The following is a 56,422-nucleotide window of genomic DNA, read 5'->3' as shown; positions in this document are numbered from 1 at the left end:
CAAGCAGAGTCATCGCGCCGAAGGAGGGGGCATTGATGCCTGTCTGCATCTGGCACTCATCGCCCATGGCTGACCCCTCGTCTCCCTGATGGCAGGAGAGGGGCATGACATCGCCCGGGTGATCCATAACGGGCATTGCATGAGAGATATCGCCATCCGCCATCGCCATGGATGAATCGAACATCACCATCGATTGGGCGCTGCTTGGGGTCGGCTCGGAGGAGAGGGGAGAACCATGCCAGCTGATGCAGAGGGTCAGATTGCAGACGAGCAGCAGCGCCAGCAATAGCCGGGCCAGAGCAACGCAGGGCAATCTTGCAGCAAGCTGGGTGAGTGACAATCCGGGCATCCTTTGGGAGCTGATGGCGGGACTGTAAACCTTGCCACGAGGTGAAGGTCAATGGCGCCGGTGATGTAATAGAGGTGCTGTGTTGGGGGGGATATTTAAGCAATGCTTAACCATTGCGTATGCCCAACCCTAATGAAGCATGCCCCTCATCCCGTTAGGATGCCCCCTGTCAGTTACCACGATGGCGTGATGGTTCACTCTTTTGCTCCGGCATAAATGACTGCGGCAGGAGTGCTTGCCGACCTTATCCATCCCGTGACGCCATGAGCGAGCAGTATAAAGCCGCAGGTCTCCCGGATGCTGACAATCAAAGAGTCAAACCGTGTTTTTGAGCAGCACACCTTGCCGGGTGCTCACCATGTTCACTATTCAGGAGTATTGAAATGCAGCCACGACTGCTGTCGCTGATGCTTGCCGCTTTGCTGAGTCCATCAGCCATGGCTGGCGGCCTTGCCCTCTACGAGACCAGCACTGCCAACAGTGCGCTGGCCAACGCAGGGTCTGCCGCCCGTGCCCAAGGGGCAGATACTATCGCAAGCAACCCGGCCGGTATGACCAAACTGGAAGGTACCCAGTTGCAGGTCAATGGCGGTGTGGTATACGGCGATCTTGAGCTGGATCTGGACAACGGCGGTAACAACGGTGGAAATGCCCTGCAGACCGCGCCGCTCGGCAGTCTCTATCTGACTCATGCCATCGACGATCAATGGGTCGCAGGTATCGGCGTCTTTGGCAGTCACGGTCTGGGTATCGATTATGGCGATGGCTGGGATGGTCGTGGTTATACCCAGTCGGCCAAGCTGACCGGCATCGCCTTTGCTCCGAGTCTGGCGTACCGCATTGACTCAAATTGGTCGGTGGGAGCCAGCCTGATCGCCATGAATGGTTCGCTGGAAGCCTCTGTGGATCTGACGTCCGGGATGGGGGAAGGGCGGGAATTCTCCAACAGCGACTGGGCGTATGGCGCCTCCTTCGGGGTACTTTACGAGCTGGATCAGCACTCCCGTATCGGCCTGAGCTACTTCTCCGAACTGAAGTGGGAGCTGGAAGATCAGCTCTTCCCACGTGCTGATGTGGCAGGTCTAGGGGTCGAGATCATGATTCCGCAGACCATTACGCTAAGTGGCTATCACCAGCTCAACGACCAGTTGGCCTTGCTGGCCAGTGCCAACTGGCAGCAGTGGTCCCGTTTTGGCGATATCGGTGTGGCATCTGCCATGGGCAGCCAAACCATTGATATGAATTACAAGGATACATGGCATGCCAGCCTGGGGGCTCAGTTTGATGTCACCCCTGCACTGCGTTTGAGCAGCGGAATTGGCTATGACAGTAGTGCAGTAAGTGATGAGTTCCGTACTGTGATGCTTCCAGTGGGTTCTGGTTGGCGCTGGGGTCTGGGGGCCAGTTATCAGTTGAGCCCAGCCACCAAGGTGGAAGCCAGCTATACCCTGGCCTGGCTGGGTGATATGCCAGTGGATCAGGACGGGATCGGTCGCCCGCACTTGACCGGCAGCTACAACAACAGCTACCTGAACTTCTTCAACATCGGTGTGCAACACCAGTTCTGAGTTGTGAGCCTTGCAAGCCTTCACTGATTGGGGGCTTCTCCATCCTGCCCGTCGCGCCGATCCGGCGCGTTATTAGCTGGGTGGCTCGTGAGGTCCACTTGTTTGCTCATCCGTTACTCAAGGAACAACATCAAATGTCATCACAATCAACCTCTGCGTTAGCGCGGTGGCTTTGGCGCCTGACGTTTATATTGGTCACGGTCGCTCTGGTTGTCTTCTTCTCGAAAGGTGCCCACATCGATCCAATTGAGGCGACCAGGTTCAACCATGCTTTGCCAGCCATCATGGTACTGCTTGATTCCGAGATCTTTATGGGGGTGATTACTGTGATCACTCTCTATGTGGTCCTCTATCTGGTCTATCTGCTGTGGCAACTGCATGAGATCGCTGTGCATCGTGCCAAGGTGTCTGAGTCGGTGCATATCACCCTGGTGTTTGCGCTCTCCTTGTGCGGACTGTTTATCGACAAGACCTGGTGGGTGCTTGCCGTCATCATCGCCTTTGCCCGTTGGGATGTGCTGAGCGAGCGGATGAGCCATATTATCGGCCATGGTATTCGACGTGGCCGTCATGAGGGGGAGGCATCATGAAAGAGATCCTGCTGCCCTATATCCTGATCGTGTGGTTGCTGGTCAAGCTGAACATATTGCCTTGGAACCTAAAAACTGGTTTTTGGAGTACCGCAATTGGCGCGTTATTGGCGCTTGGTTTGTTGACTACCTCTCGCCATTTGGCTCCGGTGGATTTTACCGATTCGGCGACGGTCAAGGCACCTCATGCGGTGTTGGGACCCTTACTAGGCATCAACCAGTTTCATCAGATAGATCAGATTTATGTTGCGCATAATCAGCGCGTTGCGCGTGGTCAGCCCATTTATAGTCTTGCGGACTGGGAGAGTAACGGTAAGGCTCAGGCGTTGAGCTATCAGATTGACGCCCAGCATGCCCAGGTGGCGTCAGAGGTAAGCCAGCAGCGAGCGATCCAGTCACGACTGAACCTCAATCACAAGGAATTGGCTCGGCTGACCCAGTTGGGTAACTTTGCCAGTATTCAGAGCCGTGACCAGCTGCAGACCCAAATTGATGGCGATCTGGCGCAACTGAGTGCCAGTGAAGCGAAGGTTCAGGCGATTGAAGCTCAGGCGTTGAATCTAGAGACAGAGCTGGCCTTGCAGGAGCGACGGAATGAAGAGAAGGTGATCAGGGCTCCGTTTGATGGTCAGGTCTCGATAGTCAATATTGCCAGCGGTTCCCGTACCGGCAACATGCACCTATACGACACTTCTCGCAAGTTTCTGGAGTTTCGCATTCCGGATCAGAGTTTTCGCAACATAGCACCAGGCCAGTTTGCCGAGTTTTATGTAGATGCCTATCCCGGGCGCATCTTTCGGGCACGGGTGCACTCAGTACTTACTGGTACGGGGGAGGCCCAGATGAGTGTTGCGCAGGGGGATCAAGATGTACTGCAGCATGTGGGCAACAACATGTCCAGCCATGGCCGGACAGTGGTGCTCGACATGCTGGTGCCGGACGGTGTGGACCTGCCAATTGGGGCAACCGGCTCAGCCTGGATTTCGGCACATAAACCCCATCCGCTGCTTGGCTTTATCGACATCATCGGTGCGGCTACCGTGCGTCTCAAGGCGATGAAGGCCTATCTGTTTGCGATGTAACGGAGTGACATAAAAAAGCCCCTCCGTGAGGGAGGGGCTTGGTGAGCTTTACTGGAATAGTCAGGCCCTTTTTTCCGATCCTCTCATGATGAGGCGGAAGAAGAGCGGGATAAAGAAGATGGCGATAAAGGTGGCCGCCAGCATGCCGCCGATGACCGGCCAGCCGAGGGCGTGACGGCTTGCGGCACCGGCCCCGCTGGAAGTGACCAAAGGCACACAGCCGAGGATGAAGGCGAGCGAGGTCATCACGATGGGGCGGAAACGCAGGCGCGCCGCCTCCAGTGCCGACTCGATGAGGCTCATCCCCTCTTCGTGCTTCATCACCGCGAACTCCACGATCAGGATGGCGTTCTTGGCGGCAAGGCCGACCAGGGTCACCAGCCCGATCTGGAAGTAGACGTTGTTGGTCAGCCCCACCAGCCAGGTGGCGAGCAGGGCACCGAACAGGGCGAACGGTACGGCGGTGATCACCGCAAACGGCAGGCTCCAGCGCTCATACTGGGCGGCCAGAATGAGGAAGATCATCACGATACCGAAACCAAAGGCCATGCCAGCGCTACCTGCGGCCGCTTTCTCCTGATAGGCGGAGCCGGTCCACTCCAGCTTGGCGTCGTTGCCAAGAGCCTCATTGGCGACCTCTTCCAGCGCAGCGATGGCCTGACCCGAGCTGTAGCCTGGGGCGGGCTGGGCCATGATCTTGGCGGCCTGGAAGATGTTGAAGCGTTCGACCAGTTCGGGGCCGGTGGCATCACGCACCGTCACCAGACTGCTGAGCGGGATCATCTCCCCCTTGTCGGAGCGGACATAGACGTTGCGGATGTCGCTCTTCTTGGCGCGGTAGTCGGCCTCGGACTGCAACTGCACCCGGTAGGTACGGCCGAACTGGTTGAAGTCGTTGACATAGACCTGGCCGAAGGTGGCCTGCATGGTGTCAAACACCGCGTTGATGGGCAGCCCAAGCGCCTTGGCCTTTTCGCGATCCAGGTCGAGATAGACCTGCGGCACGTTGGCGCGGTAGGTGCTGGTGACGCTGGCAAACTCCGGGCGCGCCTTGGCCGCTTCGAGGAAGCGCTGCACTTCGCCGGAGAAGGCCTGGGCGTTGCCGGTGCCACGGTTCTGCAGATAGGCCTCAAGGCCACCTGTGGTGGACATCCCCTGAATGGGAGGCGGGTTGAAGGAGGCGACAAAGCCATCCGCCAGCCCCATCAGGCTCAAGCCCTGGAAGGTCTTGGCCAGCGAGAAGGAGTCCTGTCCGGCCCCCTGACGCTCACTCCAGTCCTTCAGGGTAATGAAGGTCATGCCGCTGTTGCTGATGATGGCATTGGAGAGAATGTCAAAGCCCGAGAAGGTGATCACATCCTTCACATGGGGGTTGGCCATGGCGATCTTGTCGAACTGATCCGCCACTGCCTGGGTCCGGCTCATCGCGGCGGCATCCGGCAGCATGACGGCGGAGATGAGGTAGCCCTGATCTTCGTTCGGTACCAGTTCGCCCGGCACTTTCAGGAAGAGGCCGTAGATGGAGAGGATCAGCACGGCGATGATGGCAAAGGCGACCCCCACCCGACGGTTCAGGAAGGCCACACCCCGCACATAGCCGCGGGTCAGCTGGTCAAATTTTTCGTTGAACCAGACGAAGAAGCGGGCCGGTTTGTGGTGTCCCTCTTTCAACAACACGGCACAGAGGGCCGGGGAGAGAGTCAGTGCCACCAGACCGGAGATGGCGACCGAGACCGCGACCGTGATGGCGAACTGTTTGTACATCACCCCCGTCATGCCGCCCATAAAGGCGACCGGCAGGAACACGGCGCAGAGCACCAGCACGATGGCGACCACCGGACCGGAGACCTCCTGCATGGCGAGGATGGCAGCCTCTTTGGCGGAGCACTTCTTCTCGCTCATGATCCGCTCGACGTTTTCGAGCACCACGATGGCGTCATCCACCACGATACCGATGGCGAGCACCATGCCGAACAGGGTCAGCAGGTTGATGGAGAAACCGAGCACCAGCATGCCGGCGAAGGTCCCGATGAGCGACACCGGCACCGCGATACAGGGGATCAGGGTGGCGCGGAAGTTCTGCAGGAACAGATAGACCACCACGAACACCAGTACGATCGCCTCGAACAGGGTGTGTACCACCTCTTCGATGGAGATCTTCACGAACTCGGTGGTGTCATAGGGGATCTGGTACTCGATATCCTGCGGGAAGCGCTCCTTGAGTCGCTCCATGGTGGCGTGTACCGCATCGGCGACCGCGACGGCGTTGGCGCCCGGTTGCAGATAGGTGGCGATACCGATGGCCGGTTTGCCGTTGGCGCGGGCCACCAGATCATAATCCTTGCCCCCCAGCTCGACCCGGGCGACATCGCGGACCCGGATCTTGGAGCCATCGGGCATGGAGCGGACGATGATGTTCTGGAACTCCTTCACATCCTCAAGGCGCCCCTTGGTCTGCACCGTGTAGGTGAAGTCGATGGGGGCCGTGGTGGGCTGGGCACCGATCTTGCCTGCCGCGAACTGGGTGTTCTGCTCGCGAATGGCGCCAATCACGTCGCTCGGGGTGAGCTCGAGCTGGGCCAGTCGATCCGGCCGCAGCCAGATACGCATCGCATAGTCGGTACCGCCAAACAAGGTGGTATCACCGATGCCGGGAATCCGCTTGAGCTCGTCGATGATGTTGAGCAGGGCGTAGTTCGACAGATAGGTGGTATCAAACGAGCCGTTCGGTGACTGGAGGGTGACCACCTGCAGGATGGAGGTCGATTTCTTCTTGACCGTCACCCCCTGCTTTTTCACCTCTTCCGGCAGCTGGGCCATGGCGGCCGAGACCCGGTTGTTGACGTTGATGGTGGCCTGATCAGGATCGGTGCCGATCTCGAAGTAGACGTTGAGGTTCATCTGGCCGTTGGAGGCCGACCCCGACTGCATGTAGATCATCCGCTCGACGCCGTTGATCTGCTGCTCCAGCGGCGCTGCCACGGTCTGGGAGATCACCTCCGGGGTTGCACCCGGATAAAACGCCGTGACCGAGACCACCGGCGGGGTGATCTGGGGATATTGCTCGATGGGGAGCGCTCGCATCGCCGCCAACCCGCCCAGCACGATAATGATCGAAATCACGCTGGCGAAGATGGGGCGTTCTATGAAGAACTTGGAAAACATACGGGCTCCTTACTTGGCCGCAGACTGGCTGACCACCTTGCCGGTGATCGCCTTCATCTCGTCGGCAGAGACAGGTTTTACCACGGCGCCGGGGCGAGCCTTCATCAAGCCTTCGACGATATAGCGCTCACCTGCCTGCAGGCCGCTCGCGATCAGCACGCCGGAGTCGACTGCAGCGCCCAGGGTCACCGGACGGGGCACTACCTTGTTGTCGGCATCGACCACCATCACCATGCGGTCAGCCTGGGACTGGACGATGGCACGGGGCGGCACCACGATGGCATTTTTGCGGGTGCCCAGATCGATGGTCATGCGGACAAACTGGCCGGGCAGCAGTACGCCGTCCTTGTTGTCGAAGATGGCGCGGGCACGGATGGTGCCGGTCTGGGGATCGACCCGGTTGTCGGAGAAGTTGAGCTTGCCCGCCTCCGGATAGAGGGAGCCATCGGCCAGACGGATATGGGTGCGCCAGGTGGTGGCATCCTTCGCCTCAATCACCCCTTTCTTTACCGAGTTTTCGAAGTTGAGGCGATCCTGCTCCGAGTAGGAGAAGTTGACGTAGAGCGGATCAAACTGGGTGATGGTAGTGAGCAGGCCGTTGTCGCCGCTGGTGGAGATAAGGCTCCCCTCGGACTGGGAGCTCTTGCTCGCCATGCCGTTGATGGGGGCGGTCACCTGGGTGTAGCTGAGGTTTAGCTCCGCCTCTTTCACCTTGGCCTGAGCGGCCTGATGGCTGGCGATGGCCGCTTCGTAGTTGGCGATGGTGTCGTCATAGTCCTTGCGACTCACCACCTGACGCTTGAAGAGGGGAATGATGCGATCCCGATCGGCACGGGCCTTGTTGAGACGGGCCTGCTCCTGAGCCAAGGTCCCTTTGGCCTGCTCCAGTGCCACCTTGTAGGGCTCCGGGTCAATCAGAAACAGCTCCTGACCGGCGGTAACCGGCTGGCCTTCCACATAAGTGCGCTTGAGCAGGATGCCACTGACCCGGGAGCGCACATCGATCTCGCGAAAACCGGCGGTCTCTCCCACCATCTCGGTGGTGAGCGGCACATCGGTCAGCTTGACCTCGGCGACCACCACAGGGACGGCGGGCATGGTCTGGGCCGTCTGGGTCGTCTCGCCGCCACAGGCACTCAGACCGCTGATCAGCGCCAGGGTCAGCAAGCTGCGTTTGTAAACCTCTCTTCCGGCATTGGGCACCTTCATCATCACACTCCTGTTGGATCGATTTCGGCTGCTGCGTTCAGCATGTTTCTCCATACACATCATTAACTTCATGATTAAAAAAACAACTTCTTTATGATTGGAATGGGAGATGATAGGGCGGCAACCTTGAACACAACCTTCTCAAAGTGGCAATTAGGGTTGCCGATTGACGAAAAAAGTCTGACTTTTCCGATTTGGGCGGGACTCATCGGGGATGTTCAGCCCGGGCCAGGGCTCTTCGCAACCGTATCACGCTTGCCACTCCTTGCTGCAAAAAAATAAGGTGCCATAAGGCACCTTGTCTGGATGGGTTTTTTACGCCCTTTTATCGCAGGCAACCGCGAGCCGCTTCACAGTTTACGAATTCGTCGCGGCTCATCGGTTAATCTTGTGCCGCATCAGGCAAAGCAGGCCCAGATGGGGGCGTGGTCGGAGGGTTTCTCGATGCCGCGCAGCTCGTAGTCGATACCGGTCTCGGTCACCTTGTCCTTGAGGGCGTCGGAGACCATGATGAGATCGATGCGCAGGCCGCGGTTCTCGTCAAAGCCCTTGGAGCGGTAGTCAAACCAGGAGAAACGCTCGCACTCGGTGGGATTGGCGGCGCGGAAGGTGTCGGTCAGGCCGAACCCTTTCAGTCGCTCCATCCATTCGCGCTCGATGGGCAGGAAGGAGCATTTGCCATCCCGCAGCCAGCGCTTGCGGTTTGCCTCGCCGATGCCGATGTCGAGATCGGTGGGGGAGATATTCATATCCCCGATCAGCACCAGCTGGTCGTCCGGGGTGTGGTTGGTCTCGAGGTAGTGCTGCAGATCCTCGTAAAACTTCTGCTTGGCCGGGAACTTGGTCTCGTGATCCTGGCTTTCACCCTGCGGGAAGTAGCCGTTCATCACCTTGATGAGAGAGCCGTCTTCGCGCTCGAAGGTGGCCATGATCATCCGGCGCTGGGCCTCTTCGTCATCGGTGGGGAAGCCTTTCTCCACCTTGACCGGCTTCTGCTTGCTCATGATGGCGACCCCGTAGTGGGCCTTCTGACCGTGAAACTCCACGTGATAGCCCATGGCCTCCACATCGGCCAGCGGGAATGCTTCATCGTGCACCTTGATCTCCTGCAGGCCGATCACATCGGGCTGGTGCTTGTCGATGATGGCTTGCAGTTGGTGCAAACGGGCGCGCAGGCCGTTGATATTGAAAGAGATGATCTTCATGTCCGGGATGCTCATGTCATTTTTATAAGTGGCTATTGGACTAGGAATCGGCGGTGGATGCAAGTTCGGGGGCTGTGACTGGTGCAGCGGCTTGGTAACCTGTTCACGATCCGTCGCGAGAGGCTGTCAGCAAGGTGAAGCGCAGCGCAGGAACCGGATTGTATATGTATACATGAGGATTCCGAGCAGCACATGAGCCTTGATCACAGCCTCGCAGTAGGATCGTGGACAGGTTTTCAGCGGGTCATCTTCTTGACGAATACCACCACAAACAGCGCCAGCGTGAAGCTGCCGGTAAAGGCTTCAAAGGCGGCGAAGATCCTGGAGAGCCCGACCGGAGTGAAGTCGCCGTACCCCAATGTGGTGAAGGTGACCACGCTGTAGTAGAGGCATTCGAGCAGGAAGATGGCGTTTTGCTCGAGCGGGGCACCGGGCTGGTAGATGAGGTGCTCGCCCTGAAAATGCAGTCCGCAGAAGAAGTAAAAAATGCTGCAGATAAAGATGAGCAGCAACGAGAAGAGCACCACCCGCATCGGGGCCTCGCCATAGCCGCAGAAGAGATCGACCACCCAGGAGGTGAAGCGCTGGGTCGACCAGAACGGCAGTTGCAGGCGGCGCATGGTGAGCTCCTGCTGGATATAGTTGCCGGACATGGTGAAGATCCCCTGTGCCTCGGAGGCTTTGCGCAGATCCCGGTAGGTCTCTTCCGCCTCCTTGAACCAGATGCGCGCCTGTTTGGGATCCCGTTCGCGCCGCCCCTTGCGATCCTGCATCACCCGTTTGCCGGTCTGCATGTTGTCGAGCCGGGTGTTGTGCCAGCGGATGCCGAGCAGGTTGACGTCATCGAGGGTGGCGCACTGGAGGTTGGCATCACTGAGATCGGCCTTCATCAGGCTGCCGCCCTTCATGCGCAGGCCGTAGAGGTGACCACCACGCAGGTTGGCGCGATAGAGGTTGCACTGCTCCAGCAAAAATCCCTGATCGGACTCCTTGTTGACCAGATTGAGACCCGCCAGATTGGCCCGTGACAGCTGCAGGCCGTGGCAGAGTCCGCCAGCGCGAACGTACTGTTCAAGCGCCTCGGCGGTGCGGGCTTCCTGATGGGTATGGTGGGGATCATGCCAGTGGCAGAGATCGTGATCGCCAGCCTCTTCACTGCAGTGGCGGCCATCGGCCACCAGATAACGACACATCGCCATCTTCGTTTCCCTCGCATTGCCGAACTGGTTTCAGCATAGGCGGGGAAAAGGGGGCGCGGCGGGGTCTTAGCTGAACTGGTTGAACTCCTGACGCAGCTTGCGAAAACGCTCCTGCTGGGCCGGGTTGAGGGGGATGCCGTCGAGCACGTCCAGGGTGTCTTTGCACTCGGCACCAAACTCCGGGCTCTTGCGGTTTTTCTGCATCAGTTGCAGCAGCACCTGGATCTTGTTGAGAGCCGCACCGGTATTGGCGGGAGCGCGGCGCAGGGCCTCGCGAAAATGACCGAGGGCCTGCTCCAGCTCGCCGCTCTGATAGGCCTTGATCCCCAGATCGTTGAGCTGCTGGTAGCGCTGACGCCGCTCCAGCACCGTCTTGTCATCGCGGGTTGCCTGAATGCAGGTGGTGAGCAGCCGATCTTCGTCCTCCGCCAGCAGCCCTTGCAGGCTTTCGGCATATTCAAACTCGCCGAGCTGGTAGAGGGCAAGGATGGTTTCGCCAAGCAGGGCGGGGGGCATGGTGGCCGGTTCATCGAGCCAGTTCTGATTGGCGCGATAGAGCATCTTCTTGCCCTTGAGCAGCTCCCCCAGCGCAATCTGCACCCGGGCCTGACAGATCTGCTCGAACACCGGGTAGTTGAACTCCGACATCATCAGCGAATCGCGGATGCGCGACAGGGCAGAATTGACCTGCTTTTGCAGGTTGGCGATGTGGTAGCTGTCGTTGCTATTGAGGGCGTAGAGGGTCAGGGTCTGGATATAGGCCCCCAGATAATGGGGCGTGCGGTGAATGGAGTTGCGCGACAGGTCGATCAGCGACATCAGCACATCCTTGGCCTGGGCGTAGTCGTGACGCTGCAGGCACACCTCCGCCAGCCGACGGGAGAGTTGCACCGACTGGGGGGAGATATCCACCGCCCGTCTGAGCTCCTGCTGCGCCTGCTCGTCATTGCCAAGGGCCAGCAGGGATTCTGCCAGCCAGAGGTGAGCCTCCACCATCAGCGGGGTATTTTTGAGGGTCGCCTGCAGATGGCTAACCGCCTCTTCGTGGAGCCCCAGGGTGTTGCACGCCTTGCCCAGCGTCAGGCGGGCCCAGCTGTTCTCCTGCCCGGCCAGCAGCTGGCGCATCAGGGCGCGTGCCTCCTGCGCCTGACCCAGCTTGAGGTGGGTATCGGCCTGCAGGCAGCGGCAGTAGTTGGCAAAACGGGGCACCGCATCGGCCCGCTCGGCACAGGCGGTAATGAGGGCTGCCAGATTGTCATCGGCCAGCGCGGTAAAGACGCTGGCCAGCGCGTTGCGCCGGGCGAGGGCACGCTTCAAGCGAAACGAGAACTGCTCCTGAGAGAAGGGCTTCATCAGGTATTCGTCGGGCTCGGCTTCCAGCGCGCTCAGTACCATGGCGCGGGAGCTGTCGCCACTCACCATGATCACCACGCTCTGGGGCGGGATCAGGTCTTTGTCGCGCAGGCTTTCGAGCAACTGACGACCATTTTCACCAACCCCCAGATCGTAATCGATGAGATAGATGTCGAAACTGCCCTTCTGGCAGCGGCGCCGCGCATCCTCGGCGGTATTGGAGTAGGTGATGTTGCTTATACCCAGATTGAGCAGCATCGCCTTCATCATCACCTGAAACGAGCGCTGCTCATTGACCATCAGAATGCGTTGTGGCTTGGCTGGGCTCTTTTTTTCTGGCTCTTGTTCAGGTGTCTGCATCTGTCTGGGTCGAGGCGCTGCGGGCTGATGAGGGAAAGTGTGCCACCAAAGCGCCCGAAGAGGCAATTGGCCAAGTTGTCGATTGCGAACCATCTCCGTTTGTCCGCCTTTTGCCCGCGATGAGTGAAAGAAAAAGGCCCTGTTGCCAGGGCCTTGAACTCAATGTTTTTTCTCTGCCAGATAGGGAGCAAATTGCGGCGTGTACTCGGCCTTGAACCCCTGTTCGGTCTTGATGATGAGATAGACCGCCAGCTGGTGCTGTTTGGCAAATGCCATCCCCGCTTCGGGCCCCATCACCATCAGCGCGGTATCGAGGGCATCGGCCTCCAGTGCGGTCGGGGTGATCACGCTGGCGGAGACCAGCTTGTGGGTGACCGGCTGGCCGGTGGCGGGGTCGATGATATGGGAGTAACGCTGGCCATCCAGCTCGTAGTAGTTGCGATAGCTGCCTGCAGTGCTGAGCGCCATGCCGTTGGGGATGACGATATCGGAAAACGCTCCCGGCTGATCGGAGGGTTCGACGATGGCCACTTTCCATGGCGAGCCCTTGCTGTTGTTGCCCTTGCTGCGCACCGCACCGGCCACTTCGATCAGGTAGTTGTGTACCCCCTTGCCCTCGAGCAGGGCGGCGATTTCATCCGATGCCGCCCCCTCGCCAAGGGTGGAGAGGTCGAGATAGAGATCCGGGATCGTTTTTTCGAGCAGGAAGTGATCCCCCTGCGGGGTCAGGCTCAGCTTGTCGATCCCTACCTTGTGGCGGGCGGCGGCGATGGCCGCCTCATCGGGCCGCTTGACCGGCCGTTTGTCCGGGCCAAAGCCCCACAGATTGACCAGAGGCCCCACGGTCACATCCAGCTTGCCGTCGGTCAGCTTACCGGCATCCATCCCCTGCTGGACTATGATGGCCATGGCGGGCGGGATGGCAAACGGGGTGTTGGCGGGCCCCTGATTGAAACGGGAGATGAGCGAGCCCGGATCGTAGGTGGAGATCTCCTTGTTCATCCGGGCCAGCAGGCTCTCTACATCGCTTTTGAGGGCGGGCTCCCCGCCGGGGTAGCTATCGCTCAGGGTCACCACATAGTAGGTGCCCATGGTCTTGCCCTGAATTCGGGTCTGGGCTGGCGGGGTTGGCTGGCAGCCGGCCAGCGCCAGCAGCAGGGTCAGCAGCAGGCCGCGCAGGGCCGCCACGGGGGTTATCGCAATCATCCGGCGCTCTCATCTGGAGAAGGTTCATATCGGGGCGCTAGCTTAGCCAAGGGGCGCCCGCCGGGCGAGCCCTGATAGGGGCAATCGGAGGGAAAAGGGCAGAAAAAATTAAACAGTTTTGAACCTGTGGCGGGAGCGGTTCGTATCGTCCATCCGTGAGGGAGATAGTGGCGAGTAGAGCACCGTCTGGTGACCTGGCCCGCAGCTTTGGCCAAAAGCCATAGCCGATTGAAGACAATTGAGTAAAATGAAGGTCGATTTAGACGGCATCTTTGCGAAGCGTTCACCGCATCCGCCAAGTCGTTGCCATCCATTGCCAATCAAAGGAGAAGATGATGAAAAAGGCGATTACCCTGCTGTTTCTGAGTACCCTGGCTGCCCCCGTGCTGGCGGATGAGTGTGCACTGGTCATCGAAGGCAATGATGCCATGCAGTACAACCTCAAAGAGATGAGCGTGCCGGCCACCTGCAAGGAGGTGACGGTCACCCTGAACCATACCGGCAAGCTGCCCGTGACCGCCATGGGTCACAACTGGGTGCTGGCCAGCACCGCCGACTATCAGACCGTGGCGACTGCCGGGATGAGCGCCGGGGCCGAGAACGGCTATCTGCCCAAGGATGATCCCCGTGTACTGGCTCACACCAAGCTGATCGGCGGCGGCGAGAGCAGCAGCGTGACCTTCAAGACCGACGGTCTGGCGGGCAAGGATCTCACCTTCTTCTGCTCCTTCCCCGGCCACTTCGCCATGATGAAGGGCTCCTTCAAGGTCAATTAAGGTGCTGACCGGCACGAGCCGGTTGCCTCGATAGCAAAAGCCGGGATTTCCCGGCTTTTTCATCTCTGTTGCTTGCGTTTGGCGTGGGGTGGCATGGCTGCGAGCCCACGCCAGCTCTATTTGGCTTGAAGGGTAAAGAAGGCGATGGCGGTCTTCTTCTGGCATTCGAAGTGAATGCTCTCTTCCCCGGTCACCACCAGCGTCTCGTTGATGGCCACCTCTTTGCCCTGCACGGTCAGCTGGCCGCTCAGCAGGTGACAGAGGTAGGTCTTCTCTGGCTCGAGGGTAAGGGTCAGCGGGAAGGGGAGGTTCAGCACCCGCACGTTGGCGCTGATGCGATCCGGATGGTAGATAAGCCCCAGATCGGTCACCTCTTTTTTCAGCAACTCGCAGTGGGTCTCCTCATCGCCGCTAAAGTGCGCCGCCTCGAAGGTGGCGTAGGGGTGACCGTTGAGCACAAAGCCTGCCCCGCTCACCGGTAGCAAAATGCGCTGATAGCCGGGAAAGGGGGAGAAGGGACCCGCGCTCTTGATGGGGGCCGAGCTCAGTCGATAGTCAAAGTCGAGTTTGGCAAGGCTGCTCCCCTTGGGGGAGATGAGGATCTGGCTGGTAGTGCCCTGCTGGTTTTTCCAGGGCATCTTCTGGTGGTTAGACTCTTTAATCAGGGTGATCACGGGCACTTCCTCACGATAAAAAAACGCAGGGAGCCGGGGACATCTGCCCCGGCTCCCTGATAGAGAGTGGCGATGGTAAAGGCGATCAGCCCTGACCATCCAGCGCAGCCAGCCGCGCTTCCATGGCGGCGAGACGGCTCTTGAGCTCGTTTACCTCCTGCTCCAGCTCGCTCAGACGGTCGGCGGCAGGGGAGGCATAGGCCGCGGCGGGAGCGGCATCCATCATCGCCTGAATATCCACTTCGCCGCTGAACAGGTGGGCGTAGCGGGATTCGCGCTTGCCCGGCTCGCGCGGCAGCTTGACCACGTAGGGGCCACGCTCGATGAGCTGGGTCAGCACCGCATCCACCTCGGTGACATCATCGAAGCTGCAGAGGCGGTTGGTGCGCGAGCGCAGCTCCCCCGGGGTTTGCGGGCCGCGCAGCAGCAGTTCGCAGACGATGCCAAGCTCCTGGGCACTGAATTTCAGCTCGCCAAATTCGGTGTTGCAGAATCTGTGCTGATAGCGGGGCACCCGGGCGTTGAAGCCTGCAGTGTTGACCACCAGCCGCTTGCGGATCAGCTCGTCCACCACGGCGCGGATATCGAGCTCGGAGAGCTCCAGCACCGGCTCGCGGTTGCTCTTCTGGTTGCAGGCGTTGACCAGTGCATTAAGGGAGAGGGGATATTGATCCGGGGTGCAGATCTCTTTTTCAATCAGACAGCCGATGACGCGGGCTTCCAGCGGGCCAAGTACTAACTCCATTTCCTACTCCCTTCCAAATCGAGACATCAAGAGCCCCTATCTTAGTCATGGTCCGCGCCGCGTCTAGCGTTGCGCGCCATTTTTGCGAGCTGATCAGGGCGTTGGCGAAAGGCTCGCCAACGCCAGAGGTCTCCGCTTTTTATCGCTGCCCCTGATAGAAGCGCGCCTTATTGGCATACATGTCGTCGTCAGCCACCCGGCTCAGCTCCGCCAGCGGGGTCTGGTCGCTGCTGCTCCAGCCGATGGCAAAACGCAGCGGGAAGCTGTGCTCCCCATGTTGCACGATGGCGTGCTGCTGGCTTGCCTCAAGTCTACCTGCCAGCTGCTGGCTGGCGAGGTGATCCGCCTCCGCCAGCAGGACGAACTCGTCGCCGCCGATGCGGAAAATCTTCTCGTCCTGGCGGCAGAGGGTGCGCAGCTGGCGAGCCATCTGGATCAGCAGGGCGTCGCCTGCCTCGTGCCCATACTGGTCATTGGTACGCTTGAGGCCGTTGAGGTCGAGCATGAAGAGGGCGAGGTGACGCTCGGGATGGCGTGCCAGCACCGCCTGATAGTGATGGAAGGTCTCTTCGAACGCCTGTCGGTTGGGCAGCCCGGTGAGGTTGTCGGTGCGGGCGACCCGCGCCAGCTCGTCGGTGAAGAGGCGCCCCTCGATGCCCACCGCCAACTGCTTGGCAAACAGCCGCAAGATGGCCCTGTCTTCGGACTCCAGCCCTTCTGCGCTCACCATCAGATAACCAAACAGCACGCCACTTTGGCTACCGGGTAGAGTCATGATCTTCCAGAGAGCGTCATCCCACTGGCATTCGGAGTGTTTAACCTCCTCATCCATCAGTTGAGCCAGTTTCTCCTGCAAGGCATCCCGCAAGGGGAGATCGACCCCCTGGGTCAGGGAGTAGTGGGGCTGCCCGTCTCGGCGGATCACCAGTCCCCAGCGGTGGCCGGGATAGAGCTGCGAGAGTTGCAGCAGGGCGGAGCTGGCCAGCTCGGCAATATCGATATCCAACTGCTGGTGCAGACCGAACTGCAGCCAGGATTGCAGGATATGGCGGCTGCGCTCCTCCCGGCTCAGGGCCGAGCGCAGGGCGGTCGTTTGCGAGGCAACCTCTTGCTCCAGTTCGTCGTTGAAGCCGAGCAGCCGCTGGTTGAAGGCCTCTTTCTCGCTATTGGCCTGCTGCAGCTGTTCATTTTGCTGATAGAGCGCCCGCACCTGATCCGAGATGGTGCTGGCCATCTCCTGCAGCAACTGGCGCACCTCGTCGTACTCCACAAAGCGCAGCGGTGCCTGCCGTTGCTGGTAGTTGCCCTTGCCATAGCTGCGCACCAGCGCGGCCAGCGAGCGCAGCGGTCGGGTGAACCAGCGGGTGAGCCAGATGCAGCCGATGGCCACCAGCAGCAACATGACAGCGATGCTGACGGTCAGCAGCTGTTGGGATTTATTGAGCTCGCTGACCCTGTCATTGCTGTAGCTGTAGAGGGTGATGGTGGGGGTGATCTCTTGCTCCAGCTGGGGCCAGCCAATGGCCAGGGGCTGCGCCAACTTGCTTGGCTCCCTGTCATCCATGGCGTTGGCGTTCTGGTGAGCCCCTTCGTAGAGACGGTTCTCGCCCTGGGAGATCACCAGATATTCGCTCCCCTTGAGATAGGGTTCCAGCAACTGGGCCATCTGCCGCCAGGGGAGAATGGCCATCACGAAGCCGGAAGGGGTCTGCATCACCCCAGCGCGCTGGTGGTTGCGATAGATGGGGGCTACCAGCGCCAGCCCGCCGCTGCGGTTTTGCTCCATGTCGTCGACCAGCACGGGATCATCGACGGGCAGCAGCAGATGCTTGCCCTGTTTCGCCTCGCGGGTCTTGCCCCAGGCCATCAGCTGCGGCATCAGGTCGCTCGACTCGAGGTGGGAGGCCTGACCATTGATGTACTCCACCACCAACCCCTTGTCATCGATGAGGTAGGCTGAGGTGATCAGGCTGTTGGATTTGACAAAGGTGGCCAGTGCCAGTCGGGCATGGCTGGAGAAGAGGAAGTTGTCGAGGGCCTGATGGAGTACCCGATCCTGGCTGAGCTGATTGATCTGGGTGCCGATCAGCTCGCTGCGAAAGCGGGCCTCGCGGGTCATGCTGGTGAGGGCCCGCTCCAGCTGTGACTGCTCGCTCTGGGCGATGATCTGGTGCTGGCGGATCAGCAGCACAGTGCTGGCCAGCAGCGCCGGCAGAAGGGCGACGGTGAACAGGATGATGATGAGGGTCGGGCCGAGCCGAAAGGTGCGATGTTTCATGGTGCTTTGACCTGCCGGTACTGCTGATCGGCCAACTGCTGCATATAGCGGGCGGTGTCGGCGGCACTGATCCCCTCTTTAAAGCGCTCGAACCCTTTCTCCATCGCTTGCCAGGCGATGGACATGGCGCTGTCGGAAGGCATGGGGGTACTGAGGGTGAACTGCTCCAGCAGCACTTTTTCCTGAGGCGCGGGACGGCGGCTGATGGCGGTAAAAGCCTGCTGATTGACCGGCAACAGCGCCCCCTGATGATAGATGAACTGCTGAATATCCTGACGCTGGATAAAGGCCATCAGTGCTTTGATGACGGGTTGCCGATCCTCATCATCCATCGCCCAGCGGGAGGCTCCCATCACGTAGGCGCCGCTCATGGAGTGCATGGGATGGCTTTGCCAGCGGGGCAGCAGGGCAACGCCCAGCTTATCCCCCATGTTCTTCACCAGATCGTTGAAGGCCCAGTCCCCATTGATGAGGTAGGCGCTCTTGCCCTCATTGAAGCGGGCGAGGGCGGTGTCATAGTCGCACTCGGGATCGACCCACTGTTCGCTGACGACGGTGCGGTAGGCCTCCAGTGCCTGCACCATGGCCGGGCTGTCGAGGGTGATGTGCCCTTCGGTCACCGGCGAGCCGCCAAAGGTGTGTAAAAAGGCGGCGAAGTAGTACATGTCGTGATAGGGCCAGCTGACGGGGTAGACCCCCTTGGCCTTGAGGGCCTGGGTGATAGCTGTCAGTTGCTGCCATTGAGTCACCGGAGTCGAGACCAGCGCCTTGTTGTAAAACAGCATCAGATGGTTGCCCTGCATCATGGGCATGCCCCAGCGTTGCCGATCAAGGGTGACATAACCCAAGGCGCTGGCCATTAGCGCGGGGGAAAACCACTCGGCCGGGAGGGGGGCGAGGGTCATCTGGCGATAGAGGCCGATAAAATCGGAGGGGATCAGCATCAGGTCGGGCAGCCCCCTGGCCTGAGCCGCCAGCAGGAGATCCGCCTTGATCTTGCCCGGCTCAATCTGGGTGACCCGCACTCTGTGGTTCCCCTCCTGATTGAAACGGGCGATCACGTCGTCGATCACGTAACCGGCTTGCTGGGAGTGCCACAGCTCCAGTTCAGGCTCCTGAGCCTGCAGGGGGTGGCTTAATGCGAACAGGCAAAGCAGCAAGAGATGATAAAAAGATCGTTTTCTGCTCATGTTATCATCACCGTTATTCCCTGAATTCCAAGGGAAAAATGTAACAAACTACCGGCAAGATCGGTAGGCTCGGGTGTCAACTAATTGACTGAAACAACAAAAAGCCCGGCGCGTGGGCCGGGCTGGGGGATAAATTGCTTATCCGCATATTCTTCGAGGCATCTATTGTGGATGTTGTTTGAGGATGTCGTATATCTCCTCTTTCAGTTTGAGTTTCTGTTTTTTCAGATCTCTCACCTCGGCGCTATAGTCGCTGGCGTGATGCTTTTCCAACTTTCTAATCTCCGCATCCAGGTCGTTGTGCAAGTCAAACTTCTTCTGGAAATGGACATCACTGCTCTTCAGTTTCGAGATGAGTTCTCTGTACTCTGGGAACATGTAATGGAGCCTCCTTGGTTTCGTTTGATTGTGCCTGTAAGACCAAAGCTACCCCTTAGTGCCGGGGATAAATGTGATCCTGATCGGATTTGGGGGCAATGATTTGGAGTATTCGGCGGGATATTTATAACTTGTTGAATCAAAACAAGATAAGTGATTTATCAATCTGAATGGTGAGCCAAACTGTGCGACAAGTCACAACAGGGGCAGTGTTGGCGTGAGGGTGCAGGATCAAAAAAGGGGCCGAGTGGCCCCTTTTTATGGATGCAGGCAACGTTACTCTTTATCTTCGTCCGCCTGCTCTTTTTTCTTTTTCTTCTCGGGCAGCGGCTTGCCATCGCGGTGGATCACCTTGCCCGCCTCAAAGCCAATCTGGGCCGCCAGCTCCTCCAGATCCGCCGACTTGGCCTGATCCCCGATGGCGTAGCGATAGTTGGCGATGGAGAGTTTGTCAGCCACCGGCGTGCCCGGGACGATAGGCTCGCGCCAGCCCTGGCCGATGTGGGCCACCAGGGTGCCGTTCATCAACAGCTCGCCGACGATCTCCTGGGTCGGATTGCCCTTGCCGTAGGTGAGACCCTGCGGGTGCTTCTTGCCGACCAGCGGCTCGTTGCTGGCGGGGATCAGCTTGGTGCGGATCAGCCACTTGGGCTTCTTGGTGTTGCCCACCGCCTTGCCGGTCTGGTACTCGTTGATCTTGATGGTCTTGATCATCTGGGCCATGAAGTCCTTGGTCAGCGCCTTCTGGGCGTCGCTGGTTTCATCGATTGCGATGGGGGCCACATACCAGGTCTGGGTGGCTTGAGCCTTGGGAGCGGCAGGGGCAGTTTGCGCCATGGCCAGGGGGCTGAGCAGGATGGCAGCCAGCAAGAGTCCTATCTTCTTCATTGTGATTCCGCTTTTGTTTCAACAAGAATTTTGTTTTGCCAGCGACGACTGCGCCAGCGCCAGAACATGGCCAGACCGCGCACCCACTCGTCGCAGGCCAGCGCCAGCCAGATACCGACCAGTCCATAACCCTGCATGATACCGAGGAAATAGGAGAGTGGCACGGCAATTCCCCACATGGAGAGCAACGCCATGTAGAGGGGGAAACGGGCATCCCCGGTGGCCCGCAGGGCGTTGATCACCACCAGATTGAAGGTGCGGCCGGGTTCGAGGATAAGGCTGATAAGAAACAGTTGCGCCACCTGGGTGATGATGTCGGCATCATCGGTAAAGAGGCTGATGATGGTACGGCCATTGAGGGCAGCTGCCACGGCGATGACGCAGGTGACTGCCAGCCCCAGTTTGAGACTCTTGAGCAGCTGTTGATAGGCGCGATCGAACTGCCTGGCTCCTGCCAGATGACCGATGATGATCTCGTTGCCAAGGCCGATGGAGAGGCCAAACAGCAAAATAAACAGGCAGATCTGGAAGAAGTAGGATTGGGTTGCCAGCGCCTTGTCCCCCAGCAGTCCGACAAAGGCTGTCACCACCATAAACTGCAGCATCCAGGAGAGGTTCTCCCCTGCAGCCGGCAGGCCGATATGGAGCACCTTGCCCAGCATCTCCCGGCTGGGGTGGACGATATCGCGCACCACCAGTCGAATGCCGGTCTTGCGTGCTACCAGCCACACCAGCAGCACCACACCCACCAGTCGGCCCGCGACCGTGCTGATGGCGACACCGGCGACACCAAGCTGGGGCAGGCCGAACCAGCCGTAGAGCAGCAGCAGGTTGCCGACGAAGGTGATGAGGTTGACGATGAGGGTCACATACATCGCCTGACGGGTGTGGCCGTGAGCGCGCAGGGTGGCCGCCAGACAGAGGGCTGCGGCCTCCGGTAACAGGCAGAGACCGATGATCTGCAAGTAAAGCGTCCCGTCGCTCATCAGGTTGGCAGGCAGGTTCATCAGCGCCAGCATGGTGCTGGCCCCCGCCATCACGCCGATGGCGGCTACCAGACCGATCAGCAGGTTGAAGCCGATGGCGGTGTGGATCACCACCCGACTCTTCTCCCGATCGCCGGCCCCCAGATACTGGGTGATCACCACGCTGGTACCGATACTGACGAAGCTGAACAATGTGATGGCGAGATCGAACACCTGATTGCCGACCGCCAGCGCCGCCACTCCCTGATAGGAGACATGACCCACCATGAAGGTATTGAGGGCACCGGTCAGAAAGTGCAGGGCGAGATCGATAAAGAGTGGCCAGGTCAGCGCAAATAGCGTGCCCGGGCCTGCGTGGGATTGAGATTGCATGGCATGTCCAACAGCTGGGAGGGTACGGGGGAGTGCCCTCTGGGGGCGCATTTAACACCAAGGCCAAGGCCGGTGCAATCCTTGTGCAGGATTGCACCGGCCAGGGGCGCAGGCCAAGGGATCAGGCAGGCGTGGCGCCCGCCTCCTGTTCGCTTGGCAGGGTGAGGCGCGCCGAGTCGGGCAGGGCATCATCCTGCGGCCAATTCGAGCGGATGGCATCTGTGGTGCTCTCCACCACCGCATCATCCTTGAACACCGGCTCGCGGTAGCAGCGGGTCAGGCGAAGCGCCTGATACATATCGGGGCAGAGGATGATCCCCTCATCGCCCACCCGCACACCCGCCTGCTTTAGCCAGTGGGTCATCTGGCCGTGGCGACCCGCCATCACCATATGGATGCCGCGCCGTTTCAGATCTTTGTGCAGCTCCCCCACCATGCTCATCACGCTGATGTCCTGATGGGTGAAGCAGGCGACCGCATCGATCACCAGACACTTGGGGGCTCGGGGATCCTGTACCAGCAGGGCCAGCACCCGCCGTTTGAAATAGGGGGCATTGAAGTAGGTGAGCGGCGAGTTGAAGCGATAGACCAGAATACCCGGGATCGCCTTGGCCTGTTCGTTGTCCCCCAGGGTGCGCACCACCCCCTCGTCATCCATGCCAAGCAGCTGGTCGGTGGGGCGCATCACATTGCGCAGGAACTGGAACAGCCCCAGCAACACGGCAAGGGTGATCCCCGGGATCACTCCCATGGTGAGCACGCTGATAAAGGTGATCAGCGCCAGCCAAAAGGCGGAGCGATCGGAGTTACGCAGCGCCCACAGTCCGCGAAAGTCGGTGAGCGAGAGTGAGGCCATTACCAGCACCACCCCGAGGGCGGCGGTCGGGATGTATTTGAGCGGCGCCGTCAGATAGAAGGTGATAAGGGCGATCACCGCCGCAGCGATGATGGAGACCAACTGGCTCTTGCCGCCGTTGGCGTCGTTGACCGCGGTGCGTGAATCCGCGCCGCTGATGGCGAAACCCTGTGAGACCGCGGAGGCGAGGTTGGCCATGCCAAGGGCCCGAAACTCCTTGTCTGCGTCGATTTCGTAACCGTTTTTGGCGGCAAAGCTGCGAGCGGTCAGCATCATGGAGACGAAGCTCACCATGGCCAGGTTAAGGGCAGGCAGCACCAGCTCCCGCATCAGGCCGGGGGGAAATTCAGGCATCTGGAAGGCGGGCAGGCCGGAACCCACCGTCCCCAGAGTGGCGATATCAAACTGGCCGAGATTAAAGCCCCACACCAGCGCAGCGGTCACCACCATGGCCACCATGGAGGAGGGCCATGCTGGCCGGAAGCGCTTGGCCAGCAGCAGGGTGAGCAGGGCTACCAGACTCATGGCCAGGGTCGGCAGATGGGTCTGGGTGATATAGGTGGCCCCGCTGGCGATCCGCTCGATGAGGTAACGTTCGCTAAAGGTGAAGCCGAAGATCTTGGAGAGCTGGCCCACCATGATGGTGATGGCCACACCATTGAGCAGCCCCATCAGGATGGGGCGGGAGAGAAAGTCCGCCAGCACTCCCAGCTTGAAGCGGCTGGCAATCAGGCACCAGAAGCCGGTCATGGCGGTCATGGTCATTACCAGTTGCCAGTGACGGGTTGGGTCGCCTGCGGCCAGCGGCGTTACAACGGCGGCGATGACCGCACAGGTGGCGGCATCAGGGCCGACAATCAGCTGGCGGGAGGTGCCAAACAGGGCGTAGACCAGCATGGGCAGGATGCAGGAGTAGAGACCGACGATGGCACCCACCCCGGCAAGCTCGGCATAGGCGATGGCGACGGGCAGCGCCACTGCCGCCACCGAGAGTCCGGCGCGAAGATCTGGCATCAACCAGGCGCGCTGGTAATGCAGCAAGGCGGCGAGGCCCGGTAGCCAGCGTTCGAGAGAGAAGAAGTCGCGCATTATTTAACCCATTGAGTTACAACCAGCTTTTCCCCTAGTGTGCCCAAGGTTATCGAAAGATTGCAATCAGGTTATGGCCAGTTTACCTGAAGGTCAGGCCAGATAGCCTGCCAGCGTTTCTCCTTGATGCGCTGGGTAAAAATCTGTTTGTCCTGACGACATCTGGGGTTGGCACTCACTTGCAGCGACCAGTTGATGGCAAAGCCGTAGGGGGCAAGCCACTCGAACTCGCCATCTCGGGTGAGGCGTACGCCGATGCAGGTGGGCACCTCGACCCAGTGGCTGAGCGCCTCAAGGCTGCTGGCAAACGGCGCTACCAGCTGCCGCGTGTGCATGCGAGCCTGATTGCGCACTTCCCACTGCAGATCCGGCAGCCGCTTTGACAGCCAGGCTTCATGCGCCGTCTCGGCCAGCCCTTGCGGATCGGTTTTGTCGAGATAGATAAGGTCGATATCGTTGAGTGGGGTGGGCTCCGCCTTGTGGTGAAGGTGATCCCAGATGAGGTTGCGGATAAAGCCTGCTCCCAGCGCCCAGTCGGGCAGATTGAGCTCGGCCGCGGCTTGCAGGCAGGCCATCCGCTGCGGATCGGCCCGCAGCAGGGCTTCTGTTTTGGCTTGGAATTGCTGTTCGCGGGCGGAGTTCAGAGGTTCAGTTGTTGGCATTGCGGCGTAACCAGACATCAATGTAGCGGCAGCTCGGCACTATAGTGAGCCCCTCCGCCTGAGTCCAGTTGAAGAAAGCGCGCGCCAGCTGATCGGCAATCCCCTGCACCCGCAGCTCGGGGGGCACGAAGGTGCTGTAGGCGTCGATGGTCTTGGCATCGAGCCGCCGGTAGCGCAGTCTCGACTCTTTCCCCTCCACCATACAGATGAACTGCTGCTGGTTGGCCTGATGGATGATGTCGCTCATGGTGGGCACCTCTGGCGTAAAGTTGGGTCTCTCGGCACAACATAACTGTTAGCCAAGGTATAGAACAGATAGTGGATGATGTATCGATTGTTATCAGGATTATTGAGCCAGCTCTTGCTCTCTGACTTTTATCTTGGCACGAATCGATGTGGCGATAATCAGCAAGTTCGGAAGAGGTAAAAATGGACACGGTAATGCTGAAAGTTACCCGGAAGGTGTTGGCTCAAAGTCAGAACAGCCCGGATCAGCGGCAGATTGCGATTTCTGATGCATCCAACCCTGAACTCAAGGCTCAGTTTGAAACAGCAGGTAAAAATAGAAAAATTCGGCTGTTGTTGGCCAGGAGAATCTCATTGTGGATGGGGGATACGGGGGCTATTTGGTATAGCCACAACCGAGCGAGCAAAAAGAACCAAGATGATTTTGATCAACTCTTTTCATTGTTGGCGCACCATCCTGATGCGCCATTCCAGTTTATTTGTGAGGTTGTAGCCGATTAGCCACTAGACCCAGGCTCGCTCCAGCAGGGTGAGTAACTGCTCACGGTCGGCGTCCTTGCGATTGAACAGCAGGGCACCGTCGTTGACCGCCAGATCGCGGATCTCGGTCAGTAGCGAGCGATCGCTTACCCCAGCCTCGCTCATGGTGCGCGGCAGCTTGACCGCTTGCCACAGGGTGTCGCGCAGGGTGCGAATCGCTGTGATGGTCGCCTCCGCCCGCTGATGGGCCGGGGTGGCAGCAAAGCGCTCTGCCCCCACCAGCGGCAACAGCAGCCGGGCCAACTCGCTATCCACCTCGGGGCGGTTGTAGTCGAGCACGGTCGGCAAAAAGAGGTTCATGCACAGCCCGTGTGGCAGATGGCAGCGGGCTCCGAGACTGTGGCCGAGGGCGTGCACCAGCCCCACCATGGAGTTGGAAAAAGCCATGCCAGCCAGCGTGGAGCCTTCCGCCAGTTGCAGCCGCAGCTGTTTGTTTTGCGGGTCGTGGATGATTTGCGGCAGGGCGCTGGCGATCTTCTCCACTGCCATCAGGGCCAGCGCATCGCTCACCGGGTTCTTGGCGGTACCGATAAAGGCCTCGATGGCGTGGGTCATGGCGTCCATGGCGGTAGCAGCGGTGATATTGAGGGGCAGCCCCTGGGTCAGGCGCGGGTCGAGCACCGCCAGCTGGGGCAGCAGGAAGGGGGAGGTGAAGGGCACCTTGCGCCCGCTCGCCTCATCCTTGATCACTGCAACCAATGTCACTTCTGATCCTGTGCCCGCCGTGGTGGGCACCACCGCCAGCGGCTTGAGGGGACGGGTAAGGCAACCGGCGCCCGAGTAGTCGAGCAGATGATCCCCCCCCATGGAAGTGAGAATATTGACTGCCTTGGCGGTGTCGATGACCGAGCCGCCCCCCAGCGCCACCAGACTGTCGCAGTCGAGCTCGCGATAGCGTTTGGCGATCCGCTCCACCACGGCGGTGGAAGAGTCGGCCGGGATCTCGTCCCAGATGGCGGCGACCGGCAGCTCCCCCTCGGCCAGCACATTGGCCAGCAGGGTGGCAAGGCCGGTGGCATTGACCCCCTTGTCGGTCAGCAGCAGCGGGCGAAGGGCCCCGAGGCTGGCCAGCTCGCTGGCCAGCTGCTCCAGCGCCTGTTCACCGGCCAGCAGTTTGACCGGGCAGAAAAAATCGTAATAGCGGCTCATTTCAAGGCTCCTTGCGCGTTAGCCGGTCACCAGACCCAGATAGATGTTGCAGGCCCGGCCAAGCTTGTTGGTCGGGGCGGGATAGTGGCGCAGCAGCGGTCGCGCGATAAAGGCGGGCAGGATCAGGGACTGCAACTGCTCAAGCCCCCGCACCAGATGCATGGCAACGGTCAGATCTCCCTCCACCAGCAGCCGGTTTTCGCCAAATGCCTGATTGACCCCGAGCCGAAAACTCAGGGCGCGAAAGGCTATATTGGGATGCTTGAAGCGCACCCGTAGCGGATGGATGGTGGCATGAGGGGCGGCCGGCGCGCCGGGATACCAGCGGCCACCCTGCTTGTGCATGTTCATGGCGTAGCCGATGCCGCCCACTTCGAGGCGGATTGCCAACCCGTCCGGCAATGGCGCCAATTCGCGGCGTACCGCCTCATCGGTACGGGCGGCGCGGCAGAGGGTGCGACCTACCACCCAGAGCAGAGTGGTGATCCAGAGGCGGCGGCCAAGGGCTGCCACAGGTTCAAACATCCGTGTTTGCATGGGGATTGGCTCCTGAGATGGCTGACCAGAAGAGGGCGAACGCACTGGCTTGCCAGTAGTCGTCCTCTCCCAGCTCCGGTTGATCGACAAACAGTGATGCGCAGGCGAGGAACTGGCCCTGACACACCTCCAGCAACAGTGGCGCGGGAGCCTGCATCAGCTCGCCGCTGGCCTGCCCCTTTGCCAGCAGGGCAGGCAGAAAGCGCAGGGCATCGTTCAGGATCTGGCTGCGGGCCGGTCTGGCCAGCAGCGGAGAGTGAAAGAAGCCCAGCACGAATTTGAGCTCATTGGGATGCGCGAGCATCCACCCCATCGCCAGCTGCCAGTAGTGGCGGGTCTGGTCGTACAGCGACAGGGTGGGATCTGCTTCATGGATGGCGCTCCCCATCCGGGTTTTCACATCCTGATAGAGGGCGAGGATCAGCGCCTCCTTGCTCGGAAAGTGGTGGAACAGGGTGCCGTTGGCCACCCCGGCCGCCTTGGCGATGCGGGCGGTGGCGGCCCCCTGCAGACCATCTTCGGCGCAGAGGGCGAGGGCGGCATCCAGGATCTGGCGGCGCTTGTCGGTCATGGTTTGTGGCTGCGGGATAGCCTGGTTCATGGTCATCTCCATCAGCGCAGGAAGAAGGCCATCATCAGCTTCTGGATCCAGCTGTGGTAGGGGGGATGGATCAGGGAGCCGGTGGTGAACTTGCCGCGGGTCAGCACGGTTTTTGCCTTGGAGAAGGTGAGGAACCCCTCGTGGCCGTGGTAGTGGCCCATGCCGGAGGCGCCGATGCCGCCAAACGGCACATCGTCGGCCGCCACCTGAAACAGGCTCTCGTTGATCGCCATGCCGCCGGAGTGGGTCTCCCGGGTCACCCGCGCCTGCAGCTCGGGGTCGAAGCTCATCAGATAGAGGGCCAGCGGGCGGGGCCGCTCGGCCACATAGGCGAGTGCCTCCTCCAGGGTGTCGTAGGGGATGAGCGGCAGTAGCGGCCCGAAGATCTCCTGCTGCATCACCTGACACTGACCCGGCACCCCGGTCAGCAGGTGGGGCACCAGCAGGCGACGCTGATCGTCGCGGGCCGGGCTGCCACAGGGGTGGAGCTGGGCACCCGCCTGCTCGGCTTCATCCAGCCAGCTGACGAGACGTTGATACTGGCGGTCGTTGATGATAGCGCCGTAGTCGGCGCTATTGAGCCCCTGCGGGTAGAGCTTGCTGAAGTGGCGGCGATAGGCGGCGATAAAGTTATCCACCTCGCTGCGGGGCAGCAGCACATAGTCGGGGGCGACGCAGATCTGCCCGGCGTTGAGGCTCTTGCCGAAGATCATCCGCTCGACCGCGGTGGCGACCGGCATGTCGGGGGCGATGAGACAGGGGCTCTTGCCACCCAGCTCAAGGGTGAGGGGAGTGAGCTGGGGCGCGGCGGCGGCCATCACCAGCTTGCCCACCATGGTGGAGCCGGTAAAGAGCAGGTGATCGAACGGCAGTGAGCTGAACGCCGCCGCCATCTGGGCATCTCCCTCGATGATGGCGATCTCGTTTTCGTCAAACACGCTGGTGAGCATGGTGCGCAGCACGGCGTTGGTATGAGGGGTGAACTCGGAGAGCTTCAGCATCGCCCGGTTGCCCGCCGCGATGGCGGTGATGAGGGGGCCAAGGCTCAGCATCACCGGAAAGTTCCACGGCACGATAATGCCGACCACCCCGAGCGGCTGGAAGTGCACCTCCACTTTGGCGGGGGCCAGCAGCAGGCCGGTGTGACGGCGGTGGGGCTGCATCCAGCGTTTGAGCCGCTTCTGGGTGTAGTTGATCTGCATGATGCAGGGCAGCACATCGGCGATCAGGCTGTCGTAGTGGCTGCGCTGACCATAATCTGCCGCCAGCGCCTTGCACAGCTGTCCCTTGTGGGCGAGCAACGCCTGTTTGAGTTTGGTCAGCTGCGCCCGGCGCTCGGCCAGGGTAGGCATGGGGTGAGCCAGACTCGCCCGCTTGAGCCGCGCCAGCTGATCCGGCAGGGACATCTTGATGGCAAGGATATCCTCAGGAGTGTGTTGAAGCTGCGCCGCACCCATGTTGTTCTCCGCATGAAAAATGACCGACTGATTAGTCGGTCTAAATCTAGCTGTTTGTTACCGGAATGTAAAGCTGGCAAGCTGTCTGCCGTTCACCATGAGCCGGACGCAAGAGAGAACTGTGTGTCTCCCCACACTTTTGTGGTTTGCTCGTTGGTGACTTATCTAATAAGGGGTAGTTTTTGGCTATTAACCTACACGGAGAGAGCACTATGACCAGGGAACTGAACAGCTTGTTGGCCCGGCTTGAAGATGTGGTTGAGCGGATGCCGGATTGCTTCAACACCTACGAATTCGCCCAGAAGCTGGCACTGCAATATCAGCCGGAATTCTTTGCCGCGGGCCACTCTCTGGCCGAGCACGAGGGCAAGGTACTGCGGGTGCTGCACCAGAAGATCGCCGAAGCGCTGGCGGGCAGCGAGATGGTGATTGAAGGGGCTCTGCTCCCCTGCGTCACCCCCTGGGGGGAGAAGGCGACCTCACCGCGTTGGCACCGCAAGCACTGAGGATCCGGTCAGGCAGATCACTGCCAGATAGCAGATAACGAACAACGATAAAGGGCGCGGCGCTGGCAACAGGGCCGCGTTTTTTATGCTAATTGTCGCCAGCAGCGCCCCCGCTGCCGGGAGCAAAGGCCCGCTCTGTGATCCCATGCCGGGATATGGGGCCGTCAGCCGGGTAGACTCTCCCTTTTGTCGCAGGGTTTGTCACCGTAGGAATTTCTCATGACCCATAAAATCATTCTGGATACCGACCCGGGTATCGACGATGCCATGGCCATCCTGTTTGCCGAGGCCCACCCCGCCATCGAGCTGCTCGCCATCACCACTGTTTTTGGTAACGCCACCATCGACAATGGCACCCGCAATGCCCTCTGGCTCAAGCAGAAGTACGGCATGAAGGCGGATGTGGCCAAAGGTGCTGCCGCCCCGCTGCTGCGCGAGCCGGTTGGCCCCACCACCATAGTCCACGGCCCGAGCGGCTTTGGCGATATGGAGGCGGGGGAGGTGACTATCGCTCCGGATCCTCGCCCCGCTTGGCAATATATTGTCGAGGCGGTGAAAGCCGCGCCGGGGGAGATCACCATAGTCACTATCGGCCCGCTGACCAATCTGGCGCTGGCGCTACAACAGGCGCCCGAGATCGTCTCGCTGGTGAAACAGGTGGTAGTGATGGGCGGCGCCTTTGGCGTCAACGGCCATCGTGGCAACGTGACCCCCTATGCCGAGGCCAATATTCACGATGATCCCGATGCCGCCGACCGGGTCTTTACCGCCGATTGGCCTGTGGTGATCATCGGGCTGGACGTGACCCAGCAGAGCTTCTTCAGCAGCGCCTATCTTGATGAGCTCAAGGACAAGGCGGGAGAGCCGGGCCGTTTCCTGTGGGATGTGAGCCGCTTCTATCTGCGCTTCTACTCCGAGAAACTGGGGCTCTCCGGTTGCCACGTCCACGATCCGTCCGCCATCGCCTATGTGATTGATCCGACCCTATTTACCCTGCGCGAGGGGCCGGTACGGGTTATCACCAGCGGTCCGGCCATCGGCCACACCCTGCAAAAGTTCGATGGCAAGCGCCACTCCCACGATGACTGGGCAGCCTATCGTCCGCAGCAGGTCGGGGTGGCGGTGCGTGATGAGGCGCTGCTCGCTCTCTATCGCGAGACGCTGGTGGGTTGGGGCAAGGATTGCTGAACAAAGGGGCGCTATAGCGCTGAGGCGGGGGCTGTGATCGGCGCCAAACAATCGGGGCGCATGGCCGCTTATACTGCCTGATATCAAGAGCTTGGGAGGGATGAAGATGGCCTGGATTTCCTTGATCGTAGCGATTGCGCTGATCTGGTGGTTGATGAAGCTGGGGCGTGGCGCCCTGTTCGAGATCCGCCTTGCTCCCGGCAAGGTGGTGGTCAAGCAGGGCAAGGTCTCACCCGCTTTTATTGACCATGCCAAACAGATCCTGCGCCACGATACGGTACGCGGTCGCATTGTGGGGCAGCGCGATGGCGATGGTGTGAAGTTGATCTTCTCCCGCTCTATCCCCGAGCCGGTGGCACAGCGGTTTCGCAATATCTTCCCCTATGGCGATTACCGCCAGCCAACGGCGCCACTGCCGGGGCCAAAATCCCGCAAGGGATAAGCACCGGAACGTGGTTAATCAATAGCAAACGGGCCTCCAGTGGAGGCCCGTTTTTTATGGCACTGGGCCAAGAGAGGGCTGACAGCCCTTACTCCTTGCCGTGCAGCTCGCGCTGGGCCTTGACCGCCGCTGCCTTGACGGCGGTGCCTTGATTGCCCCAGGAAGCGCGCAGGGTGTTGACCAGCTCGGCCACCTGTTCGTCGTTGAGAGCCCAGCCATAACCCGGCATATGGTAGCCGATATGCCCCTGCGTAATGGGCGTCTCGGCACCGTGTAGCAGCACGTTGATCAGGCTCGACGGATCGCTCGCCAGCACGGTGCGGTTGTTCACCAGCGAGGGAATGACGTGGTCATTGCCCTGGCCGTTGACCCCGTGACAGGTGGAGCAGTACATGGCGTAGTCCGCCTTGCCGCTGGCACTGGCATAGGCACGGGCCCCTTTCTCCGCGACCGGCTCATCTTTCAGATCGGTGAGATAGGTGGCGATGCTGGCCAGATCGGCGTCGCTGAAATACTGGCTGCTGTGAGTGATCACTTCCCCCATGGGGCCAGCGACCGCTTCATGTTGGCTGCGGCCGGTTTTCAGCAGATCGATCAGCGCCTGCTTGCTGTAACGGCTGCCGCGAATGTCGGGGGCATACCAGCCATCCAGCGCCGCCCCGCTTAGGTAGACAGGGTCCGCCTCAGTCAGCGCTTTCTCCTGCATGCCAAGCCCGCGCGGAGTGTGGCAACTGCCGCAGTGACCGGCACCCTGCACCAGATAGGCGCCACGGTTCCACTCTTCGCTCTTGCCTGCGACCGGGGTGAAGCGGCTGTCGTCGTGGTAGATCCAGTTCCATCCCATCAGCGGCCAGCGCATGTTGAGCGGCCAGGGGATGTCGCTCTCTTTGTTGGCGATGGCCAGCGGTTGCACCTCCTTCATCAGGTAGTTATAGAGATCTTCGAGATCCTTATCGCTCATCTTGGCGTAGGCGGTGTAGGGCATGGCCGGATAGAGGTGATGGCCGTCGCGGGCCACCCCTTCACGCATCACCTTGATGAACTCCGGCAGGCTGTAGTTGCCGATACCGTGGGTCTTGTCGGGGGTGATGTTGGTGGCAAATACGGTGCCGATAGGGGTCGGGAATCCTTTGCCGCCTGCCAGCGGCTTGCTGGTCTCGCTGGTGTGACAGGCGGCGCAATCGCCGAGCTTGGCCACGTATTCCCCCGCCGACATGGCGGGGGCTGCGTTGGCGGCAAGGGCGGGCAGAGCCAGCAGCAGGGCGCTGGCGGTCAGTGACAGGGCGCGGCTCATTGGGCACCTCCCTTGCTCATGGCTACCAGCTCGTTGACGGCGCGCCACGCTTCGTCGATGGCGGCGTGGGCGTAGGGGCTCCAGCCTGCATCCGAGTTGGCGATGGTGATGTTGCCGATCGGCTGGCGACCCAGTTCAATCCATTTTTCGCACTGCGCTTCGTCATCAAACAGGGTGTTGGTGACATAGGAGTAACCGTGAGACCAGCGGTTGACCGTGATGGCGAGGATATCCTGCTCATGGTTGAAACCGGCGCTGCCGAGCATTCCCTGCAGTTGCTCGCGGATCATCTGCTCGTGCTGCTCGAATGGCATGCCGAGGATCATGGCGCGCCCCTTGCGGGACTGCTCGCGTGCCGACAGGCCGCTGCCCGGCAGGGTCGGTACATAGACCATGTGCAGGCACATGGGCTGATCCGGGTTTTTGGGATGCTCATAACCACCGAGGTTGACCGGATAGTCGAGTTTGACCCGACTGTAGGGGGCTGCGGGGGAGTAGACCTCGTGCACCCCCAGCTTGACGAATGCTTGCCAGTTCTTGATCACCACCTTGGTGTAGACCAGCGGCGCCTTGACGTTCTGGCGCAGAGCCTCCTTCTGGGGCTCCGGCATCTCGGGCACCATATAGGGGATCATCATGTTGTAGCCCGCCATGATCGACTGCTTGGCCCGTACCCGATGCAGCTTGCCCTCTTTGATGTAGGTGACATCCACCGCCAGCTTGCCATCGGCGAGGCGCACGTTTTTAGCCTGTAGCGCCGTGCTGCCAAGACGCAACCGTACCTTGTGCTCGGGCAGGTCGAGTTTGCTGTAGTCAAACTTGGCCAGTACCACATCCTGCATGGTGTGACCCGGCGCCACCTGCGGAATGAGCTTGCGTACCATCAGGCGGGTGAGACCGGCGTTGCCATCGGGGAAGTGGAAGATGTAGGGATCGTCCAGCTCCGCCTGCTCCTCGGCATCAAGCGGCGTCAGATTGAGGCCGTCGAAACCCGGCAAGGCGCACAGACGCGCATCGGCGCAGGCGGTGGCGTCGATGCCGACCGCCTGGAAATCGTTGGTGCGCTGCTGGAAGTAGGTGATTGCCCGCTCGCTGAGACCCACTTTATCGCGCAGGAAGGTGGTGTAGCTGTTGCGAGTCACCCACTCGTCCTGCTGCTCGCGGGTCATGCCGCTCAGGTAGTCGATCTTCGATTCGTGCAGGGCCAACAGGGCGGCCTTGTCGGCATCATCGAGGGGGAAGTCACCGATAAATTCTGCCAGCGGCCGGCCGTTCAGGCGATCGCGCGGGATATCGTCCGCCACGTTGTGGCCCGGATCCCCGTTCACTATCTTGTTGACGCCAAAGTGCTTCTCGTCGAAATAGACGCCGCGGCTGAGCCCCAGATCCGGATAGAAGGTCTGCTGGAAACCGGCGGCCAGCTCGTCGATGTTGACCTCCAGCGCCTTGAGCAGCCCCAGCGCCACCGGGCTGTAGACCGAACGCGGTGATTGCAGGGACTCACTGCCGCCGTAACCCAGACGCAGGCCATCGGGGGTGGTGAACTCGTTGCGCTTGGCGTGGCCGCCAAAGTCGTCGTGGTTGTCGAGTAGCAGGATCTTTTTATCCGCGCCGAGCAGTTGCTGGTAGAAGCAGGCGGCGGCCAAGCCGCTGATCCCGGCGCCGACGATCACCAGATCGTACTCCCCCTCGAGGGGAATATTGGCAAAGTCATACTGCTTGCCGTCACGGGCGATGCTGTGGGCCGGTTCGAAAGAGCCCGGGTGGTTGCCGCGCAGGCCGGTGAGGGCGGGCGGGTAGGCCAGGGTTTTATCCGCCAGAGTGCTGCCGCCTTCGGCAGCCTTGAGCAGATTGATGGGAGCGACGCCTGCCGCAATGGTGATGGCAACGCCGTTGAGAAAATCTCTGCGTGTAATACTCATGGCTATCCCTGTGTTAGGAGAAGTAATGAATAAGTGGATTCATTATGGGAGGGAGACACAGATCCTGTTCAGGATTGGGCGCCGAATCTACCGCTATCCTCACGCTGAGTCCATACGATTGCTAATGGATTATTAAGCACCATTTTCCTGCTTGTGACGAGAGTGATGCGCTGATGGGGGTGATTTGCCCTGTTGCAGGGCAAATTATCTCTCGGCTCGGTCGGTCAATGATTGCCGCAGCTGATTAGTTTGGGAGGCGTTCGGGCATCATTGTCGACTCGGGGGGGATGATCGCGCTAAGCTCTTAACTACTTGTTTTATCGACTCTCTTTTTTATTCATAGGCATAAAGGCCACTCAGGAGGCGCAATGAACTGGTATATCTCGGTCCTCAAGCAATATGCGGTATTCAGCGGACGGGCCCGTCGCACCGAATACTGGATGTTCGTGCTGTGCAACGTCATCGTCATGCTGCTGCTCGGCATGGTGGACAAGCTGATCGGCGGCGACAATGAGCTGATCAGCTCCATCTATTCGCTGGCTGTGCTGCTGCCCTCGCTGGCGGTAGCGGCTCGTCGTCTGCACGATACCGACCGCAGCGCTTGGTGGCTGCTGCTCGGGCTTATCCCCATTATCGGCACCCTGGTGCTTATCTACTTTATGGTTTGCAACGGTCAGCAGGGGCCAAACCGCTTCGGTGATGATCCCAAAGCGGCCCCCTCGCAGGGCTTTATCGTCAGCTAACGGGCGCGGCTTGGCCAATCATCGGCCAATAAAAAGAGAGGGAGGCATCACGCCTCCCTCTCTTTTTCGTGTTGATGGTCGATCAACGCTCGATCAGCGGGGCAGATCGGTAGCTCCACATGCCGTAGGTGCGCAGGGCGTCGCGGTAGATGCCGAGCAGCTCGCTCTCGCTCGGGGTGGCCAGCTCCTCGAGGGGCTTGTCAGGGTAGCTGACGCTCGCCACCTTGAGGTTGGCCGGGCCAATCTGGTCGCAGGCGATTTCCAGCACAGTCTGGCCGCGGCGTACATGGCTGGCGGAGCTTACCAGCACCGCATAGTCAATCTGGTGGCGGGCGAGGGCATAGGCGCTGTAGAGGGCGTTATCCACCGTGCTGGTGGCGTAGTTCTCTTCAATCAGGCGGCTGCGGTCGATGCCATGGTTGGCCAGCCAGTCGGCCATCAGCTTGCCCTCGGTCTGGCGGTTCTGGGGCACGCCGCCGGTCAGGATGAGCAGCGCTTCCGGGTCGGCTTTGGCCAGATCAAGGGTGGTTTGCAGACGGCCCAGCAGGATCTTGTCCATGCTGCCGTCGGGATTGAGGGCGTAGCCCAGGGTGACGATGGCGCGTTTGCCCTCCCTGCTGGCCTTGACCTGATCCTCGGTCAGTTCGGTCTGCAGCGGGGCGGCGGTGATCCGCTGCACCCGGGCGATGATCTCCTCCAGATCGGCGGCGCGGCCGCCGTTGCGATCCGCCACTTTCGCCAGATAGCTGCGGGAAGCCTCCTTGTTACCCTTCACCAGCTGCCAGATGGCGAGATAGCTGTTGATGTCGAGATCATCGGGGGCGACGGCCTGCGCCTGCTCCAGCAAGGTGATGGCGCGGCTCAGGTTGCCGTTGTAGATCTGGGCGTTGGCCGCCGAGATGAGCAGGTCGGTGCGGTAGGGTTCCAGCTGGTAGGCGGCCAACAGCCGCTCGGTCACCAGCTCCATATTGCTCGGCATCTTGGCGGTAAAACCGGCGTGGGAGATCTTGGCTGGCGACTTGTAGATCTGCAGCGCTTCGCCGAGCAACATGTCCACCGCCTGGCGTTTGTTGACCTGGGTATTGAGGTCGTGCTCCATTTGCATCGAGCTCTCGGCCGCTTGCAGGGCGAGGGGCGAGAGCGCCAGCAGGCCGCCGAGGGTGAGGGCAAGAAGGGTCTGTTTCATCAAAAGGTCCTCTGTCGGGCTGAATCGCGCCGTGGCGCAGCGGCTTGTGGGCCGATGGGATAAGGCAAATGTGCGTCAATTCAGTCTGTTAGTGCCAAAGAGAGGCAATATACCAGTTAACGGTACGGCAAACTGTGAGTCGGGGCGGGTCGTCGGGCGATGCCACACTAGTGGCCGCAAAAATGGCCGCAACGGGTCAGCTGCCATCTGAAAAGGGCAGGGGGAGCGTAACTCCCCCTGCTGGGAGGGGCGCTGGCCCCTCCCTCTATCGCGATTCAAGACAGATGGGGTGTCAATCTATCTGCGGATGAGTATTCGCGGTCAGTTCCACATCGGGGAGATGCGGGCTTCCAGGGTCTCTTGCTGCTCTTCAGGCATATCGCTGAAGAAGTTGAGCTGGGTTTGCTCTTCCACCTCGCGTACCGAGACCCGGTAGTCGGCGATCTGGCTGATGGGCACCTCTTCCTGCGGCATGATAAAGGCGATGGCCTGCAGTCTGGCCGGGTCCATCACGATCTTGTAATAGGCGCTCGGGATCGCCACACCCTGACCGATGGACTCTTCAGAGCCGGTAAAGATGGGGCCGGTGATCACCTGCACATCCTTGCGGGAGACCGCCCACTTGTTCACCTTGTCCTCCAGCACGCGCCACGCCTTCTGGTTGAGCACCCCGATCTGCGGCGTCATGTTGCTCAGCAGGAAGCTCTCTTTCATAGTGTTCTTGTTCGATTTCATGTCCCCCGCCGGGGCCTGATGACCACGGTCGTAGCCCGAGCCCTTGTAGTCGGAGAGGGTGGCGCGGTAGGCGACCGGGATCTCCCTGTCCTCGGCGAAGGCATCCTTGCGCGGCACTGTGCCCTGTGCGCTCTGGGCTGTCATCCGGTAGGAGACCCAGTCCGCCACCTTGTAGTCGTAGTTGTAGCCGACCGCATACCCTTCACGGCAGAGCTTCTGATCCGATTCGGAGGGCAGGCCGAAGCGCACGTGCTCACCGCACTCCCAATGGGCGGCCAGCAAGGGGGTGGCAGTGAGGGTGAGGGTAACAGCCAGAACCAATTTATTGATTTTTATCATTTTTGTGATGCTCCAGTTTAGTAGGCGGAGCCATTTGACATGAGATCTGACCAGCGCTTCAATTGCTGTTTTTTTACACGTCACCGTTCTGTGACGGCTCGCCAAGATCCGTGATGTGACAGGTTAATATGTTTTAAATCAGTGGCTTGGTCGGTGGGATGATGTGCGGTTGCTCGGCAGACAACGAAAAGGGGCCCGCGATGGGCCCCTTGTGATGAGCTGTCTGACTGCTATCAGGCGGCGTTTGCCTTGTTGCCCAGCGTGCGGGCCAGCAGTGCTTCCGGATTGTGAATCGCCTCCTTGGTCTTCACATCGATGACTTCGATATCGGTGAAGCGCTCGCGGTTCTTGATAGCCACGTCGTGGGCGAAGATGACGCAGCGGGCGTTGGCGACATCCTTGGCGGTAATGCGGTTGATGATGCCGTTGGCGCCCTGGGTCTCGACCTTGATCTTGATCCCCTGCTTGGCGGCGGCCTTCTGCAGGCTCTTGGCGGCCAGGAAGGTGTGGGCAACGCCAGAGGGGCAGGCAGTGATGGCCAGTACGTCCGCTTCTCCTTCCGCTTCAATGACTTCGAAGCTGGTTTGGGTGGCGGTCACGTCATCTTCTTCGCTCACCGGCTTCTTCAGCAGGTTGACGATGATGGCGGTGGTCAGGGCGCCGAGGATGGTACCCAGGATGTAGCCCATCTTGCCTTCAACAACCGGCAGGACAATCCAGCCACCCCAGGGGGCGTGGTTGATACTGTGCATCATAAAGCCGGTGATGTTGCCGACGATACCGCCTGCCACGATGGCCGGGATAACGCGCATGGGGTCAGCAGCGGCAAACGGGATGGCACCTTCACTGATACCGATCATGCCCATGATGGCGGCCGCTTTACCGGATTCACGCTCCTCTTTCTTGTAACGCTTCGGAGACATAAAGGTCGCCAGTGCCATACCCAGTGGCGGTACACAGATGGCGATACCGACACCACCCATCAGCCAAGGCTGGGTGTTGACCTGAGTCTGGGCAAACAGGGTCGCAACCTTGTTGACCGGGCCGCCCATATCGAAGGCGGTCATACCACCCAGAATGGCACCCAGCATCACTTTACCTGAGCCCGCCATGCTGGAGAGCCAGTGGTTCATCCCTTCCATCATGGCGGCGATCGGGGCACCGATCCCCCACATCACGATGCCACACACCAGGAAGGAACCGATCAGCGGATAGATGAAGATAGAACCAAGGGAGGTCATTGAGTCAGGCAGCTTGATCCGTTTGAGCTGATTGACCACGAAACCTGCGATAAAGCCCACCAGAATGGCGCCGAGGAAACCGGTTTGATAGTGCTGAACGGCAATCCAGGAGCCGATCATGCCCGGAGCCAGGCCCGGCTTGTCAGCCAGCGAGTAGGCGATGTAGCCACCCAGTACGGCAGTAAACAGAGTCAGACCGGCGATACCCATGGTGGCCATGTCTTTAAGGAAGCCCGCTTCCGGTACGGCGCCCTTGCCGCTCATCATCACCGACAGGGAGAGCAGCACACCGCCCGCCACGATGAAGGGGATCATGTGGGAAGTACCAAACAGCAGGTGCTGCTTCATGGTGTTGAGGCGATCCTTGAAGGTGCGCTCTTCGGGGGCCGCCGGGGCAGTGGCTGCCGGTTTGGCGGCTGGCGCCGGTTTTTCCATTTTCGGGCCTTGCTTGAGCAGGGTCATGGCTTGCTCGACGGTAGTGGCCGCTTTCATCTGCTCGATAAAACCCGGTTCCAGCAGACGGGTGGAGAGCTCGGCCAGCACTTCGATGTGGTGGTTGGCGCCGCCATCCGGGGAGGCGATCATGAAGATCAGCTGGGTCGGCTTGCCATCTTCGGCGCCGTACTCGATACCCTGACGGCTGACACCGATGGCAATGGCCGGACGACTGACCGCCTTGCTCTTGGCATGGGGCAGGGCGACACCCTGCTCGAAGCCGGTGCAGTCCAGCTGCTCGCGGGCCCAGATATCCTTGACGAATTGCTGTTGATCAGACACGGCGCCATCGCGCGCCAGCATCTGTGCCATCTCGTCGAACAGAGCCTCCTTGCTGGTGGCCTTCAACTCCAGGCAGATGAGTCTGCCGTTGGTCATGGTGGGTAACATATTACTCTCCTGGCTCCGTTGCCGAGCCGCATGATGGGGGGAACAATTGACCTGGATATTGTTCTCCCGTTGGCGCGGTGCCGAAATCGGACAAATGTGTCGTTTACTGGATTTTTGTGCTGTGCAAGTCGCCATGTGACCCAGCTCGCATATCATCATGAAAGCCAATTCATACCGATTCTTTTATTTTTTTAAATAAAAACAATTAATTGTGAGTGCGTCTTGCTACTTGTATGAGAGCAACGAAAAGGTTTCGTCTTCGGAGGTATGGAGATTTGTGTGCTGTTTTGAGGGCGGAAAATGTGAAGGTGCTGGCAAAACGCGTTGAGATAACAATCAGAAAGAGAGAGGGCAGCTCTTGATGTGAGTCAATCCATCCACTGCTCACTTGTTATGTGCAGCATTGGTGTCTTCGGGTTTTGTATGGTTCCTTATTTGACAAAGCCCGCCACTATTATGAATGGCGGGCTGTTTAGTGCTTCAGCCTTATTGAGCTGATTAATGAGGGGAGGAGAATCGGGCGTTATGTCCGAAACTTGCGTACAACCTCCTGCAGTTGTGTTGCCAACAGGTTGAGGTCGTTGCAAGCCTGAGCCATTTGTTTGGCGCCGGTCGCCACTTCTTCCGAGGCATTGCTGATGTTGACTACATTGCGATTGAGCTCCTCGCTTACCGCCCCCTGCTCTTCAGTTGCGGTGGCAATCTGAATATTCATGTGGGAGATACTGTTAACCGAGCTACTTATTTCAGCAATAGAGGCTCCCGCTTCGCGAGCAGTATGGACCGTCTCGGACATCATATCCTGACTCTGTTGCATGGTGACGCCCGCTTCGTTAGCACGCTGCTGCAGTTCGGAGATGATGTGGTTGATCTGGGAAGTGGAGTCTTGGGTTCGTTTGGCCAGAGTGCGGACTTCATCTGCAACCACGGCGAAACCACGACCTTGTTCACCGGCTCGGGCTGCCTCGATTGCCGCATTCAGTGCCAGCAGGTTGGTTTGCTCGGCAATCCCCTGAATGACTTCAAGCACCATGCCGATATTTCGGCTGTCATCACCCAGCTGGCGGATCACCAGAGCAGTCTCTTCGATGGCTGTAGCCACCTTTTCAATCCTGCCGATTGAGTCATTGACGGTTTCATTGCCTTGTGCGGCTGTGTCGCTGGCTGACGTTGCTGCGCTGGCGGCGTCGTTGGTGTTGCGGGCCACCTCCTGTACCGTGGCTTGCATCTCGTTCATGGCTGTGGCCAGCTGATTGAGCTCATGTTGCTGGGCGCCCATGTTGTTGGCTGATTGCTGTGCCACCGCGCTGATCTCTTCGGCGGCCGCACCCAACTGCACTACCGAGCCGGAAACCTCGTTGACCAGCATGCGCAGATTGGATTGCATCTCGTTGAACCCTTGAGCCAGCTTACCCAGTTCGTCATGGGAGAATTGCTTCATGTCGAGTTGGCTGGTGAGGTTGCCTGCCGCCACCTGGCGTGTCTGCTCCAGCAGGGTCATCACAGGATTTCTGATCTGCCGGATCAGCAGCCAGGCCACAATAACGACGAACAGCAAGGTTAGCGCACCGACTGTAGTGCTCAGCAGTTTTGCCCGTTCATAGGAGGCCTCACTCTGCTTGGTCAGCAGGTTGGCGACCCGATCGTTCTCCTTGCGAAGCTCCAGACCATCCTGTCCTGCCTGCTCGAGGGCTGCGCGAGATTCGTTTTTGATCAGCGACTGCACCTTGGCAATATCTCCCTGCCGTATGGCTGTTTCCAAGTCACCATGGGCTGAAAAATATTTGGCTGCTGCAGTTTTCAGCTCTGCAAACATGTTGCGATCTCGCTCCGACACAAAAGGCATTGATCCATACCGTTGCTCGGCGGCCATATACTGACTCTTTGCCGCTTCGAAAGACTGTGTGCTGCTGTTGAGGGAGTCGGGATCCTTGCTCAGTGCATCTATCACCATGTTCAGTTCGGCACGACGAGCGTCCAGCAAGGACACATGCATCTGGCTGGATGCCCGGATGGAGGGAACGATATTGTCGCTGACCTCACTGGCGTCACGGTAAATATTGGAGAGTTGTAAAGTGGCAAACCAGGCAAAACCCAGCATCAACAAAGCGAGAGTGGTAAACGCCATGGTCAGCTTTTGCCCAATTGTCATTTTTGTCAGCATATATCCTCTTTTATCTATTTTTGTCAGCGGATCTTTGTGTGAAATTTATATCGGCGAATGGATGTGATACCTTAAAAATAAATCAAATAAAAGAGATCTTAATCACAGAGGGTATTTAAGGTCTATTTCTTTACTGCAATGAGGTTTGGCTGGCATATCAAAAAATAAATATCAAATCTCTCATTACCCTGCTTTTAAATTGATTAAATTATCATTTCATGCGGCCTGGCTTTTTTACGGATTACGTCAACTGAAGGTGTGGCGTAAAAGAAAAGGCGCTATATATCATAGCCTTATTGTTTTTATTAAGTTGTTATTTTCGACAAAGAACGAATGATCTGCTTGGAATTAAATTATAGAACGACTAGAAAATAGGGCCGCATCTCGAAAATTCAAAAGAGATTCCTTTCGTTTGCATTATCAATGGTTCTGTATGACTACGTTTGCTAAATGTTTCCAGACCGAATGATGATGGCTGGGGAAAGGTTTAATGGCGATGCATCTATGTGCTGTTTTAGTTTTCATCAGGGGGTGAAAATAGTAGAGGATAGAGTTGTTATTTTTATTTCCTCCATTTTAGCCGGATACTCAGAGTGTCGCCGTTGCTTGTGCAGGCTGGAAATTTCTTCGTTCCAGCAGACCAAGCCATCTGCATCAGGGGAGCGCCAAGCTTGGGCGACAAACCTGTGGCGCTGGTTGTGGGCAGGATGCATTCAGGGATGGACTTCAGAGCGAGATGCCTGAAGGAAGGTAGGCATAAGAGAGCAGTAGAGATACAGACGGACTTGACGGGTAGGTCATATTGCTCTGTTGGGAGGGGGAGGCATATTCCCCCTCCAACAAGAGTCGGCTCTTATGCTGATTAGCAGCGGTTGCCGGCGCGGGCGACCCGCCCTTCGGCCAGCAGTTGATAACTGCCAGTCGCTGCAGGAATAAAGGCTGATTGCCCCTTTTCCAGACGCAGTGACTGTTCGCCCTGCTTGAGGGTCACTGTGTCATCGATGGCAAACAGGATCTCGGCGCTGGCAGTGGTGAGCTGATGCTCGCCAGCCGGGTAGACGCTGAAGGTGAAGTCAGGTACCGGTACCTCGAAGTGCTGCACCGATCCTTCAACATGGGGAGCAAGCAGGATCTGGTCATCCGGCTTGGCCAGGCAGCGGGTGCAGTCCAGCAGTTCTGCCACATCGATGTATTTGGGGGTGAGGCCGGCGCGCAGCACGTTGTCGGAGTTGGCCATGATCTCGAGACCCGTGCCGCGCACATAGGCGTGCGGGGTACAGGCATCGAGGAACATCGCCTGACCGGGTTTGAGGGTCACCACGTTCAGCAGCAGCGGCGAGAAGAGTCCGACGTCGCCCGGATACTGGGCCGCCAGACTGGTGATAAGGGAAAAGGTCTCCTCATCCTGATGGGCGGCGGCATAGGCCAGCAGCCCCGCCAGCGCCTCCTCCTTGCGCGCCCCTTCCAGTACCAGCAGCTGGTGGAAGAAGTGCTGCAGGCCCGCTTCATTCTGGCTGGCGGCAAGGGCTGCGGTCAGATCGGCGATGGCCGTCAGATTGACCCGCTCGAACAGTGCCAGAATGGCGGGGATGGCGCGAAAGCCGTTCATCGCCTGATAGGGGGTGAGGGCAAAGACCAGCTCCGGCTTATGGTTCGGGTCCTTGTAGTTGCGATTGCTCGCCTTGATATCGATGCCTGCGGCCTCCTCTTTGGCAAAGCCCGCTTCGGCCTGAGCCTTGCTCGGGTGCACCTGAATGGAGAGAGCCTTCTCGGCACACAACACCTTGAACAGGAACGGCAGGCTGCCAAAACGGGCGAAGGTGGCCTCACCCAGCGCGGCGGCCGGGGCCCGGTCGATCACCGTAGAAAGCTTTTGCACACTGCCCGCCAGCGTTACCTCGGAGCAGCCGTTGGGATGGGCGCCCATCCAGAGCTCGGCCTGGGGTTTGCCTTGCGGGTTGGGAATGCCAAACAGGGTGGTGAGGGAGTCATGACTGCCCCAGTCATAGCCTTGAATCGGGTTTTGCATCAACAGAAAGGAGGGCAGATCGCTACTGCTCATAAGGGACGCCTCGTCTAGTTTGAAGAAAATCGGGTGCAGAAAAGGGTGGCATTACTGCTGTGGACCGGACTATAACATGGGCGGTCGTGCGCGCCGCAACCGCTTGCCTCTCTCTTGATCAGGATCACCATGTCTCTCATCTTCAGCCAACTGCTCGACGGAGCCCTGAGCGAACAGGTTCCATTTGACCAAATCTGGTTTGCCAGTGAACAGGGGGTGCCACCCAGTTTCAGCTATCAGGTCAACTTTCCCCGCCTCGAGCTGGTCTTTAGCGGCGAGTATCTCAACCAAATTGGGGACAGGGAGGAGGGGGTCAGAGAGATCAGTGTATTGCCGGGACAGGCGCTCTATATCCCTCCCAACGGCTGGAACAAGCCGCTCTGGACCACCGACTGCTCGGTGCTGAGCCTGCTGTTTGGCAAACGCCAGCTGGGGTTCAGTCTGGTGAGCAAGCGCCGTGAAGATCCGGACTTTTTCGATGTGCAAAAGCACAGCATCATGGCGCGGGCGGGCCATGTGATCGAACACATTTTGGCGGCGCTGAACGTACTGACCGAGGATCCTGGTCGCTCCCCCACCGATGATCACCTGCTGCAGGCCCTGCTGGCGAGTGCCCGTCAGCTGTTGCTGGAGTCCGCCACGGATCGGCCACGGGGGGCAGAGCTCTTTCACGGGATCTGCATCTATATCCAGGAGAACTTTCACCGTCCCATCACCCGTGACTCCATTGCCCACCGCTTCAACGTTTCAGCCAGCCATCTCTCCCACCTGTTTCGCGAGCAGGGTCATATGCGCCTTGCCGATTACATCAGCTGGGTGCGGATCGATCGGGCCAAATTCATGCTGAAAAAGTACCGCTTTCGTCTTGAGGAGGTTGCCAGTCGCTGCGGTTACAGTGACGTGAACTACTTCTGCCGGGTGTTCAAACAGAAGACCGGCTTGACCCCTTCCCAGTATCGTTCCCTGAGTCAGCCGCAGGCGGTGGCCAGCGAGCTGGAGGGATAACGGGGCTGGGTCGGGAAGGCGTGGTGACGGTGCACTGGCGGGTGGCTACCTCTTTGGTCTGACATGCTTTCTTGTCGTTTTATTATGAAAATGAATGGGCTAAGATGGCCGCGCGCAACAAACAAGTTGATAACAAACGGAAGTTAGGAGATGCCGATGGAAAGCAAAGTAGTTATCCCGACCCAGGGCCAGAAAATCACAGTCGACGCCAGCGGCAAGCTGCAGGTTCCCAACCATCCGATCATTCCGTTTATCGAAGGGGATGGCATCGGTGTTGACGTAACCCCGGCCATGTTGAATGTGGTGAATGCTGCGGTCGAGAAAGCCTACAAGGGCGAGCGCAAGATCGCCTGGATGGAGATCTATACCGGCGAGAAATCGACTCATGTCTATGGCGAAGGTGCCTGGCTGCCGGCCGAAACCCTGGATTTCATTCGTGAATATTGCGTGGCCATCAAGGGCCCGCTGACCACGCCGGTCGGTGGCGGTATTCGCTCCCTCAACGTAGCCCTGCGTCAGGAGCTGGATCTCTACATCTGCCTGCGTCCGGTGCGTTACTACGACGGCACCCCGAGCCCGGTGAAACGTCCTGATCTGACCGACATGGTGATCTTCCGCGAAAACGCCGAAGACATCTACGCCGGTATCGAGTGGAAGGCCGACAGCGCCGAAGCAAACAAGGTGATCGCCTTCCTGCAAAACGAGATGGGCGTGAAGAAAATTCGCTTCCCGGAGTCCTGCGGTATCGGCATCAAGCCGATGTCCAAGGCTGGTACCGAGCGTCTGGTGCGTGCCGCCATCGAGTATGCCATCGACAACGATCGCGACTCCGTGACTCTGGTGCACAAGGGCAACATCATGAAGTTCACCGAAGGTGCCTTCAAGGATTGGGGTTATGCTCTGGCCCAGAACGAGTACGGTGCCCAGCTGATTGACGGCGGCCCCTGGTGCTCCTTCAAGAACCCGAAAACCGGCAAGACCATCGTCATCAAGGATGTCATCGCCGATGCCTTCCTGCAGCAGATCCTGCTGCGTCCGGCCGAGTATGACGTCATCGCCTGTATGAACCTCAACGGCGACTATATCTCCGATGCGCTGGCTGCTCAGGTGGGCGGTATCGGTATCGCACCGGGTGCCAACATTGGTGACGGCGTAGCTCTGTTCGAGGCAACTCACGGTACTGCACCGAAATATGCCGGTCAGGACAAGGTCAACCCGGGCTCCCTCATCCTCTCCGCCGAGATGATGCTGCGCCACATGGGCTGGGTCGAAGCGGCCGATCTCATCATCAAGGGAATGGAAGCGGCAATCCGCAACAAGACCGTCACCTATGACTTCGAGCGTCTGATGGAAGGGGCCACCCTGCGCTCCTGCTCCCAGTTTGCTCAGGACATGATCGACCAGATGTAATCTGCTGCTTGCCAGAAACGCAAAACCGGCGCCATGTGCGCCGGTTTTTTTATCGCGAAAGAGTGAAGGGGCTTATTGCGCCTGCTCTACGTGTTGCTGATAGCGTTGCTGCCATTTGCTGGTTTCTGCTTCATCACCCTGGGCCTTCCAGAAGGCGCAGATGGTGTTGGCAAGTTCCGAAGCCATCGCGTGATCTCCGTCACGTCGACTCATCAGATAATCTCCCAGCCAGCTTTGATATTGTTTCATTACCCGATCTCCTTATCTCATGTGCCCTTGAGGGTGCCCACCTTGACGGGAGCCTGTCGGCTCATCCTGGGGGGAACATCATCAGGCATGATGGTGCAAAGTCACGACCCGGGCAGAGAGCCCAATGGGCAATCTGGCGGCGAACGTGACGCGAGATGTCAAAAAATGAGCGCCATTTTAGCACAAACTGACCAACTTGGGGAAATTGTCGCCATGGATTGCGACAGAACTGCCCCATCCCCTTGTTCCCAAAACAGAAAACCCGCCGTGATGGCGGGTTGATTTGCAGATAAATGTGGCAAAACAGCCTAGATCTTGGCGCTGGCCAGGTACTTTGCCATCTCTTCGGCAGGCACCATGCCACCGCCGGTGGCCCACACCAGATGGGTGGCCTGTGCCATGGTTGCGGCATCGAAACCGCGCCCGGTGAGCCACTCGGGATTGGCTGCCACCCGCCACGGGCCAGCCATACCCGCCAGGGCGGACGGTTCGAGTTCAATCTGTTCATCGCGAGCCAGCAGCCCCAGCAGGTCATACATCTCCTGATCGCTCAGGGTGTAGAAGCCCGCCAGCAGCCGCTCCATGGCGCGGCCGACGAAGCCGGAGGCGCGACCTACCGCGAGGCCGTCGGCTGCGGTGAGGTTGTCGATACCCAGATCCTGCACCGCAATGGCATCGTGCAATCCGGTGTGGACCCCCAGCAACATGCAGGGGGAGTGAGTGGGCTCGGCGAAGAAGCAGTGGACGTTATCCCCGAACGCGAGCTTGAGACCAAAGGCCACGCCGCCCGGGCCGCCACCCACGCCGCAAGGGAGGTAGACAAACAGCGGGTGGTCGGCATCCACCTTTATACCCATCTGGTCGAACTGCGTTTTCACCCGCTCGCCCGCCACCGAGTAGCCGAGGAACAGGGTGCGGGAGTTCTCGTCGTCGATAAAGAAGCAGTTGGGAGCGCGCTCGGCCTCTTTGCGCCCCTGTTCCACCGCCACCCCGTAATCTTCGGCATATTCGACCACGATGACGCCGTGTTCGCGCAGCTTGCGCTTCTTCCACTCCCGCGCATCGGCTGACATGTGGACGGTGACGGTAAAGCCGAGCTTGGCGCTCATGATGCCGATAGACATGCCGAGGTTGCCGGTGGAGCCCACTGCGATGCTGTACTGGCTGAAGAACTGGCGAAACTCGTCGCTGAACAGTTTGCGGTAGTCATCCTCTTCCCGCAGCAGACCAGCCTTGATCGCCAACTGTTCGGCGTGAGTCAGCACCTCGTAGATACCGCCACGGGCCTTGATGGAGCCTGAGATGGGCAGGTGGCTGTCTTTTTTCAGCAGTAGTCGACCGGTGACCTCAACCCCGTAGCGCCGGTTGAGCGTAGCCTGCATCGCCGGAATAGCGGCGATCTCGGACTCCAGAATGCCGTTGCTGGCGCGGGTCTCGGGGAAGGCTTCGCACATGTAGGGGGCGAAGCGGGCCAGCCGAGCGGAAGCGTCCGCCACATTGTGGTTATCGAGCCCCACATAGGGCAGACCGGCAGCCAGAGTGGTGGTGTTTGGGTTGAACCAGGTGACTGGCTCAAGCGCGATCAGGGATTGCACCAGTGGAAATTGCGCTGTGAGCTGTTGGACGTCGATGTTTTTCATAGTGTTCTCGGTCTTGTTACACGATATAGGAGAGCAGGAAGGTACCGGCCAGCGCCATCAGGGAGGCAACAAAGGTGGCGGTGGTGTAGTACTTGAGCGTTTCGTTCAGGGTGGCGCCGCAATACTGCTTGACCAGCCAGAACAGGGAATCGGTCACCATGGTGCAGCCAATGGCGCCGGAGCCGATGGCCAGGGTCATGATCTCCGGGCTGATATCCGGGTAGTGCACCATGATGGGGGAGACGATAGCGGTGGCGCCCATCATGGCGACGGTGGCGGAGCCCACGGCGGCGTGCAGCACGATAGCCACTAGCCAGGCCAGCAGAATCGGGTGCATATCCAGCTGGGAGAGGATGATGGCCAGGCTATCGCCCAGGCCGCTTGCCTTGAGCACCCCGTTGAAGGCGCCACCCGCCCCGATGATGAGCAGGATATTGGCGATGGAGGAGAAGCACTCCTCGGTCTTGTTGAGCAGCCCCTCCATCTTCATCTGCTGGCGGATCCCCAGCACGTAGTAGGCAGTGAAGGCGGCGATAAACATGGCGGTGATGGGGTTGCCGATAAACTCCAGCACGGTGTAGAGGTGGCTGGCGTGATCCATGTTGAGCTCGGCGACCGTCTTGGCCAGCATCAGCAGGATGGGCAGCAGCACGGTAAAGAGCGAGGCGCTTAAGGTCGGGAGAGTTGCCTCATCGCGGGCCTTGATGTCGGCAAAGGCATCGGGTACCACCTTGAACGGGAGCCTGTTGCCCAGCAGCTTCAGAAACAGCGGGCCGCCGATAAGCGAGGCGAAGAGGCCGACCGCGAGGCCATAGACAATGACGGAGCCGACGTCAGCCCCCAGCTGATTGGTGACGTAGAGGGCTGCCGGGTGGGGCGGCACTATGCAGTGCACGGCCATCAGGGCGGTGCAGAGCGGAATGGCCAGGGTCAGCAGCGAGGTTCTGGTCTTGCGGGCGATGGAGAAGGCGAGCGGGATCAGCAGCACTACCCCCACTTCGACAAACAGGGTGATGCCACATACCAGACCAACCAGCACCATGATGACCTGTGGCGAGAGCCAGCGGCATCTCTGCAGGGCGAGACCGATGCGCTCTGCAGCCCCCGACACCTCCATCATCTTGCCGAGTATGGTGCCAAGACCGATGACGGCGGCGAGAAAGCCTAGCGTGCCGCCAATGCCCTCTTCCATGGCGCTGACCATCTTGAGGGGCTCCATCCCCATCAGGGTGCCGACATAGAAGCTTGCCAGCAGCAGGGCAAGGAAAGGATGCACCTTGCCCTTTACTATGGTGACCACGATAAGAACGATGCTACTTAGCAAGGTAGCGATGACCCATACCTCTGAACTCATACTGCGCCTCGACATCTGTTGTGTGTGATTGTTTATGCGCTTATTGAATGAAAATGAGGTGGGGCTGACAAATGATGAAATCGACCACTTGGATGAAATGAGATGATGCAAAGGCGCTACATTGGTCACAATTTATCGAAATCACACTCTTTGGGTCTTTTGATTTCATCCTGAAGGTGGCCTGTGGGTGTATCATCGGCGGCCATTGCGAAGAGGGGGATGAATGTATAACGGGGATAATTACATATCGCGCAACAAGCTGCTGAGTGGCTACCAGCTGGCCAAGCTGCACACCTTCGAGGCGGCCGCCCGCCACGGATCCTTTGCCATGGCAGCTGATGAGCTGTCGCTGAGCCCTAGTGCCGTGAGTCACCGGATCAGCGCGCTGGAAGAGGAGCTGGGGTTCAAGCTCTTTGAGCGTTTTCACCGCAAGGTGGTACTGACGGCGGATGGGCAGCGGGTGTTCTGGGCGCTCAAATCTTCGCTGGAGTTCATCAATCAGGAGATCCTGGAGATCAAGAATCAGGAGCTCTCCGGTACCCTGACCATCTATTCGCGTCCCTCCATCGCCCAGTGCTGGCTGGTGCCCAGGTTGGCTGATTTCTCCCGCCTGCATCCGCAGATCGAGCTCAATATCATCACCGGTAACGAGAACATCAACCTGCATGGTCATGGCATCGATTTGACCCTCTATTTCGATGAGAAGAGCCCGGAGCGGCTTGCCATCCACCCGCTGATGGATGAGTTCATGCTGCCGGTCTGCAGCCCGGAATATGCCGAGCAGCACGGGCTTGCCGGTAATCCCGCCAACTTGTCTTTGTGCCGTCTGCTCCATGATCGGCAGGCATGGGGATTTGACTCGGATACCGATGAATGGAGCTGCTGGGCTCGCCACGCCGGGGTCAGCCTCGAGGCATGTCAGCTGAGCATGGGTTTTGATCGCTCGGATCTCGCCATCATCGCCGCCATGAATCACGCCGGGATCGCCATGGGGCGCAAGAATCTGGTGAGCAAGCGACTGGCACGCAACGAGCTGGTGGCCCCTTTCCCCGGGCTCGAGGTCAAGTGCGAGCAGCGTTATTACATGGCGACCCTGCCCAACCGGGCGTGTCCCAAGATCCAGGCCTTTATCGACTGGGCGCAGGAAATGGCTGCCGAGATGGAATGAATAGAGACCGGTGCGCAAGAGCAAAATGAAGATGGTAAAGCGCGGGTGAACGAAGGTAGCGGTTTAACGTAGCGGGAATATTGGGGGAGAGGGGTTGGCTGATGGTGGTTGGTCGCGAGTGGCCTTGCTGCCCACACCGGATGGCTGGCAGCAAGGCAACGGTCGGGATCAGGTGGTCTTTTCCAGATGGTTCTGGTAAATCTGCTGCCACTTGTCCAGTTCGTTTTCATCACCCTGCTGCTGCCAGAACTCGCAGATGGAACTCGCCATCTCGCATGCCATGGCGTGGTCACCGTCACGGCGACTCATCAGGTATTGCCCCAGCCAGCTTTGATACTGTTTCATTGCACGATCTCCTTATCTATTTAACCCTTGATACTGCAGCTGTGGGACACCCGTCCGGCAGTGTCGCGCCACACTCCACTTTCGCCGCGCGTTGCTTGTTATCGCCTCGCGTGTTGTCAATCAGGACAGAGAGCATATGAGAAAAAGGCGAAAGTGTTAAAAATTGGCCACCACCTTATCACAAAATGGTGTGATATGCAGGCTTTGGGGCCAATTGAGTTATAAGCGCGGGTTGTGTGTCCCGACATCGCGACAGGGATTGACGGAGAGTATCGGCACGCAACTTGTGCCGCAAGCAGGCGTTTGAGCGGTTACTGGGTCACCCGACGTGCCTGCCAGTAGCGACTGTTCCAGTAGACGTTGTCGAGGCGGGAGCGGATCACTCCCTTGCTGGTGGAGGCGTGAATAAACTCGCCGGCACCTGTGTAGACCCCCACATGGTACTGTTGCCAGCCGGTTTTGAAGAAGACCAGATCCCCGTGTTGCAGCCGGTAGCGATCTACCGGTTTGCCAATGCTGGCCTGAGATTCGGTGGTTCTTGGCAGGTTGAAGCCCAGCACCTGACTGTAGGCGAGCTGGGTGAAGGCGGAGCAGTCTAGCCCGGCGCGGCTGGCGCCGCCCATGCGGTAGGGAACACCGCGCCATTGTTGGTAGAAGCCATCAAAGGCACTGCTCTGCCGGGGGGCCGGAGGTGGCTCCGGCGTGCTGGAGCAGGCGGCCAGCAGCAGAGTCAGCAGGGATAGCAACAGCTTGCGATACATCGGGCTCTCTCCACGGACGGGTCTACCAAACGAGACATTTATCGAGCGCCATATCCTGCCAAATCGTTCTGGCGGCAGGAGGGCACGCGACAACTTTTCCATCATAAACAGGGATCTGGCTCCAGACCTAGTCTCCGAGAGGAAAAATGTAGTGGGGAACTGAAAAACGCCAACCCGAGGGCTGGCGTTTGTTGTCACTCGTTGTGGCTGATCAGCGGTTTAAGCAGCTCGGCCAGCTTGTAGAAGGTCTGCACCCGGGTGGTACTGGGGCGCCAGACCAGCCCGATCTCGCGATAGGAGGTCTCTCCCGGCAGCGGGATGGCCACCAGATCGGAGTTGGCAAGGATGCCGGCATCGATGGCCATCTGCGGCAGGAAGGTGGTGCCAAGACCCGCTTCCACCATCTGTACCAGGGTGTGCAGGCTGGTGGCGGCGAACGGGTTGATCTTGCTCTTGTCCCGCAGGCGGCAGGCGCTCACTGCGTGCTCGGTGAGGCAGTGCTCCCGCTCCAGCAGGAAGATGCTCTGGTTGGGCAGCTCCTTGTAGTCGAACGGGGTATGCAGACCGGCCGCCATGCTGGCGGGCATCACCATGTGGAACGGATCCTGGCCGACGGTCTTGCAGTGAAATCCCCCGATCTCGATGGGCAGGGCGAGGATCAGCAAGTCGAGCTGACCCTGTTCCAGCTGCTTGAGCAGATTGCTGGTGGTGTCTTCACGCAGCAACAATTCGAGGTCAGGATAGGTTTTGCTGCACTCTTTCAGCAGCTTGCTCAGCAGGAAGGGGGCTATGGTGGGAATGCAGCCAAGACGTACCGTCCCCTGCATCACGCCGCCCTGATGTTGCCCGAGCTCCATGAGATCCCGCGCATCGGAGAGTAAATTGCGAGCGCGCTCGACGATTTCCGTGCCGACCGGGGTCATAATGAAGCTCTTGTGGTCCCGCTCCACCAGTTGCAGGTTCATCATGTCCTCCAGCGTCTGGATCCCGGTACTCAGGGTCGACTGGCTGACATGACAGGCCTTGGCGGCGCGGTTGAAGTTCTTGTGCTCATCAAGAGCGACCAGATATTGCAGCTGTTTGAGGCTGGGCCAACGTTGCATAGAAAAACCCGATTAATGCTATCTATTTAATTTGATTTAACTAATCTACCACCGGGTCTATAGTTTGTCGCTTGAATTAGATGGACTTGGCTCTAGGTAGCCCAATCCTCACCGGATTGTTCACTTCACATAAAGAGGAATTGAATATGGTATTGGTAGGCCGTCCCGCACCCGATTTTACCGCCGCAGCTGTTCTGGGTAATGGCGAGATCGTTGATTCATTCAACCTGTCATCCCACATCAAAGGCAAAGCTGCCGTTGTCTTCTTTTATCCGCTCGATTTCACCTTCGTCTGCCCGTCCGAGCTGATTGCCTTCGATCACCGTTATGAAGAGTTCCAGAAGCGTGGCGTGGAAGTGATCGGTGTTTCCATCGATTCCCAGTTCTCCCACAATGCATGGCGTAACACCAAAGTGGAAGATGGCGGTATCGGTCAGGTCAAGTACCCGCTGATCGCCGACGTCAAGCACGAAATCTGCAAAGCCTATGACGTTGAGCATCCGGAAGCCGGTGTAGCGTTCCGTGGCTCCTTCCTGATCGACAAGAACGGTGTCGTTCGTCACCAGGTTGTCAACGATCTGCCGCTGGGCCGCAACATCGACGAGATGCTGCGCATGGTCGATGCCCTGCAATTCCACGAAGAGCACGGCGAAGTGTGCCCAGCTCAGTGGGAAAAAGGCAAAAAAGGTATGCAAGCCTCTCCGGACGGCGTTGCCAAGTACCTGTCCGAGAATGCTGACTCCCTGTAATCGGGCTGCACTCTCCTTGAAGAACCGGCGTCTTGGCGCCGGTTTTTTTTATACCTGAGATTTATCTATCTCCTGACATTGCGGCCACACTCTTCTCGTTCCATCGTTCCATCGTTCCATCGTTCCATCGTTCCATCGTTCCATCGTTCCATCGCTATTCCAAGCTGCCGTTCGCTGGCGTACTCGTCGTTTCGAAATGAGGTGCTGCCCCTATGGCTGGATGGGGGATATGCCGACAGACAAACATGAGCCATAAAAAAAGCGCGCCATAGGCGCGCTCAGTTCACAAGCGGAGGGGCTATTCCTCAAAGATCCCGAAGTGGTCTTTGGCGAAGTTGACCCGCTGCTCCACGTTCATCTTAACCTGTCCCAGTTTCTCGATGGTCTTGAGGTTGGGCACCAGGCCGCGACCGTTGGCGATCTGGATGGCAAGACCAGGACGGGCATTGAGCTCCAGCAGCATGGGGCCGCGGAACTTGTCCAGCACCATATCGGTACCGATATAACCCAGACCCGACATCTCGTAGCAGGAGGCGGCCAGGGTGAGCAGGGTATCCCAGTGTGGGACCTTGAGCTCATAGAGGTCGAGGCCGGTATCCGGATGGTGGCGCAGCGGATTGCCAAACTGCACCGCCCGCAGGGCACGACCGGTACGCAAGCACAGACCCACCCCCACGGCGCCCTGGTGCAGGTTCGCCTTGCCATCGGAGGCGGCGGTGGAGAGGCGCATCATCGCCATCACCGGGAACCCTTTGAAGATGATGACCCGGGCATCGGGTACCCCTTCGAAGGAGTAGCCATCGAACACATCATCAAAGTTGATGAGGCCTTCCACCAGTGCCACGTCAGGCTTGCCGCCAAGCGAATAGAGCCCTGCCAGAATGTTGGAGACATGGCGCTCCAGATCCTGACCGGTAGAGGCGCTGCCGTTGGGCTTGTAGAAGAGGCCATCTTCCTGACGCAGGATCACCAGGATCCCCTTGCCGCCCGAGCCACGGGCCGGCTTGATGCAGAAGCCCGGCCAATCTTTTACCAGTTCGGTGATGCGACCCACATCGTGCTGGGCACGGATGGTACCGATCAGCTCAGGCACGGTAACGCCTGCATCCAGCGCAATTTGCTTGGTCTGCAGCTTGTCATCCACCAGCGGATAGAGGCTGCGCGGATTGTAGCGGCTGATGTAGGAGTGGTTGCGCTTGTTCATGCCGAGGATGCCTGATTGGGACAGGCTCCACGGGGTTGTGTATTTTTCCCAGAACCACATCGGTTACTTGTCCTTACCCGGGGTCACGCCAGATTTCATCTCGTCCACCAGCGGCTTGAAGCGCTTCAGTTCGCTCAGCTTGTAGCCGGTGTAGTTACCCATCAACAGCACGGTCGCCATCAGCACCAGCTGCAGGCCGAGGAAGTTGAAGGTGAGGTGACGAATAAGCTCGTTATCCATGGCCAGATAGGCGATGACTGCAACCAGCAGAGAGCCGCCGCCCTGGCGGAACACCTCTTTCGGGCCCTCTTCTTCCCACAGGATGGACATCCGTTCGATGGTCCAGGAGAGGATGATCATCGGGAAGAAGGTGATCTTCATGCCGTCGGTCAGCCCCAGCTTGAAGGCGAACGCGGAGAAGATACCGATCATCGAGATAACCATGATGATGATGGCCGATATTCGGGCGACCAGCAGCAGGTTAAGCCGCGACAGATAGGATCGGATGATGAGACCGGTGCCGACGATCAGCAGGAAGCCGATGAGGCCGGTGACCAGCGAGGTCTGGATAAAGGCGACCGCGATCAGCACCGGCATGAAGGTACCGGAGGTTTTGATCCCCACCAGAACCCGCAGGAACACCACCATCAGCACGCCGATCGGGATCAGCAGCAAGCCCTTGAACAGGGTCTGCTCTTCCAGCGGCAGGCTGTGGATGGAGAAGTTCATCATCTCTGATTTTTCGAACTTCTGCGCCAGTGCCACGCTGACTGGCTGCTCCTGCTCGATCATCGAGAAGCTGACACGGGAGTTGTGACCACCGGTCACGTCCAGCAGGGCGCCGGAGTTGTATTCCCACAGCAGCAGGTTGGCCGGACGACCCTGTTCACCGGTTTGCGGGTTGAACAGCTTGTAGTCGGTCGGGCTGTTGAATACCTGCAGGTAATCCACCAGCTCCTGACGACGGCGGCCATCTTCCAGATTCAGGGCATGCACCACGCGGGTGGGGACGTCAGCATTGTTGAGCAGTTCGGCGATCAGGTTGGCGCGGCTCTTGTGCTTTTTCAGCAGCTCGGCGTTCTGCTCCTGCTTCTCGATCTCCTTGATGATCTCGCGAGTCAGGGTGTAGCCGTCGGCAGAGCGCTCCTGGGCCCGCTCGAGGATCTGCTTCATCGCGGTGGCGTAAGGCTCACTCTCGATCTGCTTCTCGATGGCAGGCGGCTGCGGATTGGCGGCCGGTTTGGCATGGGCATCCGCCATCATGTCGACGCGGTAGTAGAGCTCCTGACGGCCAGAGGCGGTGCGGATGGACCACTCGGCGCGGGCATCGCCATCTTTCTCAACAAAGGAGAGGCCGTAGCCCGGGCTGGCGGCGTTCTCGTTCATCAGGGTGAAACCGGGCTGGGTGCCCGGAATGGCCAGGGAGGCGATCACCGGCTCACCGGTCGCCTCGAACTCCAGCTTGGCTTCGATGGACCAGATCTGGCGCTTTTCACCGGGCGTCAGCGGTACATCCAACGCGATATGGTGATAGATCGTCATCCCCAGGCCGACAATGTACAGCAGGGCTACCAGCAAATAGAACGGCTTACGGGAAACCATGGATTATTTCACATCCTTGAGCTTGGGTTTGGGTTGGATATATTCGCGGGCCACATCAACCACGGCGATGTCTTTCAAAAATTCGCGACCCAGCAGCACAGGGAAGGTCATGTCGCTACGGTCTTTCAGGGTAAATTCGGCTTTCTCGGTCATGTCGCCAATGCGCACGGCCAGACGCACTACCGGACGGCGGTCCAGATCGTCGGCAGAGGCCTGACGCACCCGCACATGGCGTACCAGCGGCGCTTCGATCTGGATCTTGTCGTCCACTTCCTGATGGCTCAGGAAGAAGCGCACCCAGTTTTTGCCGTTGCGCTCGAAAATGGTGATCTCCTGCGCACTGATGGAGGAGGTGGTCGCACCGGTATCGACCCGCGCCTGGAAGGCGTCGTTGGCCGCATCAACCCAGATCCAC

50 protein-coding genes (2 of these 50 running past the window's edge) are annotated in these 56,422 nt (G+C 59.3%); 13 read left to right on the top strand and 37 right to left on the bottom strand.

Features of this window, described 5'->3' with window-relative positions; all coding sequences use genetic code 11:
• On the bottom strand, positions 1–340 hold the 5' portion of the coding sequence (locus AB5Y71_RS13650) for a hypothetical protein (RefSeq protein WP_368171801.1). The gene continues 161 nt to the left of window position 1, outside the view; the window shows 340 of its 501 coding nt (coding positions 1–340); it begins with the start codon at positions 338–340; its stop codon lies off the left edge, out of view.
• Positions 341–732: 392 nt separating this feature from the next.
• Between AB5Y71_RS13650 and AB5Y71_RS13645 the strand changes: the two genes are divergently transcribed.
• The 3 genes from AB5Y71_RS13645 to AB5Y71_RS13635 all read left to right on the top strand — a co-directional run bounded on the left by AB5Y71_RS13645 (position 733) and on the right by AB5Y71_RS13635 (position 3,589).
• Positions 733–1,917: an OmpP1/FadL family transporter gene (locus tag AB5Y71_RS13645; RefSeq protein WP_368171800.1), complete on the top strand. Its 1,185-nt coding sequence runs from the start codon at positions 733–735 to the stop codon at positions 1,915–1,917.
• Between the two features lie 284 nt (positions 1,918–2,201).
• Complete coding sequence (locus AB5Y71_RS13640) at positions 2,202–2,507, top strand: hypothetical protein (protein WP_236340619.1); 306 nt, start codon at positions 2,202–2,204, stop codon at positions 2,505–2,507.
• Positions 2,504–3,589, top strand: coding sequence for an HlyD family secretion protein (locus AB5Y71_RS13635; RefSeq protein WP_368171799.1), 1,086 nt, complete (start codon positions 2,504–2,506; stop codon positions 3,587–3,589). Before AB5Y71_RS13640 ends, AB5Y71_RS13635 begins: the two co-directional genes overlap by 4 nt.
• Positions 3,590–3,649: 60 nt before the next feature.
• Here AB5Y71_RS13635 and AB5Y71_RS13630 read toward each other — a convergent pair whose 3' ends face one another.
• From AB5Y71_RS13630 to AB5Y71_RS13605, 6 genes are all read right to left on the bottom strand, one after another.
• The gene (locus AB5Y71_RS13630; RefSeq protein ID WP_064341877.1) at positions 3,650–6,754 is read right to left on the bottom strand and encodes an efflux RND transporter permease subunit; all 3,105 of its coding nucleotides are present in this window, start codon (positions 6,752–6,754) and stop codon (positions 3,650–3,652) included.
• A 9-nt stretch (positions 6,755–6,763) separates the two neighbouring features.
• Complete coding sequence (locus AB5Y71_RS13625; RefSeq protein ID WP_368171842.1) at positions 6,764–7,963, bottom strand: efflux RND transporter periplasmic adaptor subunit; 1,200 nt, start codon at positions 7,961–7,963, stop codon at positions 6,764–6,766.
• Between the two features lie 398 nt (positions 7,964–8,361).
• Positions 8,362–9,168, bottom strand: coding sequence for an exodeoxyribonuclease III (xthA, locus tag AB5Y71_RS13620; RefSeq protein WP_368171798.1), 807 nt, complete (start codon positions 9,166–9,168; stop codon positions 8,362–8,364).
• A gap of 236 nt (positions 9,169–9,404) precedes the next feature.
• Positions 9,405–10,367 carry an ion channel gene (locus tag AB5Y71_RS13615; protein ID WP_043821290.1) on the bottom strand — a complete coding sequence of 321 codons (963 nt, stop codon included), beginning with the start codon at positions 10,365–10,367 and terminating at the stop codon, positions 9,405–9,407.
• A 66-nt stretch (positions 10,368–10,433) separates the two neighbouring features.
• A complete protein-coding gene (locus tag AB5Y71_RS13610) occupies positions 10,434–12,080 on the bottom strand; it encodes a tetratricopeptide repeat-containing response regulator (RefSeq protein ID WP_005361691.1) in 1,647 nt (548 codons plus the stop codon).
• Positions 12,081–12,239: 159 nt separating this feature from the next.
• Entirely contained in the window at positions 12,240–13,286 is a 1,047-nt protein-coding gene (locus AB5Y71_RS13605) for an FAD:protein FMN transferase (RefSeq protein WP_368171797.1), read from the bottom strand.
• Positions 13,287–13,621: 335 nt separating this feature from the next.
• Here AB5Y71_RS13605 and azu point away from each other — a divergent pair, with 335 nt between their 5' ends.
• Positions 13,622–14,062, top strand: coding sequence for an azurin (gene azu / locus AB5Y71_RS13600; RefSeq protein ID WP_005337768.1), 441 nt, complete (start codon positions 13,622–13,624; stop codon positions 14,060–14,062).
• 116 nt (positions 14,063–14,178) lie between these two features.
• Here the strand turns inward: azu and AB5Y71_RS13595 are convergent, their stop codons facing one another.
• The 10 genes from AB5Y71_RS13595 to AB5Y71_RS13550 all read right to left on the bottom strand — a co-directional run bounded on the left by AB5Y71_RS13595 (position 14,179) and on the right by AB5Y71_RS13550 (position 24,427).
• On the bottom strand, positions 14,179–14,736 hold the full coding sequence (locus AB5Y71_RS13595; protein ID WP_368171796.1) for a HutD family protein: 558 nt from the start codon (positions 14,734–14,736) through the stop codon (positions 14,179–14,181).
• A gap of 85 nt (positions 14,737–14,821) precedes the next feature.
• Positions 14,822–15,481: a YceH family protein gene (locus AB5Y71_RS13590; protein WP_064336484.1), complete on the bottom strand. Its 660-nt coding sequence runs from the start codon at positions 15,479–15,481 to the stop codon at positions 14,822–14,824.
• Between the two features lie 139 nt (positions 15,482–15,620).
• A complete protein-coding gene (locus AB5Y71_RS13585) occupies positions 15,621–17,759 on the bottom strand; it encodes a diguanylate cyclase (RefSeq protein WP_368171795.1) in 2,139 nt (712 codons plus the stop codon).
• A complete protein-coding gene (locus AB5Y71_RS13580; protein ID WP_368171794.1) occupies positions 17,756–18,949 on the bottom strand; it encodes an extracellular solute-binding protein in 1,194 nt (397 codons plus the stop codon). Before AB5Y71_RS13580 ends, AB5Y71_RS13585 begins: the two co-directional genes overlap by 4 nt.
• A 162-nt stretch (positions 18,950–19,111) precedes the next feature.
• Positions 19,112–19,327 (bottom strand): YdcH family protein, encoded by a 216-nt coding sequence (locus tag AB5Y71_RS13575; protein ID WP_005337763.1) that lies wholly within the window; start codon positions 19,325–19,327, stop codon positions 19,112–19,114.
• A gap of 276 nt (positions 19,328–19,603) precedes the next feature.
• Complete coding sequence (locus AB5Y71_RS13570) at positions 19,604–20,215, bottom strand: hypothetical protein (protein ID WP_040094762.1); 612 nt, start codon at positions 20,213–20,215, stop codon at positions 19,604–19,606.
• Positions 20,212–21,573 carry an MATE family efflux transporter gene (locus AB5Y71_RS13565; RefSeq protein ID WP_005361670.1) on the bottom strand — a complete coding sequence of 454 codons (1,362 nt, stop codon included), beginning with the start codon at positions 21,571–21,573 and terminating at the stop codon, positions 20,212–20,214. The genes AB5Y71_RS13570 and AB5Y71_RS13565 overlap by 4 nt, the downstream gene beginning before the upstream one ends.
• A 121-nt stretch (positions 21,574–21,694) precedes the next feature.
• On the bottom strand, positions 21,695–23,518 hold the full coding sequence (locus AB5Y71_RS13560; protein WP_368171793.1) for a SulP family inorganic anion transporter: 1,824 nt from the start codon (positions 23,516–23,518) through the stop codon (positions 21,695–21,697).
• 71 nt (positions 23,519–23,589) lie between these two features.
• Positions 23,590–24,180, bottom strand: coding sequence for a nucleotidyltransferase family protein (locus AB5Y71_RS13555; RefSeq protein WP_368171792.1), 591 nt, complete (start codon positions 24,178–24,180; stop codon positions 23,590–23,592).
• Positions 24,167–24,427, bottom strand: coding sequence for a GNAT family N-acetyltransferase (locus AB5Y71_RS13550; protein ID WP_005337747.1), 261 nt, complete (start codon positions 24,425–24,427; stop codon positions 24,167–24,169). The genes AB5Y71_RS13555 and AB5Y71_RS13550 overlap by 14 nt, the downstream gene beginning before the upstream one ends.
• A gap of 194 nt (positions 24,428–24,621) precedes the next feature.
• On the opposite strand from AB5Y71_RS13550, the gene AB5Y71_RS13545 reads away from it, so the two are divergent.
• Complete coding sequence (locus AB5Y71_RS13545; protein WP_139428389.1) at positions 24,622–24,927, top strand: hypothetical protein; 306 nt, start codon at positions 24,622–24,624, stop codon at positions 24,925–24,927.
• A 3-nt stretch (positions 24,928–24,930) separates the two neighbouring features.
• Here AB5Y71_RS13545 and AB5Y71_RS13540 read toward each other — a convergent pair whose 3' ends face one another.
• Genes AB5Y71_RS13540 through AB5Y71_RS13525 form a run of 4 tightly spaced genes read right to left on the bottom strand, consistent with a single transcriptional unit; the run spans position 24,931 to position 28,710 of the window.
• Positions 24,931–26,115 (bottom strand): iron-containing alcohol dehydrogenase, encoded by a 1,185-nt coding sequence (locus AB5Y71_RS13540; protein WP_368171791.1) that lies wholly within the window; start codon positions 26,113–26,115, stop codon positions 24,931–24,933.
• Between the two features lie 18 nt (positions 26,116–26,133).
• Positions 26,134–26,652: a hypothetical protein gene (locus AB5Y71_RS13535; RefSeq protein WP_368171790.1), complete on the bottom strand. Its 519-nt coding sequence runs from the start codon at positions 26,650–26,652 to the stop codon at positions 26,134–26,136.
• Complete coding sequence (locus tag AB5Y71_RS13530; protein WP_123174134.1) at positions 26,633–27,253, bottom strand: TetR/AcrR family transcriptional regulator; 621 nt, start codon at positions 27,251–27,253, stop codon at positions 26,633–26,635. The genes AB5Y71_RS13535 and AB5Y71_RS13530 overlap by 20 nt, the downstream gene beginning before the upstream one ends.
• Positions 27,254–27,264: 11 nt before the next feature.
• Positions 27,265–28,710 (bottom strand): coniferyl aldehyde dehydrogenase, encoded by a 1,446-nt coding sequence (locus tag AB5Y71_RS13525; RefSeq protein WP_368171789.1) that lies wholly within the window; start codon positions 28,708–28,710, stop codon positions 27,265–27,267.
• A gap of 212 nt (positions 28,711–28,922) precedes the next feature.
• Between AB5Y71_RS13525 and AB5Y71_RS13520 the strand changes: the two genes are divergently transcribed.
• From AB5Y71_RS13520 to AB5Y71_RS13510, 3 genes are all read left to right on the top strand, one after another.
• Positions 28,923–29,216, top strand: a complete 294-nt coding sequence (locus tag AB5Y71_RS13520; RefSeq protein ID WP_005353197.1) for a hypothetical protein — start codon at positions 28,923–28,925, stop codon at positions 29,214–29,216.
• 219 nt (positions 29,217–29,435) lie between these two features.
• On the top strand, positions 29,436–30,404 hold the full coding sequence (locus AB5Y71_RS13515; protein ID WP_368171788.1) for a nucleoside hydrolase: 969 nt from the start codon (positions 29,436–29,438) through the stop codon (positions 30,402–30,404).
• A 106-nt stretch (positions 30,405–30,510) separates the two neighbouring features.
• Positions 30,511–30,846 (top strand): DUF3634 family protein, encoded by a 336-nt coding sequence (locus AB5Y71_RS13510; protein WP_005347215.1) that lies wholly within the window; start codon positions 30,511–30,513, stop codon positions 30,844–30,846.
• 88 nt (positions 30,847–30,934) lie between these two features.
• Here the strand turns inward: AB5Y71_RS13510 and AB5Y71_RS13505 are convergent, their stop codons facing one another.
• A complete protein-coding gene (locus AB5Y71_RS13505; RefSeq protein WP_368171787.1) occupies positions 30,935–32,140 on the bottom strand; it encodes a cytochrome c in 1,206 nt (401 codons plus the stop codon).
• The gene (locus tag AB5Y71_RS13500; protein ID WP_368171786.1) at positions 32,137–34,062 is read right to left on the bottom strand and encodes an NAD(P)-binding protein; all 1,926 of its coding nucleotides are present in this window, start codon (positions 34,060–34,062) and stop codon (positions 32,137–32,139) included. Before AB5Y71_RS13500 ends, AB5Y71_RS13505 begins: the two co-directional genes overlap by 4 nt.
• A gap of 368 nt (positions 34,063–34,430) precedes the next feature.
• Between AB5Y71_RS13500 and AB5Y71_RS13495 the strand changes: the two genes are divergently transcribed.
• Positions 34,431–34,805 (top strand): DUF805 domain-containing protein, encoded by a 375-nt coding sequence (locus AB5Y71_RS13495; RefSeq protein ID WP_005337730.1) that lies wholly within the window; start codon positions 34,431–34,433, stop codon positions 34,803–34,805.
• Positions 34,806–34,887: 82 nt separating this feature from the next.
• On the opposite strand, the gene AB5Y71_RS13490 is transcribed toward AB5Y71_RS13495, so the two are convergent.
• From AB5Y71_RS13490 to manA, 5 genes are all read right to left on the bottom strand, one after another.
• A complete protein-coding gene (locus AB5Y71_RS13490; RefSeq protein ID WP_368171785.1) occupies positions 34,888–35,991 on the bottom strand; it encodes an ElyC/SanA/YdcF family protein in 1,104 nt (367 codons plus the stop codon).
• A gap of 321 nt (positions 35,992–36,312) precedes the next feature.
• Positions 36,313–37,065, bottom strand: coding sequence for a DNA/RNA non-specific endonuclease (locus AB5Y71_RS13485; RefSeq protein ID WP_047439217.1), 753 nt, complete (start codon positions 37,063–37,065; stop codon positions 36,313–36,315).
• A gap of 233 nt (positions 37,066–37,298) precedes the next feature.
• Positions 37,299–39,191: a PTS fructose transporter subunit EIIC gene (locus tag AB5Y71_RS13480; RefSeq protein WP_368171784.1), complete on the bottom strand. Its 1,893-nt coding sequence runs from the start codon at positions 39,189–39,191 to the stop codon at positions 37,299–37,301.
• A 523-nt stretch (positions 39,192–39,714) separates the two neighbouring features.
• Positions 39,715–41,355 carry a methyl-accepting chemotaxis protein gene (locus AB5Y71_RS13475; protein ID WP_201950288.1) on the bottom strand — a complete coding sequence of 547 codons (1,641 nt, stop codon included), beginning with the start codon at positions 41,353–41,355 and terminating at the stop codon, positions 39,715–39,717.
• Positions 41,356–42,217: 862 nt separating this feature from the next.
• Positions 42,218–43,417, bottom strand: a complete 1,200-nt coding sequence (manA, locus tag AB5Y71_RS13470) for a mannose-6-phosphate isomerase, class I (RefSeq protein WP_368171783.1) — start codon at positions 43,415–43,417, stop codon at positions 42,218–42,220.
• A gap of 129 nt (positions 43,418–43,546) precedes the next feature.
• Here manA and AB5Y71_RS13465 point away from each other — a divergent pair, with 129 nt between their 5' ends.
• A complete protein-coding gene (locus AB5Y71_RS13465) occupies positions 43,547–44,422 on the top strand; it encodes a helix-turn-helix transcriptional regulator (protein ID WP_368171782.1) in 876 nt (291 codons plus the stop codon).
• 156 nt (positions 44,423–44,578) lie between these two features.
• The gene (gene icd, locus AB5Y71_RS13460; RefSeq protein WP_033114311.1) at positions 44,579–45,832 is read left to right on the top strand and encodes an NADP-dependent isocitrate dehydrogenase; all 1,254 of its coding nucleotides are present in this window, start codon (positions 44,579–44,581) and stop codon (positions 45,830–45,832) included.
• Between the two features lie 72 nt (positions 45,833–45,904).
• Here the strand turns inward: icd and AB5Y71_RS13455 are convergent, their stop codons facing one another.
• The 3 genes from AB5Y71_RS13455 to dsdX all read right to left on the bottom strand — a co-directional run bounded on the left by AB5Y71_RS13455 (position 45,905) and on the right by dsdX (position 49,075).
• Complete coding sequence (locus tag AB5Y71_RS13455) at positions 45,905–46,081, bottom strand: hypothetical protein (RefSeq protein WP_005337712.1); 177 nt, start codon at positions 46,079–46,081, stop codon at positions 45,905–45,907.
• A 308-nt stretch (positions 46,082–46,389) separates the two neighbouring features.
• A complete protein-coding gene (locus tag AB5Y71_RS13450; RefSeq protein WP_368171781.1) occupies positions 46,390–47,721 on the bottom strand; it encodes a D-serine ammonia-lyase in 1,332 nt (443 codons plus the stop codon).
• A gap of 16 nt (positions 47,722–47,737) precedes the next feature.
• Complete coding sequence (gene dsdX, locus AB5Y71_RS13445; protein ID WP_159157211.1) at positions 47,738–49,075, bottom strand: D-serine transporter DsdX; 1,338 nt, start codon at positions 49,073–49,075, stop codon at positions 47,738–47,740.
• A gap of 223 nt (positions 49,076–49,298) precedes the next feature.
• Between dsdX and dsdC the strand changes: the two genes are divergently transcribed.
• Positions 49,299–50,243 carry a DNA-binding transcriptional regulator DsdC gene (gene dsdC / locus AB5Y71_RS13440; RefSeq protein ID WP_159157210.1) on the top strand — a complete coding sequence of 315 codons (945 nt, stop codon included), beginning with the start codon at positions 49,299–49,301 and terminating at the stop codon, positions 50,241–50,243.
• Positions 50,244–50,411: 168 nt separating this feature from the next.
• Here the strand turns inward: dsdC and AB5Y71_RS13435 are convergent, their stop codons facing one another.
• The 3 genes from AB5Y71_RS13435 to AB5Y71_RS13425 form a co-directional block, all read right to left on the bottom strand.
• Positions 50,412–50,588, bottom strand: coding sequence for a hypothetical protein (locus tag AB5Y71_RS13435; protein ID WP_005337704.1), 177 nt, complete (start codon positions 50,586–50,588; stop codon positions 50,412–50,414).
• 311 nt (positions 50,589–50,899) lie between these two features.
• Positions 50,900–51,349, bottom strand: coding sequence for a C40 family peptidase (locus AB5Y71_RS13430; RefSeq protein ID WP_005337703.1), 450 nt, complete (start codon positions 51,347–51,349; stop codon positions 50,900–50,902).
• Between the two features lie 194 nt (positions 51,350–51,543).
• The gene (locus AB5Y71_RS13425) at positions 51,544–52,452 is read right to left on the bottom strand and encodes a hydrogen peroxide-inducible genes activator (RefSeq protein WP_159157209.1); all 909 of its coding nucleotides are present in this window, start codon (positions 52,450–52,452) and stop codon (positions 51,544–51,546) included.
• Between the two features lie 146 nt (positions 52,453–52,598).
• On the opposite strand from AB5Y71_RS13425, the gene AB5Y71_RS13420 reads away from it, so the two are divergent.
• Positions 52,599–53,201 carry a peroxiredoxin C gene (locus AB5Y71_RS13420; protein WP_005337701.1) on the top strand — a complete coding sequence of 201 codons (603 nt, stop codon included), beginning with the start codon at positions 52,599–52,601 and terminating at the stop codon, positions 53,199–53,201.
• A 298-nt stretch (positions 53,202–53,499) separates the two neighbouring features.
• On the opposite strand, the gene AB5Y71_RS13415 is transcribed toward AB5Y71_RS13420, so the two are convergent.
• The 3 genes in view from AB5Y71_RS13415 to AB5Y71_RS13405 are tightly spaced (at most 3 nt apart) and all read right to left on the bottom strand, a layout consistent with a single transcriptional unit that may run on beyond the window.
• Positions 53,500–54,465: an alpha-L-glutamate ligase-like protein gene (locus AB5Y71_RS13415; protein ID WP_005353164.1), complete on the bottom strand. Its 966-nt coding sequence runs from the start codon at positions 54,463–54,465 to the stop codon at positions 53,500–53,502.
• 3 nt (positions 54,466–54,468) lie between these two features.
• Entirely contained in the window at positions 54,469–56,007 is a 1,539-nt protein-coding gene (locus AB5Y71_RS13410; RefSeq protein WP_005337699.1) for an inactive transglutaminase family protein, read from the bottom strand.
• A 3-nt stretch (positions 56,008–56,010) separates the two neighbouring features.
• Positions 56,011–56,422 carry the 3' portion of an ATP-dependent zinc protease gene (locus AB5Y71_RS13405; protein ID WP_058055899.1) on the bottom strand. 377 nt of this gene lie beyond the right edge of the window, so only the last 412 of its 789 coding nucleotides appear in the window; its start codon lies beyond the right edge, outside the window; it ends in the stop codon at positions 56,011–56,013.

The sequence above is a fragment of the Aeromonas sp. R9-2 genome, assembly GCF_040908025.1.
GTDB classification, from domain to species: Bacteria; Pseudomonadota; Gammaproteobacteria; order Enterobacterales; family Aeromonadaceae; genus Aeromonas; species Aeromonas veronii.
The sequence above is the reverse complement of the archived record's forward strand: the minus strand, read 5'-3'. Positions and strand labels throughout refer to the sequence as shown.

Excerpts from the sequence above, each read along its gene's own strand:
- icd (WP_033114311.1), top strand. The coding sequence starts at position 44,579 with ATGGAAAGCAAAGTAGTTATCCCGACCCAGGGCCAGAAAATCACAGTC.
- AB5Y71_RS13435 (WP_005337704.1), bottom strand. The coding sequence starts at position 50,588 with ATGAAACAGTATCAAAGCTGGCTGGGGCAATACCTGATGAGTCGCCGT.
- AB5Y71_RS13425 (WP_159157209.1), bottom strand. The coding sequence starts at position 52,452 with ATGCAACGTTGGCCCAGCCTCAAACAGCTGCAATATCTGGTCGCTCTT.
- dsdC (WP_159157210.1), top strand. The coding sequence starts at position 49,299 with ATGTATAACGGGGATAATTACATATCGCGCAACAAGCTGCTGAGTGGC.
- AB5Y71_RS13545 (WP_139428389.1), top strand. The coding sequence starts at position 24,622 with ATGCTGAAAGTTACCCGGAAGGTGTTGGCTCAAAGTCAGAACAGCCCG.
- AB5Y71_RS13540 (WP_368171791.1), bottom strand. The coding sequence starts at position 26,115 with ATGAGCCGCTATTACGATTTTTTCTGCCCGGTCAAACTGCTGGCCGGT.
- AB5Y71_RS13505 (WP_368171787.1), bottom strand. The coding sequence starts at position 32,140 with ATGAGCCGCGCCCTGTCACTGACCGCCAGCGCCCTGCTGCTGGCTCTG.
- AB5Y71_RS13450 (WP_368171781.1), bottom strand. The coding sequence starts at position 47,721 with ATGAAAAACATCGACGTCCAACAGCTCACAGCGCAATTTCCACTGGTG.
- AB5Y71_RS13515 (WP_368171788.1), top strand. The coding sequence starts at position 29,436 with ATGACCCATAAAATCATTCTGGATACCGACCCGGGTATCGACGATGCC.
- AB5Y71_RS13455 (WP_005337712.1), bottom strand. The coding sequence starts at position 46,081 with ATGAAACAATATCAAAGCTGGCTGGGAGATTATCTGATGAGTCGACGT.
- AB5Y71_RS13590 (WP_064336484.1), bottom strand. The coding sequence starts at position 15,481 with ATGGAGTTAGTACTTGGCCCGCTGGAAGCCCGCGTCATCGGCTGTCTG.
- xthA (WP_368171798.1), bottom strand. The coding sequence starts at position 9,168 with ATGAAGATCATCTCTTTCAATATCAACGGCCTGCGCGCCCGTTTGCAC.
- AB5Y71_RS13410 (WP_005337699.1), bottom strand. The coding sequence starts at position 56,007 with ATGGTTTCCCGTAAGCCGTTCTATTTGCTGGTAGCCCTGCTGTACATT.
- AB5Y71_RS13630 (WP_064341877.1), bottom strand. The coding sequence starts at position 6,754 with ATGTTTTCCAAGTTCTTCATAGAACGCCCCATCTTCGCCAGCGTGATT.
- AB5Y71_RS13530 (WP_123174134.1), bottom strand. The coding sequence starts at position 27,253 with ATGAACCAGGCTATCCCGCAGCCACAAACCATGACCGACAAGCGCCGC.
- AB5Y71_RS13565 (WP_005361670.1), bottom strand. The coding sequence starts at position 21,573 with ATGCAATCTCAATCCCACGCAGGCCCGGGCACGCTATTTGCGCTGACC.
- AB5Y71_RS13465 (WP_368171782.1), top strand. The coding sequence starts at position 43,547 with ATGTCTCTCATCTTCAGCCAACTGCTCGACGGAGCCCTGAGCGAACAG.
- AB5Y71_RS13525 (WP_368171789.1), bottom strand. The coding sequence starts at position 28,710 with ATGGGTGCGGCGCAGCTTCAACACACTCCTGAGGATATCCTTGCCATC.
- AB5Y71_RS13480 (WP_368171784.1), bottom strand. The coding sequence starts at position 39,191 with ATGTTACCCACCATGACCAACGGCAGACTCATCTGCCTGGAGTTGAAG.
- AB5Y71_RS13640 (WP_236340619.1), top strand. The coding sequence starts at position 2,202 with ATGGTACTGCTTGATTCCGAGATCTTTATGGGGGTGATTACTGTGATC.
- AB5Y71_RS13520 (WP_005353197.1), top strand. The coding sequence starts at position 28,923 with ATGACCAGGGAACTGAACAGCTTGTTGGCCCGGCTTGAAGATGTGGTT.
- AB5Y71_RS13490 (WP_368171785.1), bottom strand. The coding sequence starts at position 35,991 with ATGAAACAGACCCTTCTTGCCCTCACCCTCGGCGGCCTGCTGGCGCTC.
- AB5Y71_RS13555 (WP_368171792.1), bottom strand. The coding sequence starts at position 24,180 with ATGCCAACAACTGAACCTCTGAACTCCGCCCGCGAACAGCAATTCCAA.
- AB5Y71_RS13510 (WP_005347215.1), top strand. The coding sequence starts at position 30,511 with ATGGCCTGGATTTCCTTGATCGTAGCGATTGCGCTGATCTGGTGGTTG.
- manA (WP_368171783.1), bottom strand. The coding sequence starts at position 43,417 with ATGAGCAGTAGCGATCTGCCCTCCTTTCTGTTGATGCAAAACCCGATT.
- AB5Y71_RS13475 (WP_201950288.1), bottom strand. The coding sequence starts at position 41,355 with ATGCTGACAAAAATGACAATTGGGCAAAAGCTGACCATGGCGTTTACC.
- AB5Y71_RS13500 (WP_368171786.1), bottom strand. The coding sequence starts at position 34,062 with ATGAGTATTACACGCAGAGATTTTCTCAACGGCGTTGCCATCACCATT.
- AB5Y71_RS13560 (WP_368171793.1), bottom strand. The coding sequence starts at position 23,518 with ATGCGCGACTTCTTCTCTCTCGAACGCTGGCTACCGGGCCTCGCCGCC.
- AB5Y71_RS13635 (WP_368171799.1), top strand. The coding sequence starts at position 2,504 with ATGAAAGAGATCCTGCTGCCCTATATCCTGATCGTGTGGTTGCTGGTC.
- dsdX (WP_159157211.1), bottom strand. The coding sequence starts at position 49,075 with ATGAGTTCAGAGGTATGGGTCATCGCTACCTTGCTAAGTAGCATCGTT.
- AB5Y71_RS13645 (WP_368171800.1), top strand. The coding sequence starts at position 733 with ATGCAGCCACGACTGCTGTCGCTGATGCTTGCCGCTTTGCTGAGTCCA.
- AB5Y71_RS13575 (WP_005337763.1), bottom strand. The coding sequence starts at position 19,327 with ATGTTCCCAGAGTACAGAGAACTCATCTCGAAACTGAAGAGCAGTGAT.
- AB5Y71_RS13550 (WP_005337747.1), bottom strand. The coding sequence starts at position 24,427 with ATGAGCGACATCATCCATCAGGCCAACCAGCAGCAGTTCATCTGTATG.
- AB5Y71_RS13430 (WP_005337703.1), bottom strand. The coding sequence starts at position 51,349 with ATGTATCGCAAGCTGTTGCTATCCCTGCTGACTCTGCTGCTGGCCGCC.
- AB5Y71_RS13615 (WP_043821290.1), bottom strand. The coding sequence starts at position 10,367 with ATGGCGATGTGTCGTTATCTGGTGGCCGATGGCCGCCACTGCAGTGAA.
- AB5Y71_RS13420 (WP_005337701.1), top strand. The coding sequence starts at position 52,599 with ATGGTATTGGTAGGCCGTCCCGCACCCGATTTTACCGCCGCAGCTGTT.
- AB5Y71_RS13585 (WP_368171795.1), bottom strand. The coding sequence starts at position 17,759 with ATGAAACATCGCACCTTTCGGCTCGGCCCGACCCTCATCATCATCCTG.
- AB5Y71_RS13610 (WP_005361691.1), bottom strand. The coding sequence starts at position 12,080 with ATGCAGACACCTGAACAAGAGCCAGAAAAAAAGAGCCCAGCCAAGCCA.
- AB5Y71_RS13535 (WP_368171790.1), bottom strand. The coding sequence starts at position 26,652 with ATGCAAACACGGATGTTTGAACCTGTGGCAGCCCTTGGCCGCCGCCTC.
- azu (WP_005337768.1), top strand. The coding sequence starts at position 13,622 with ATGAAAAAGGCGATTACCCTGCTGTTTCTGAGTACCCTGGCTGCCCCC.
- AB5Y71_RS13495 (WP_005337730.1), top strand. The coding sequence starts at position 34,431 with ATGAACTGGTATATCTCGGTCCTCAAGCAATATGCGGTATTCAGCGGA.
- AB5Y71_RS13605 (WP_368171797.1), bottom strand. The coding sequence starts at position 13,286 with ATGATTGCGATAACCCCCGTGGCGGCCCTGCGCGGCCTGCTGCTGACC.
- AB5Y71_RS13625 (WP_368171842.1), bottom strand. The coding sequence starts at position 7,963 with ATGAAGGTGCCCAATGCCGGAAGAGAGGTTTACAAACGCAGCTTGCTG.
- AB5Y71_RS13580 (WP_368171794.1), bottom strand. The coding sequence starts at position 18,949 with ATGAGCAGAAAACGATCTTTTTATCATCTCTTGCTGCTTTGCCTGTTC.
- AB5Y71_RS13415 (WP_005353164.1), bottom strand. The coding sequence starts at position 54,465 with ATGTGGTTCTGGGAAAAATACACAACCCCGTGGAGCCTGTCCCAATCA.
- AB5Y71_RS13570 (WP_040094762.1), bottom strand. The coding sequence starts at position 20,215 with ATGAAGAAGATAGGACTCTTGCTGGCTGCCATCCTGCTCAGCCCCCTG.
- AB5Y71_RS13485 (WP_047439217.1), bottom strand. The coding sequence starts at position 37,065 with ATGATAAAAATCAATAAATTGGTTCTGGCTGTTACCCTCACCCTCACT.